This is a genomic window from Candidatus Thiodiazotropha endoloripes (genome assembly GCF_001708965.1).
In the GTDB taxonomy this organism is placed as follows: Bacteria; Pseudomonadota; Gammaproteobacteria; order Chromatiales; family Chromatiaceae; genus Thiodiazotropha; species Thiodiazotropha endoloripes.
This window is the reverse complement of record NZ_LVJW01000003.1, coordinates 57672-115342: the sequence shown is the minus strand read 5'-3', so window position 1 is coordinate 115342 and position 57671 is coordinate 57672. Positions and strand designations below refer to the sequence as shown.

Here is a 57671-nt window from a genome sequence, read left to right as displayed (position 1 = left end):
GGCGATGCCGGGTTTTTTGTGACATATTGAAATATGGTAGCAAGGGGCAGATTCGAACTGCCGACCCCAGCATTATGAGTGCTGTGCTCTAACCAGCTGAGCTACCTTGCCATATACACTTGAAGGGCGTGAAATATACTGATGCTGCGGCCAAGTGTCAAATCAGACATTGAAACGGAAATGGATCACATCCCCGTCACTGACCACATACTCCTTCCCTTCTGAGCGTAACTTACCCGCTTCCCGGGCACCCTGCTCCCCTTTACAGGCGACGAAATCGTCATAGGCAATCACCTCAGCACGGATGAATCCCCGCTCGAAGTCGGTATGGATCACCCCGGCAGCCTGGGGTGCGGTGGCTGCAGCTGGAATCGTCCAGGCCCGCACCTCTTTCTCACCGGCGGTAAAGTAGGTCTCCAGACCCAGCAGCTGGTATCCGGCACGGACAACCCGGTTCAGACCCGGCTCTTCCAGGCCCATGTCAGCCAGAAACTCGCCTCTTTCTTCCTCATCCAGTTCCACGATTTCAGCCTCAATGGCGGCGCAAACCGGTACCACTTCGGCACCCTCTTCAGCGGCCAGATCGTGTAGCGTCTGCAGGTGGGGATTGTCGGCAAATCCCTCCTCATCCACATTGGCGATGTAGAGCACTGGCTTGATGGTCAGCAAAAACAGATCCCGCAATTCGATCAGCTGCTCTTCACTCAATCCCATGCTGCGTACCGGTTTACCCTCATTCAGGTGGTCACGAACCGACTCCAGCAGCTCTTTACGGGCAAGTACCTTCTTATCTCCGGTTTTCGCCTGGCGTGCGGTTTTATCGAGTCCCTTCTCCACCGACTCCAGGTCGGCCAGGGCCAATTCCGTGTTGATAACTTCCACATCACCGGCCGGATCGACCCGGCCCGCCACATGCACAACATCGTCATTTTCAAAACAGCGGACCACCTGGGCAATGGCATCGGTTTCACGAATATTGGCGAGAAACTTGTTACCGAGCCCCTCGCCCTTGGAGGCACCAGCCACCAGGCCGGCGATATCGACAAACTGCATACTGGTGGGGATAACCGCCTGTGGATTGACAATCGATGCGATCACATCCAGCCGTTGATCGGGCAGGGGAACCACCCCGACATTGGGGTCAATGGTACAGAAGGGGTAGTTTTCCGCTGCAATCGTCGCCTTGGTCAAGGCGTTGAAAAGAGTGGATTTGCCCACATTCGGCAATCCGACGATACCGCATTTGAAACCCATGAATGCTGCCCCTGAGAAAAAAAGGAGCCAGCATACCGGAAAGCGGCGCTGATTGGCACCACTACTGAATCGTGAACAGCTTACCGAAGTTGGCGATCTGCAGGATTTCCAACACAGCGTCGTTGCCATTGATCAGCATGACATTGTTCTCCTGAACCGCACTATGCTCTCTCAACTGCAGCAACATACCCATTGCCGAACTGTCCAGATAATCCGTCTCTGCCAGATCCACGACAAACAGCTTCTCACCCTTGGGATAGCTCTTGTAGGCCTGCATGAAATCCTGATGGGTTGAAAAGTCAAAACGACCGGCGATTTTCAGTGTTACGGTCTTTTCGTCATCAGATAGTTCAGAGGATATGGACATAACTGGCCTCGTTGATTGTATGAATTATTAGGGCCTGTTAACACGAATCCAATAGGCCCTAACACTATTTATCGTCACAGCCATCCATTGCTTAAGTCAAAATTATCGTCTCACCATTGCACTATACCGCACCATCAAGACAGAGCAGGCGCTGAATTCATCAACAGATCTGCCAGCGCTTTAAACTCTTTTGCCGACTGACTGTTGGGTTTGTACTCAAAAATCGTACGCCCCACCCCAGGGCACTCCGCAATGGCTGCCGCCTCGCGTATTGGAATCTCCAATAGTTGCTCCGGAAAGTGGTTGTGTAATTTCTCAGCGATATCCTTCGAGAGTTTTCTGCGGGGAAAAAATCGGTTCAATGCAATCCACTGAGTCAGGGGCTTGGACAGATAGGGTTCGAACTTCTTCAAGGTTTTCAGCATCATAATCAGCCCATTCAGGGACATATGATCGGCACAGAGCGGAATCAGAGCCTCGTCTGCGGCAAAAATCGCATTCGCTACCAGTAAACCGGCTGAGGGAGGGCAATCGAACAACACAAAATCCTGGTCCGCTGACATTCCCTGCAAGCCCTGTTGCAATAACCGGGCACGGGTTGCACCGCCATCCTGTAGATACTCGATCTCCTGCAGTTTTTCACCGGCCGGAATCAGGGTCAACAGATCCCGGATACCCTGCCTGACATCAGTGATTCCCTGCTGCTGCAACAGAACCTGGTCAATCCCTTTTCTGGGTGCACGGAACAGACCATAGCTTGAAGCCAATTGCCCCTGGGGATCCAGATCGATGACCGTGACCCGCTGTCCAGCCAGCGCCAGGGCATGACCCAGGTTGGTGGTTAGGGTGGTTTTACCCACGCCACCTTTCTGATTAATCAGTGCAATTCGCCTCATGCGGTTTCCTGTTCAATGATCTTTGCAACTTCTCCACCCCTCAAGGGTTGATTGGCAGTACCCACTCCATCTGTCCTATTGATGCTGAGGTCTTTGATATAAAAGAAAAATAGTGCCACTATTTTGTATTGATTCCCAATTTCACAGATACTTTCGAGGAGCGGATCCCAGCCGACTCATGGATCTACACCAAGGCTTGGAATCATTCCCAGGACCTATCACGGTGAATTCACAGATGATTACAATAGAGCCTCAAATGGCGTTAATGGATAATCAGCTGTTTTACCCGGGCATTGTTTGATAGGTGAAAAATATCAATCAACACAAGACCCTACAGTGACTATCGACCCTGAAACCCGATTCTTTAAGAACACACGAGAGTAATCCATGCGAATAGTGAATTTACATAAGTGTCTGATATTTCTCAGCAGTCCCCGCATAATCTGAGTTAAACTCAACTCTATAGGTTTGTTGTTTATTTTGACTGGCATGTATCACAAGCAATTTTACGCACTACTCTGGTTGTCATTGATGAGCTGTTCGCTCATGGCAGTCACTTTTGATCTGCCCGAAGCGGGTGAAGACCTGGTTGGCCGCTCGTTTCGATATACCACACACTATGAGGAGACATTCTCCGACATCGCCCGGATCTACGACATAGGCTACCGGCAGATGGTTGCCGCCAATCCCGAGGTGGATCCCTGGCTGCCTGGAGAAGGCAGTGAGATTGTCATCCCGCAACAGTACATCCTCCCTCCTGGTCCCCGCGAAGGTATCGTAATCAATCTCGCAGAACTGCGTCTCTACTACTACCCCAAGGACAAACCTGTGGTGATCACCTATCCGATCGGCATTGGCAGAGAGGGCTGGAGTACCCCGACCGGCAAGACCTCGGTGATCGGCAAAAAGAAGGATCCCAGTTGGACAGTACCCGAGTCGATACTCAAGGAGCACGAAGAGCAGGGCGATCCGCTACCGGATGTGGTTCCTCCCGGTCCGGATAATCCGCTTGGCAGCCATGCCATCTATCTGGGTATGAGCGGCTATCTTCTGCACGGTACCAACAAACCCTATGGGGTGGGCATGCGGGTCAGTCACGGCTGCATCCGACTCTATCCTGAGAACATCTCAAACTTTTTCAAGGAAGTGGATACCGGTATACCGGTACGCATTATCGACAAACCCTATAAGGCCGGCTGGCTCGATGGGGAGTTGTACGTCCAGGTCCATCCACCGCTGGCTGAGTATGTCGAAGAGCGAGGTCACAATCAGACTGATTTGGTCAATGCGGTGATCAGCAAATTGATAGAGGACAAACGAAGACCCGACTGGAAACAGCTGCAGAACTATGCAGATCAGAAAACCGGTCTACCGATGCCGCTCTACCTTCTGCAGGGAGACGAGGTAGCTGACAACCACTGATGGGATCCAGTCAGATCCGCTTGTCTGCGCAGAAAACAGAACCCCCCGCAGATCAGATCTGACGGGGGGTTCGCAACACTCAAATCTCCGGCTGACGCCGCAGACAGAAGGTTGAGGCTCTTATTTAGCCATGGCTTTCTCAGACATACGTCCACAGCGCTCATTACAAGCTTCAGCAGAATCTTTGGCAGCATTCGCAGCTCTTAAAGCACTGTCAGCTGTGCCCTGAGCAGTAGCAGCTTCAAGTTGAGCCTCTTTCGCAGCTTTCATAGCAGCATCGGCAGCGGCCTGAGCGTTTGCGACATCAGCTTCCAGGCTGCTGTTGGTAGCACAACCTGCGAACAGACCAAGACTGAGAATCATTGCGGCAGTTTTGATGGTAGTTTTCATGTTTACTCTCGATCTCTCTTATGAGTTTTTACAATATGTGGCAGACGCTCCGTACCTACGCACCTGTGGTTTAGCGATACAGAGTTTCCCAAATAGACCCTCTCCAGGTATCTCTCGCGATTAATCCCAATCCCGGGATTAAGGACCCTTTGATCTCTTTTGGAAAAGGCGTGGTGGCTGAAATCGCTTTCAATTCCTCCAACCGATCCTGATTCGATCAGTGGCTCCAAAACTTTCAACGGCCTATTTGGGACACTCCCAAAGTGATAGGTTATACCCTGTTATGCTCGACTCACCCACCCTCATGGTTAACAGAGCGCTGAATCGGGTAGAACATTGTATGCCCTGCTCTCCACCGTTAAACACGTATCTTCAAACTTCAGGCTGTAAAGAGCGGTAACATCTGGCACGGAAGCTTGATCCAAAAGTTAAACAAATTCAATGGCAAGATTCCAACTTTTAGAACTTTTTTGCAAATAATCACCCATGGTAGCTCAATAAACAGGGTTATTATTCAATTTTTGCCATCCCCACTCCCCTCGGATCGCTGGCCGCCTCAACCTGACCTGTGGATTTATGCCAGACAACGGCCTGCATATTGCCATATCGGTTCTTCAAGGGTTTGAAATTATGCCCCATTTCGGTCAACTGACTGATCAGCTGATCATTGAGAGCGTCAGATTCGATCTGAATAACGTCAGGCAGGTACTGATGGTGGAATCGGGGAAGTTTTACCCATGCCTCCGGCCCACGGCCATTGGCCATCTCCAGGATTCCGAGCAACACCATGGTGATGATCCGGCTGCCCCCAGGGGTGCCGAGAATCGCAATCCGATGAGCGTCCTCGACAAAAGTGGGCGTCATGCTGGAGAGCATACGCTTCCCCCCTTCGATGGCGTTTGCCTCCCCGCCTACCAGACCATACACATTTGGCACCCCCGGACTTGCAGAGAAGTCATCCATCTCATCATTCAGCAGAACCCCGGTACCGGGCACCACGACGCCGGCGCCAAATGGGTAGTTGATACTCAGCGTGGCCGCTACCCGGTTACCCTCCCGGTCAAGGATCGAGAAATGGGTGGTGTCCTGCCCCTCGGCAGTGGATCTCTCGGCCTGTTTCGGACTGGGGGTCGCCCGTTGCATATCGATACTCCGCGCCAGACCCGCTCCGTAGAGGGGATGCGTCAGCTTCTCCACCGGCACCTGAACATAGTCCGGGTCGCCTAAATATTCCGCCCGGTCCCGATAGGCCCGGCGCATCGCCTCAACCAGTAGATGGGTCTTCTGCGGCTCGGACAATTCAGCATAGTTATTCTCTTGCAGAATATTGAGAATGGTGAGGATTGCGATCCCCCCGGATGAGGGAGGCGCAGCACTGGTAATACGCATCCCCTGATAGTGACCGGTAATTGGCCGCCGCTCCACAACCCGATAATCGCGCAGATCCTGCAGCGTCCAGATACCGCCTGCCGATCTGACGCCATCGACCAGCCGTTGTGCCAATTCACCCCGATAAAAACCATCAACTCCCCGCTCCGCCAATCTCTTCAAAGTGGCAGCCAGATCGGGCTGTTTGATCAGATGTCCGACAGGAGGCACCTCTCCCTGCAGCAGAAACTGCACAGCGGAGGCGTCATGGGCCTGCAACACCGGCAGGCGCCATGAAGCCATGCGCCGATAGTAGTCATCAACGGCAAATCCCTTCTCGGCGATCTCTATGGCTGGCTTCAGCAGTTCTGCGAGGGGCAGTTTCCCATAGTTTTCTGTCAAGTGGGCCAGTGCTGCCGGGACACCGGGTATGCCGGCAGCAAGGGCACCATCGATCGATTTCTGCGCAACCACCTCACCCTGCTCATCCAGATAGAGATCCCGATGCGCGGCCAGAGGCGCCCGTTCGCGGCCATCCAGCATGGTCTGGAAACCATCGCTGGACCGATGCAGTAACCAGAAACCACCACCACCCAATCCGGAACTGTAGGGTTCGACGACCGCCAGAACCGCAGTCACCGCCACCGCGGCATCGAAGGCATTCCCCCCCTTTCTGAGGATTTCATGGCCTGCTTGAGTAGCCAGGGGATGGGCGGAAGCGATTGCCGCCTTGGCAGGCTTTTCCGCCGCCCAAAGCTGGCAGTAACAGCCAAACAAAATAATAAGGCTCCACAGGGGAGCCTTATACAATCTCATGACTCGCGTCATCATCTATTCGGATTCACCGGTAATCTTCAGATACTTGCTGTAGAGCTCTTCGTAGCTCTCCTCATGATCCGGATCTTTCGGAATACAATCAACCGGGCAGACTTCCACACACTGGGAGGTTTCGTAGTGCCCAACACATTCCGTACAGAGGTCTGCTTCAATCTCATAGATTTCATCACCCTGTGTGATTGCCCCATTGGGACATTCGGGTTCACATACATCACAATTGATGCATTCATCGGTGATCAATAAAGCCATGCGGTTCTCTCCTACGTGTTCGGACGATTGTCTGTTACTGGGGCTGACGAACGGATCAACCCAGCTTGGTTAATAAGCGCCACCTCTGTAATGGCGCGGGAATTTTAGGCTAGCCATAGCGTTGACTCAATGCATTTTGTACAGCCGGATGGGTAAATTCAGAGACATCACCGCCCAATGCAGCGATTTCTCTGACCAAACCGGAGGATATAAAGGCAAATTGTTCAGCGGGCGTGAGAAACAGGGTTTCAATGTCCGGGGACAGCCGCCGATTCATACCTGCCAACTGAAATTCATACTCAAAGTCGGAAACCGCGCGCAAGCCGCGCAGAATCACATTCGCCCCACACTCCTTTACGAAGTCCACCAACAGCGTATCAAAAGCGAGAATCTCGACATTCTCGATGCCCCCCAGCACGGTATGGGCCAGGGAGAGGCGCTGGTCTAGATCAAACGCAGGATTTTTACCCGGGTTTTTCGCAATCGCCAAAATTACGTGATCGAAGAGTTCGGAGGCCCTTCTGACCAGATCGCTATGGCCATTGGTGATTGGATCAAATGTTCCGGGGTATACGGCTCTAATCATATGTTGCTATCAATTGAACAAGATAATCATAATATCAGACTTGAAAGTTATGAATGATAATTCTCACCCCAGTCTTTAACGGGTTAAAACCACCCTCAGCCGGCGGTAACAGCAGAGTTTAGCAAGCTTTAGCGCATCGCTCATCCCGGAAGGGGAGCACAGGCCAAACCGTAGCGCACCTCTCCGGCGCGCTTCTCTTTCAGCAACTGCCACCCCTCGGGTAGTACCGGCAGCGGCCTCGATACCTCATCCTCCATGTAGATACGAGCATTGTCCGCCAACCAGCCCTGGTTCAGTTTGTGACAGAGGGGCCCAAGCAGATCAGCGGAGAACGGCGGATCGAGAAATACCACATCAAAGGGTACAGGCGACTGCTCAAGCCACTGCAGGGCGTCTGCCCTGATCACGGAAACCTGATTCAGGTTCAGCTGCTTGCGGTTCTCTTCCAGTTGCCGGACCACCGGATTGGCGGTATCGAGCATCACCACCTGACCGGCACCTCGGGAGGCCGCCTCGATTCCCAACGAGCCGCTTCCGGCAAACAGATCCAGGCAGCGTGCGCCGCTTATCCAGGGCTGCAGCCAGTTGAAGAGGGTTTCCCGGATACGGTCGCCGGTGGGCCTGAGTCCGGGAAGCTCGGCAAATGGCAGCTTCCTGCCCCTGTGCTCACCGCCGATAATGCGGACTTGGCTTGCTGAGTGATTGGCCATTCGTTGGTCTCTGATTCGTTATTCAGTTGTGCTCTGCTCCTATTCAGCGGCTTCTGCCCGGTTAACCTGAGCCACAGGCGCGGTAAATCTTCCCACCTGAACTCTGACCAGGCGTTCTGAATCGACCCGACGCCGGAATGAATCACGGATCTGCTCCTTGCTGACCGCCTTGATCCTGTCGACAAACCGATCCAGATAATCGAGGGGCAGATCGTAGAAGCCAATTACAGCAAGATATTCGACAATCTTGCCGTTGGATGCGATCCGCAGCGGAAACCCACCGGTGATGTTCTGTTTCGCCGCCTTCAGTTCCTCATCAGACGGTCCCTCAGTGATGTAGCGTTGAAGGGTATCCTTGACCACTTTCAGTGCCTCATTCGCCTGTTCGTTTTTGGTCTGCAAACCAACCTGAAAGAGGCCCAGTTGGCGCATCGGAATAAAGAAACTGTAGACGCTGTAACTCAAACCACGCTTCTCTCGCACCTCCTCACTCAACAGTGAAACCAGTCCACTGCCACCAAGAATATGGTTCCCCACATAGAGCGGAAAATAGTCCTCATCACCCCGTTTAAGGCCGGGTTGCCCAAGATAGAGGTGGGATTGGGTCGATGGAAAGGGGATCTGCTTGCTCACCCCTTTATCAAGTGGCGGTACCGGCGGCAGAGGTGGCATTGCTTGCCCCGACGGCAGGCCGCCAACAGCCTCTTCGGCGATAATCGCAGCAAGATCCTCATCGACCGCACCGACAATCGCAACCACTGCATTTTTTGCCACGTAGAGTCGCTGATGGGTCTTTACAATCTCTTCACGGGTGATCGACTCGACAGACTCACGATTTCCCGAAGGGTCCGAAGCGTAGGGATGAGTGCCGTAGACCAGCTCATAGAGTTGTTTTTTACCGACACTTCCGGGGGATTGCTCATCCTGTAAAAGACCGGCCAGTATGGATTGGCGCTCCCGTTCGATATCCTCCTGGTTGAAGCTGGGACTCGCCAGGATTGCCGAGAGGGTTTCCAGAGAGGTGTCCAACACCTCAGGCTCGGTCAGGGAACGGACGGCAACCCAGGCCATATCCCTTAAAGATCCCGATTCCAGTTGTGATCCCACCCCTTCGAGGCGTTGCGCGATCTGATAGGCATCCCATTTCCCGGCACCTTCGCTCAACAGACTGTTGGTGAAGGAGGTTATGCCGGCTTTATCCCCATCTCTGGCGCTGCCGGCATCGAACACGACCCGCACATCGACCATTGGGATTTCCGGTGCATGGACATACAACACCTTGGCCCCATTGCCGGTTTCCCAGGTCTCGATTTTGGGTGAGGCCTGCAGTAGGCCCACAAAGCCGATTGTCACTCCTAAGAGCAGCAGACGCAGACTGTTATTGGCCATGACGACCTCCTGCTGCAGAGTGACGTGTGACGTTCTGTTCCATGGGTAGGGGCTCCAATACAGCAATCGTTAGGTTGTCATCGACCAGATACTTCTCAGCCACCTGCTTGACCTGCTCGGCGGTGACAGCCTTCAGATTGTCCACATACTCGTCGCCGAGACGCCAATCGAGGCCGACGGTCTCCAGCTGCCCGATCAGCATTGCCTGATAAAACACAGAGTCCTTTTCGAATACCTTTGAAGCGATAATCTGTTTGCGTACCCGCTCCATCTCTTCATCGGTAACCAGTTCCGTTTTGAAGCGGTCCAGCTGTTTCAGGATCGCTTTTTCCACGCGCTCAATCGGGGTGCCCGGCCTGGGCACTGCATCGAGCACCAGCATACCCGGCAGACGGGAGAAAGCGTTGTAGCTGGTATCCACCGAGACTGCCAATTCGCTACCGCGAATCAGGTTACTGGCCAGACGGGCACTGGCGCCACCATCGAGAATGTAAGCCAGCATCTCCAGCGCATAGGGCTCCCAATCCTGATCTGTGTTACCGATCACCGGGGTTTTGAATCCCATTACCATATAGGGTTGGCGCGCCGGCACCTTCAACGCCATCCGCTTGACGCCTCTCTGCTGAGGCTCCTCTCTCGGCTTGTTGATCGCCACCGGTTCCGGTTTGAGTACACCGAAGTAGCGCTCCGCCAGGCTAATCACCTGATCTGGTTCGACATCCCCGACAACCACCAGGGTGGCATTGTTTGGGGCATACCACTTGCGGTACCAGACCTGAAGGTCCTCCACCTGCAGCGAGTCCAGGTCAGACATCCAGCCAATCACCGGTATCCGGTATGGTGAAGCCTGGTAGGCTCCGGTGAGAAACAGCTCATAGGTGAGGGATTGGGGCTTGTCTTCGGTGCGCATTCGCCGCTCCTCCTTGACCACCTCAACCTCTTTTTTGAACTCCGCTTCCGGCAGCTGAAGATTTCTCATTCTGTCCGCTTCCAGCTCGAAAGAGACCTCCAGGCGGTCACTCGCCATGGTCTGATAGTAGGCGGTATAGTCACGGCCGGTAAATGCGTTCTCATTGCCTCCGTTGGCGGCAATGATTCGGGAAAACTCGCCAGGGGCATGGTTGTCGGTACCTTTGAACATCATGTGCTCGAGCACATGGGAGACACCGGTAATCCCACCATGCTCATAGCTGGAGCCGACCTTGTACCAGACCTGGGATACCGCAATCGGCGCCCGCTTGTCCTGCTTCACGATCACCTTCATCCCATTCTTCAGCTGGTGTTCCACCACATTGGCCTGTGCATCAGCCATGGCTATCAGCATCAGCATGAAAACCGCCATCAATCTTCGCATTAAGGTGTTCCTTATCATCATTATCAGTCTTTTAATGCCTCAAGTAAGCCCGAGCTGCAGAGCATCCACATCCCCCGGCAGAAACCGGCACTTTATCATTGCCCTGGAGGAGCTGTAGAATAGCGCCGGCGACAGCCCGCAGGCATTGTTTCAGAGGCCTGAAGGATTGTCCAAAATGGCTCCAGGCGCAACAGGGCCTATTGGATTAGTGTTAACAGGTCCTAGTAAGAACCTGCGATCAGTTTAGAGTTCCAATCACCCCATTGGTGTTACCCAATATGTTCGGATTCGGCAAACGTAAAAAGTCAGAAACAGAGGAAGTCGACATACAGCCGGCGGTGGAAGAGAAAACAGGTCTCTTTACCCGCCTGCAACAGCGGCTGTCACGTACCCGGCACAATCTGTCCGATGGTCTGGCCAATCTGGTGATGGGACGTAAAACCATCGATGAGGATCTGCTTGAGGAGCTGGAGACTCTGCTGCTTACCGCAGATGTGGGCGTCGATGCCACCAACCGCATTATCGATGATCTGACTGAACGGGTGAAACGCAAATCCCTCAACGACCCGGAAGCCCTGACCCAGGCCCTGAAACAGCATCTGCTTGAGATCCTTCAAGCCTGTGACAAGCCGATCGATAACAGAGAGGATGGCAAACCGATGGTGATGGTGATGGTCGGCATCAACGGCGCCGGCAAAACCACAACCATCGGTAAACTGGCGAGAAAGTTCCAAATCGACGGTGAAACAGTCATGCTTGCCGCCGGGGATACCTTTCGCGCCGCTGCGGTGGAACAGCTGCAGACCTGGGGTGAGCGAAACCAGATTCCGGTGATTGCCCAGCATACCGGAGCGGACGCCGCCTCCGTGGTGTTTGATGCGCTGCAGGCGGCCACCTCCCGGCAGGTGGATGTACTGATTGCAGACACAGCCGGCCGGCTACATACTAAAGCCAATCTCATGGAAGAGCTGGCCAAGATCACCCGGGTGATGAAGAAAATCGACCCGCAAGCGCCCCATGAGGTGTTGCTGGTGGTGGATGCGGGAACCGGCCAGAATGCGGTCAATCAGGCACTGCAGTTCAACGAGTCTGTCGGCCTTACCGGCCTGGTGGTCACCAAGCTGGATGGCACTGCCAAAGGCGGTGTGGTGTTTGCCATAGCGGATAAGGTCAAGGTGCCGATCCGATTCATCGGCGTCGGTGAATCGATTGAAGACCTGCGTGAATTTGATCCCAAGGAGTTTGTCGAGGCATTGTTTGAAACTGAAACGACGGATTAAGGCACTTGATTCACTTTGACAATGTCAGCAAGCGCTATCCGGGTGGACACACCGGACTGAGTAATATCAACCTGCGCATCGACGCGGAAGAGATGGTCTTTCTCACCGGCCATTCAGGAGCCGGCAAAAGTACCTTATTGAAACTGATTGGACTGCTGGAACGCTCCAGTGGCGGTCAGGTGCATGTCAACGGCCGCAACCTGACCCGGCTGAAGAACCGTCAGATCCCCTACCACCGCCGAGAGGTGGGTATGATTTTCCAGGACCATCGCCTGCTGCACGACCGCACTGTCTTCGACAATGTGGCCCTGCCCCTGGTGGTCTCCGGACTGGGTCATAAAGAGATCGGCAGAAGGGTTAGGGCCGCTCTCGACAAGGTTGGCCTGCTGCATAAAGAGAAGAGTGCTCCGATCACCCTCTCGGGTGGTGAACAACAGCGTGTCGGTATTGCCCGGGCGGTGGTCAGTAAACCGCCCCTGGTGTTGGCTGACGAGCCCACCGGCAACCTGGATCCGGAACTGTCGAAAGAGATCATGGAGCTGTTCTCCCAGTTCAACCGGGTAGGTGTTACCCTGTTGATCGCCACCCATGATCTGGCCCTGATCAGCAGCATGGATCAACGCATCCTGACTCTGGCCAACGGTGCATTGAGTCACGACAGCAAGATGGAGTACAAGGATGTCACTTAAATCCCGACTCTTCTCGCTGCCGGGAATCTGGTTGCAAAGACATGCTCAGGTTGCCCTCTCCAGCCTCGGCAGACTGTTCAGCAACCGCTTCTCCTCGCTGATGACCTGTGCGGTTATCGGTATCGCCCTGGCTCTGCCGGTTGGATTGCATGTGATGCTGAGCAACCTCGACACGATCAGTGGCGGATGGGAGAGCGGCGCCAGTATCTCCCTGTTTCTCGATCAGAATATCACCAACGACAAAGCCCGCTCCCTGGCTGAGACACTACGTCAGCACACGCGTATCGAAACCGTCGAGCTGATCAATCGTGAAACAGCACTTGAAGAGTTCCAACGTCTCAGCGGCTATGCGGATGCACTCCAGGCCCTCGATAGCAACCCGCTGCCCAATCTGTTGGTAATTCAACCGAAAGTTGAATACACCACAGCGGAGACAGCCGAGAAACTCGCCCAGGAGTTACGATTGCTGCCGGAGGCGGATATTGTTCAACTCGACCTGCAATGGGTCAGGCGTCTGCAGGCCATCACTGTGATCGCACAGCGTGCCGTGGTGGTTCTGGCGGCTCTGCTCAGCATGGCGGTCTTATTGATCGTGGGAAACACCATCCGGCTGGAGATCCAGAACCGACGCACCGAGATCGAGATCACCAAACTGATCGGTGCCACCAATGCATTTATCCGCAGACCCTTCCTCTACACCGGATTCTGGTACGGCCTGTTCGGCGGGCTGATCGCCTGGTTTCTGGTTGCCCTGTCATTGATTCTGCTCAGCGGTCCCATCGCCAGGCTGGCCCAACTCTACCAGAGCTCATTCGATTTAAGTTCTCTCGACCCAATCACCGTCCTGGTACTGCTATCCGGCAGTGCCCTGTTGGGCCTTGCCGGCTCCTGGCTGGCGGTCGGCCGCCACTTGAGCGCGATTGAGCCAAGCTAGATCCAATTAATACTAACTGATTGAATAATCAAATATAAAACCACACACACCCCATTGAACTTTCTGTCTAATAACCGGTCAGAATGGTCAGTTATTGGCACTCCCATGCAGAGAGTGCTAATATTCCACTTCAAGCAAACTGGGGTAACCTGCATGAGTAAAGAGATCGCACTGGCCACCTTGCCCACGGGTAACATGGATAGCTACATCAGCGCAGCTTTTCAGCTGCCTATGCTGAGCGCCGAAGAGGAGCACTCACTGGCGGTTCGTCTGCGTGATCAGAAAGACCTTCAGGCGGCCCAGGCCTTGATCACATCCCACATCCGTTTCGTTGTCCGTATCGCCAGAAACTACAGCGGTTACGGACTGGCCCTGCCCGACCTGATCCAGGAGGGTACCGTCGGCCTGATGAAAGCGGTAAAGCGTTTTGATCCGGATATGGGGGTCCGTCTGGTCTCCTTTGCAGTGCATTGGATCAAGGCTGAAATTCATGAGTTCATTCTGAAGAACTGGCGTATCGTCAAGGTGGCAACCACCAAGGCGCAACGCAAACTTTTCTTCAACCTTCGCAGCTCCAAGAAGCGCCTTGGCTGGTTTTCCAAGGAAGAGGTCGATAGTGTTGCCCAGGACCTGGGCGTGAAACCTGAAACCGTACTGGAAATGGAGTCCAGACTTTCCGGTCAGGATATTGCGTTTGACGGCCCGAGCCAGGAGAGCGATGAGCAGGTAACACCGACACCGGCCGGTTATCTCAGCGACATGCGCATGGAGCCCGCCTCAATGCTCGAAGCGGTGGATAGCGAGAACCAGATGAAACAGAAGCTGATGAGTGCCATTCAGGGTCTGGATGAGAGAAGCCGGCAGATTCTCGAAGCACGCTGGCTGAGTGATAAGAAATCCACCCTGCATGAATTGGCTGACAGATTCCAGGTGTCGGCTGAGCGTATCCGCCAGATTGAGCAGGGCGCCATGAAAAAACTGAAATCCCAACTTGCCCTATAACCCAGCGTCGGTAAGCCGTACCATCCGCCGATACCTTCTAGGTCCGGCGGATGCTTCTGCCGCGCGGGGAACCGCTACATGATCTAAAGCTATCCATGCCCCGGCCGATCATCACTAGAAGGGAATCAACATTATTGGAATCACAAAAGATCATCCTTTAATTCCCATCAGATCCGAATGAATGGGTCAGAAAAACATTTACCGGTCAGCATGGAAAAGTACCGGGAAGTGAGTTCCTGGGCCTTGGCCTAGTGAGGGTATTATGGCAGCTAGAGATTTTACATTTGAAAGAAGCTTTATAGATCAGCCTAAGGTAATCTTCTGTTTCAAGCACTAAGCTGCTTACAGTATGTGATGTATACGATTTAAAAGCATGGATTAGCTTAAACCATATGCCCGAACACTCCCATCTCCCCGCTAAGATCATCATCGCAGTTTTGATGTTGTGTCTGATGTTGCTGACGATAGCGGAGATGTCCGGTTTTTTTCCAGCTGCGGAAAACCAACCAGGCAAAAAGCTGCAAGCCTATGCCGAAAACCTGGCTGAACAACTCCACCCGTTGATCACAACCTATAACCAATCGGCACAACTGGCGGTGCTGACCAATGGTGTCTCCGACCATCCCGCCATACGTTCACTGGTGATCGAAACCATTGAAGGTGAGATGCAGAGAGCGATTGCACCTCAATCCGACAGCGCTCTCCAGACAGACCTGATTCAGCTGCCAATCGGCACCGGCAGCGAAACCATCGGCACCTTGTCGGTGCGTTATATCGAAGTCAACGCGGAGTCCGACTGGTCATCCATCGAGATCATGATCCTATGCCTCTGGGCACTGCTTGCCAGCGTGATCCTCTATCTGCTTTTCAGTGAGAACCATAACCTTGGCCTGAACTCATCCACTGTGATTCCGGAACGGGTCAGGGCTGCATTCAATGCCCTGTCTGAGGGGTTACTGATTCTCGATCACCGGCATCGAATCATTCTGGCGAACGACTCCTTCTGCCAGAAGATTGGTGAAAGCTTCAAAACCCTGCTGGACAGTAATGCAGATGCCCTGCCGTGGAAACACAGGGAGAACACGGATAAGACCGAGAAGCTTCCTTGGCATATCAGCCTCAACAACTGCGAGCAGGTCACCGGGGTACCGATTCGACTGGCCCTGAAAGAGAGCAACGACAAGGCCTTTTCAGTCAACAGTGCGCCGATCTTCGATAACAACGGTCAGATCCGGGGCGTATTGGCAACTTTTGATGATATGACTGAACTTGAAAAGCAGTATCGGCAACTCAAGTCAGCACTACTGAAACTGCGCAACTCCGAAAAAGCGTTGCGCAACAAAACCGTTGAACTGGAGTTTCTGGCAACCCGGGACTCATTGACCGGCTGTCTGAACCGCCGTGCATTCTTTAAAAAGTTCGACCAACTGTTCAAAGAGGCAAAGACTCTCAACCGGTCGCTGGTATTCATCATGGTGGATATCGATCGTTTCAAATTCATCAATGATCACTATGGACATGCCAATGGCGACAAGGTCATCAAGTATGTCTCGGAAATACTCAGCAGCAATTCAAGGCCGGAAGATGTAGTCGGTCGATATGGCGGGGATGAGTTTGCCATCGTACTGCCGAATGCCACGATGGATGAAGCCAGGTCGATCGCCGAACGCCTGCGCATGGATATCCAACAGAAGTGCCACTCCCTGTTCACCAATCCGCAAACTGTCACAACCAGTATCGGCATGGCTGCCCTGGAAACCGAGGTCGAGGACTCCATGCTGCTGATCAACAATGCAGATTGCGCCCTCTACGAAGCCAAACAGCAGGGACGTAACTGCATCATCAACTGGACCCCACAATTGAGGCACAAGGCGGCCAAAGAGACAACCACCGGCAGCCGTCTGTTGACCGACTCCGACTGGAAAGAGATGAGCGAGGCAGAACGTCATCTGCACTCGGAAATTTTGCGACTGGAGGATATCGTCGGGCACCTAGAGTCGGAGCTTGAATTCAACCGCCAGGAGATGATCAGGCGGCAGGGAAAAGATGAACTGACCGGTCTGCCAAACCGCTATATCTTCAATGATCGTATCAGTCAGGAGCTGGCGCGCTGCGAACGAAACAACAAACTTACCGCAATCATCTCGATCGATATCGACAGCTTTTCCCGTATCAATGAGGCATTGGGAGTAGCAACCGGTGACCAGATACTCAAGCTGACTGCGGAACGTCTCATCGAATCCCTGCGCAAGACCGATACCATTGCTGTTGTGGATGAGCATATCGAATATGACTCACCCAATATTTCACGCATCAACAAAGATGAATTCGCCCTGATCCTCTCCGATCTCGAGGAGGTCAAATCGGTGACCTGGGTAGCCCACCGGATTCTCAGTCATCTCAAAAAACCCATGTACATCGATGATCAGGAGCTGTTCATCACCTTCAGCATGGGTGTCGCCATATATCCCCATGATGATGAAACGCCTAATGAGTTATTGCAAAAGGCCGCCACAGCCAGACGCTCGGCGAAAGACGAACCGGGCAGCAACCACATACGATTCTTTTCCAGGGAGATCAACCGCAAGGCATTTCACAGCATCTGGCTGGAGACTCAACTTACCAAAGCGATTTACCATCAGCAGTTCGAGCTTGTCTATCAACCCAAGTTCAGTCTGTATGACGGCAGAATCGTTGGCCTGGAGGCACTTGCCCGCTGGCCCCATCCAAAGGTTGGCTATATCCCTCCGGATGAGTTCATCCCGATTGCGGAACATACCGGCCTGATCAACAAGCTGGGATTTTGGGTATTCAAAAAAGCCTGTGCGGATATGCGGCGTCTACACAAAAAGGGATTCCCGGATCTGATGCTGGGGGTAAACCTGTCTGCTGTTCAATTGAGAGACAGCACTTTGGCGGATAAATTTCTCAGTGTCTGCTCAAAACGAAAAATTCCACCGTCACTGATCGAACTGGAGATCACCGAAAGCACGCTGATCAAAAACTTCGAACACAGTAAGGATGTGATGAAAACAATGCATAGGGCCGGTATCAACTTTGCTCTGGATGACTTTGGCAAGGGTTTCTCTTCCCTGAACTATCTTCAAAAACTGCCGATCAACAGCATCAAACTGGACCGGGAATTCCTCAACAACACGCTACCCAATAATCAGGCACAAACCATCGTATCAGCCATCATCTCACTGGCCAAAAGCCTGGATTTGAAGATCGTAGCCGAAGGGGTGGAAACCGAAGCTCAACGACAGTTTCTCGAACAGTATGATTGCAACGAGATACAAGGCACCCTGTTCAGCCCACCGGTGAATGCAGACGATGCTCTGGATTTGCTTAGAAAGTTCAATGGCAATTGATCACCAACCCAGCCGCTGATGACCACCCTCAGGAGATCAATCCTGCACACAGGGATCAACTGACAAACCGGTAAGATCGCACAACGCATCACTCAGATACCCGGCAACCACCTCAGGGTTCGTCTCTTCAAGATAGGGGATCTCACCAAGGCAGGGCGCGGGCAGCCAGGTTCTCAAGGTAGCCAGATTCTCCTCTCTGGCCGACATCTCCGGCTCCACCTGATTGGCTACCCAACCGGCAAACGAGACCCCGGCATTGAGCATGCATTCAGTGGTCATGAGGGCATGATTCAGACAACCCAGGCGCATACCGACAACCATCACCACAGGGAGCTCCAAAGCACGCGCCAGGTCTGCAAGCGTATCCTGCTCGCCAAGCGGCACATGCCATCCGCCAACACCCTCCACCAGAACATGCTCTGCCTCCTCGCTGAGGCTTTGATAGCCATCTACGATTTCAGCGATGTCGATCGATTTACCAGCCTGAAGGGCAGCCAGATGGGGTGCGATCGCTGGCTGAAAAACGAATGGATTGACCTGTTGATAGGGAAGCTCAAGACTGGCCTGGGCCTGGATGCGCAACGCATCCTCATTACACAGCCCCTGATCGCTATCTGCTGCTCCCGAAGCGATGGGTTTCATACCCACGACCTGCTTACCCTGTTGCTGAAGCCTGTGCATCAAACCGAGGGTCACCTCTGTCTTGCCACACCCTGTATCCGTACCTGTTATGAAGAGACCAGCCATCTTGAATTACTACCTGCCCCGGGGATCCAATTGATGCAGTGGAACGCGACATACCGTCCCGACTCCCGCTTCCGCCGGAGCCCAGGCATGCCCGTAGACCACTTCGTAACTGGCCGGTAGTTTATCATCAAGCCTAAACTGCTCGTAGGCCTGAATCATGGCACGCATCCGCCCTTTCCCTGTCAACCCTTTGGCTCTTTGCGCGGTGACGTTGTGCGCACCCAGGCTCTTCAGATCGCGCATCAGGGAGGGCACGTCATCGTAACTGAGGGAGATTCGATCCACGTCCACAACCGGCTCGGCAAGCCCGGCATGCAGCATCGCATCCCCGACATCGTGCATATCGGCGAACGGCGAAACATGGCTGTAGCCATCCACCGCCGACCAGCTGGTGCGCAGCTCTTTCAGGGTATCGGGCCCAAAGGTTGAGAACAGCAGCATGCCATTGGGGCGCAACACCCTCAGGAACTCCCGCATGGTTCCCGCCAGGTCGTTACACCACTGCAGCGCTACATTGGAAAAGATCATATCCACAGATTGATCTGCCAGGGGAAGCTGTTCCGCATCGCCGCAGATACAGGGAGCCCGTTTGAACCATCCCCCCTGTTTGCGCACCTGCTGCAACATCGGCAGAGCGAAGTCGAGCGCGATGACCCGGGATTTAGCATAGTGTTTACCCAGCGCGCGCGTGGCATCCCCGGTTCCGGCACCAACATCCAGCACCACCTCGGGTTGATGGCGGATGTAGGCGAGACGTTCGATCATCCGCTTGGCGATCTCTCGCTGTAGCTCGGCTACCTCATCATAGTGGGGAGCCGCACGGGAGAAGGCGGCGCGTGCCTGACGTTTGTCGATTGTGGTGGCGGTTTCGGCACTCATACCATCGCCTCCAGACTCTCCAATACCAGTTTTTCAGTCTCCAGCGGATGGGAGAGGAAGGGGGTATGGGCGGCCCGCGCTATAGTATGCGTGGTGGCTTCAGGCAGCCATTGGCGGAGTATCTCCGATGCACCACTCGGCGCCAGCGTGTCCCGACTGCCATAGATCCAGCTGGTAGGACAGGAGATCCCCTTCAAGCGCTCGCGCAGATCACAATGCTTGAGTAACTCGAGCCCCGCCTGCAACGCCTCAGGATCGGGATCGGGACGCTCCTGCAGCCTGGTTTTGAGACCCCGTATCACGTCCACCGCCAGATCGCTACCCAGCATCTGCAAGGCCAGAAACCGTTCCAGCGCCCGGCTCATATCATCACCCAACAGTTCGATAAACTGCTCCAGGGTTTTCAGTTTCATGGCATGCGGCCAATCTTCAGCGCTAACGAATCTTGGCATCCCGGCAATCACCAATACTCCACTGACCCGCTTCGGCGCCTGCAGCACCGCTTCGAGAGTCACCATCGAACCCAGTGACCAACCGAGCCAGATCGCCTGTTGCGGTGCCGCTTCCAGGCAGGATTCCGCCCAGCTCCAGAGCTGCTCCTGTCCGGCGTAGGGAGTGTGCCCATGACCGGGCAGATCGATCAGCGTCACCCGGTAGTGTCTGGCCAGCCGTTGGGCGAAGTCGTACCAGACCGATGAGTTCATCCCCCAGCCATGCAACATCACCAGCTCTCTGCCCTGGCCAAGCGTCTCCACACCCAGTTTCATACATGCTCCAGGGATAGACTCTGCAGCGCATCCAGCAATCTGTCGAGCTGCCGTTCTGTATGATTTGCGCTGAAAGTAATACGCAGTCGTGCCTGACCTTCAGGGACTGTCGGAGGTCGTATGGCAGTCACCAGGATACCTTTCTCCTCCAGATGCCTGCTCCACTGCAGAGCCTGCTCGGCGCTGCCGGTGAGCAGGGGCTGTATCGGTGTATTCGATGGCATCAAGGGTAAGCCCATCACTTCAACAGCCTGGCGGAAACGGCCGATCAGCTGAGCCAGCCGTTGCCGACGCCAGCTCTCCTGCTGAGCGATGCGCAGACTGACCCGGGTCGCCTCAGCAACCGCTGAAGGCATGGCGGTGGTATAGACATAGCTGCGGGATTTCTGAATCAGGGTTTCAATCAACTCCTCGCTACCGGCAACAAAGGCGCCAAAGGTGCCAAAGCCTTTACCCAGGGTTCCCATGAGAATCGGAACCTGGTCGATACCCAGGCCGAAATGGGCCAGACTTCCCCCACCTGTGTCACCCAACACGCCAAGACCATGTGCATCATCCACCATCAGCCAGGCATCCTGTTTACGGGCGATCGCCTGATACTCCTCAAGCGGCGCAAGATCCCCATCCATACTGAACACACCATCGGTCGCAATCAGTTTCCGCCCGCTCGTGCAGCTTTCAATCTGCCGTCGCAGGCTCTCTGGATCGTTATGTTGGAAACGTTTAACCGTTGCTGGACTGAGTGCCCCGGCATCCACCAGGGATGCGTGATTCAGGCGATCCTCAAACAGCCAGTCGTGGCGTCCCAACAGCGCGCTGGCGACACCGATATTGGCCATGTATCCGGTCGAGTAGAGCAGCGCTCTCGGACGCTTGGTAAACTCGGCCAGCTCCTCTTCGAGGGCGTGATGAACCGCGCTGTGGCCATTGATCAAATGGGCAGCACCACTGCCAACCCCATACACATCCGCCGCCTGTTGCAGTGCCGCGATCACCTCCGGATGGCTTGCCAGCCCCAGATAGTCATTGCTGCAAAAGGTCAACATTGGCCGTCCATCGACAACCATCTCTGTCTGCTGTGGCGATGAGACAACCCGGCGCCTGCGATAGAGCCCGGCCTCACGCTGACGCCTCAATTGTTCCGCCAATCCGTTCATATCACGTGCGTCGAATCCCGCCACCGGCGAGAGTGGACACTCAAACGGCCTGGGCTTTCTGACAGGGAGTTTTGGCCGCCTTGACCTCAGTCTCGACCAGCGCCTCGGTTTTCATACCCAGACGTTCCAGTAGTGCTCTGTCCCGGTCCGCTTCAGGGTTGTCCGTGGTGAGTAAGCGCTCACCATAGAAAATCGAGTTCGCGCCGGCGAGAAAACAGAGCGCCTGCATCTCGTCACTCATCTCTCCCCGCCCGGCCGAAAGCCTGACGTAGGAGTTGGGCATCAGAATTCGCGCCACGGCGATGGTGCGTACGAACTCCAGGGGGTCAAGATCCTCAACCTGGGAGAGCGGTGTGCCTTCGATCTTGACCAGCATGTTGATCGGTACCGATTCGGGATGCTTCGGCAGATTGACCAGCTCCCGCAACATGCTGGCCCGGTCCCGTCTCGACTCCCCCATCCCGAGGATGCCTCCAGAACAGACATTGATCCCGGCATCACGCACATGGGAGAGGGTCTGTAATCGATCATCAAAGGTTCGGGTGGTGATCACCTCACCATAGAACTCCGGAGAGGTATCCAGATTGTGGTTGTAGTAATCCAGGCCGGCATCACGCAGGCGTTCCGCCTGTTGTTCACTGAGCATTCCCAAGGTCAGGCAGGTCTCCATGCCCATGCCGTTGACCGCCTCAACCATCTCAATCACCCGTTGCAGATTCTTATCGGTCGGATTGCGCCAGGCTGCTCCCATGCAGAAGCGGCTTGCACCTTTCTGTTTTGCCGCATCTGCGGCTTTGACCACATCTTCCAACGGCATCAACTTCTCGGCTTCCAGCCCCGAGTCATACTTGGCACTCTGGGAACAGTAGCCACAATCCTCGGCGCAGGCACCGGTCTTGATGCTCAGCAGGCTGCTCATCTGAATCTGATTGGGATCAAAACGCTCCCGATGCAGGCTCTGGGCACGAAACATCAGGTCGTTGAAAGGCAGATCGAGTAGTGCCTCGATCTCATCCAGAGTCCAGTCATGGCGTAGCAGGCTGTCGGTCATGATATCCACCAGGTTGTACAAAAATCAGTCAGTATTAGGTAGCGGGGAGTCTATGGTAATCATTGACCGATAACAGTCAACCTGGATTACGTTATCCAGTTTACTTCTGTATAATTTTTGTACTATTCAGCCAATTTGGAAATCACTGGTCCAGCAGACCATCAACATCTGTTGATTACCTCCAGATTACCTATACTGGGCAGACTGCAACGGTTAAACTGAAAATCGACTCAAAAGGATCACTGAGCGCACCGATCAACCACTGATATCCATGGATGGAGCGATGAAGTCCGACTGGCTGGAGCTACTGCTTAAACATATCTACCCACAGAACTGTCTGCTCTGCGGTGCGGAAGCCGACCATAGAACCCGTTTTTGCGACCCCTGCTATCAATCGCTACCGTTCAATCGCCATGCCTGCCCTCGCTGCGCTCTGCCACTTCCCCCCGACGCACCCGCTGAGACCCGCTGTGGCGCCTGTCTCAAAAGCGAGCTCCCCTATGTATCATGCCACACTGCCCTGCGCTATGAAGCACCATCCAACCATCTGATCGCACAGCTTAAGTTCCGTCACCAGCTGCATCTGACCATACCGCTCGCCCGATTGATCATCGATCGCCTGGGTGAGGTGCAAGATCCACCGGATCTACTGCTTCCAGTGCCTCTCCATCGACAGCGCATGAGGGAACGGGGATTCAACCAGGCTCAGGAGTTGGCTCGGGTCGTGGCGAAGCACTATCGGATTCCCCTGGAAGACCGTCTGGTGAAACGCAGCCGCAATACCAATGCCCAATCCGACCTCAACGAACGCTTGAGGCGAAACAATCTTCGCCATGCGTTTCGCGTCTATGGCAGCCTGCAGGGTAGCCGGGTAGCGATCCTGGACGATGTGATCACCACCGGATCGACGATCAACGAAATGAGCAAAACGCTGAAGCGACACGGTGCGGCTGAAATCACGGTCTGGGCTGTCGCCAGATCGACTATCGAGCGGTGATTCCCGAGTAGCGTAATGGAAGAAACTTTTTCTATTTCCGGCAGACCAATCTGAACCATTGTTGCTATAATGCGGTCGTCGCCAAAGGATAATGAATAACCGGCGTCAAATATTCATGACTGAACAGATCCTTCAGATTCTACCCACAGGAACCGAGGTTGAGCACTATCTGTTCACGAGGTGCCTATGTCGACACTGTGGGAAAAGATCACCCGGGACTGTAAGCTCATCACCTTGCCTGATGTCTATATCCGGCTAAAGGCTATTATCGACACACCGGAATACCGCCTGGATGATGTTGCCGATACCATCCGCAGCGACCCGGCCCTAACCACCCGCGTTCTGAAACTGATCAACAGCCCCTACTTTGGCCTGGCCAGTAAGATCGAGACCGTTTTTCGCGCAGTCTCCCTGCTCGGGACGCAACAGATTCATGATCTTACCCTGGCCACCTCTATCTCCGAGTCGTTGCATGAGCCGTCTGACAGCGCGTTTGATATGCAGGATTACTGGCGACGCAGTATCTTCTGCGGCTTGGTTGCCCAAGGCATTGCCAGACGCATGGGCCTGATAGACAGTGAACGGCTGTTTGTCTGCGGTCTGCTGTATGACCTGGGTCACCTGATCATGCATCAGAGCATACCGGAGCAGACCCAGCAGGCATTGCAGCGATCTCAACAACACTCCCAACCACTGGTGGAAGTGGAACGGGAGCTGATCGGTCTGGATTATGCGCGGGTCGGCGCCACCCTGATGCGCCAGTGGAGCTTCCCCCTCTGTCTCATCGAAACCACGGAATTTCATACCGAGCCACTCCGCGCCAAACACCACCCGGCGGAGACTGCAATGGTTCATATTGCGGCTATGGTGAGCGATACCATGATGGGAAATGGCGAGCTTGGTGAAGGTCTTAACACCCCCCACCCTGCCGCGCTGCAGAAAACTGGTCTCGATCTGGCAACCTGCCGTTCAATCGCTGAGGAGGTTGAACCCGGTATTGAGTATATCCTGCATACCATCTACCCGCTGAAAAAAGCTTCCTAGACCTTCACCCTGTCAACGCTTGAGCGGGCAGGTGCTGCGGGTATTCGGTCGTTTGCTGATTGTTTTAACCACACTCTTTTTTTGCGGTTTGGACTTCGGCTTACGCTTTTTCTTCGGGGTGAGAGAGACTTTAGGCGCTTTGCGCATCTCCATGGTGGAAAAGGTGCTGGTGTCGATGGGTGCCCGCTGACTGCCCTTGGGCGGCGGTGATTGACTGTAGTGCACCTTGCCCTTTTCGTCATACCATTTGTAGATCACAGCCTGGGCATTGAGTGGCAGCAGCAATAACAGATAAGCTCCCACCAACAATATGTTTCGTTCCTTCATCCTGCGCTCCTTGACCCAACCACACAACCATTCAGTGAATATCAATATACCCTGAACAGTGACCAACAGGCCACACCACAGCCTCTGGCTCATCGGCTCGACTCTACCGTCTGTCCAGATAATCGCTGATTTTCAGCAGGGCAGATCCCGCTCAGAGATTTCCCAGGGGAAAAATAAAACGTTCCCCCATATGCTCCATAATCACCCCTTCGGGCAGTATCTCGATCAGCAAGGGACCTTCAGCCAGATAGTCCCCCTCCCGGTACTTCTCCATGTTGACCAGTACATAGCGTTTCAGCGGACGAGGATCATAACTGTGAATATCAATATTCATCGCCGGCAGATTGGATACGAATCCACCCGGCATATCGTGCAGAGGTATGGCCCTTGGCGGCGGTGGTTTCGGTGCTGGCGGCGGTGGCACCTGGAGCGGTTTTACCGTCACCACAGGTTGCGGGGTCGGTTGTCCGGGCTTGTCAACAGGTTGAGTCGCTTGGGTCATCGGCTTTACGGGCGGAGCCTGTGTCACCACTGGTGCCGCCTCGGGCTGCGGCTTTACCCCGGTCGCACCCTGACCGGCTCTTACCGGCCTGACTGTAAGCTCCCCAGGAGGGCGTGCCGGCTCAGCCACCGGAGCGGTTTTGGTGGCCGGCTCAGGTTTGAGATTGACCTGAGGTTGGGAATCCGGCTGGGATCGGTTCTGAATGCCACCCAGGTAGAGACCGACCGCCAAAATGGCCAGCCCCATCAGCGACAACAGCCCCCACCTGAGACGACTGCCAGCCTGACTCTCCTGCTCGGAGGCCTGCCCTGAAATACCCGGAACCTTGCCCAGTTTATGCTGCCGTTCCGCCTTCTTCAGGGCTTCTAGAATCAGCGACATATCAGCGCCCCCCGCTCCCTGGATTGGCGGCAAGAGTTGGGGTGCCTGCGGGTAGCTGCAGATTATTCAGATAGACCTGGGTCTGCTGACCAGCCACACCATCTGCATCGAGACCATTTTGGCGTTGAAACGCCTCAAGACGGGACTTGAGGGCTGTGTCAAAACGATCCAGCCCCTCCACCAGGACCAGCTCTACACCATCCACAAGAGTGAGACGATTGCGCAACCAGGTAACCGCCTCTCCCGTGGAGCCCTGACCGATCAATGCCAGCCCGGCATGGGGTTTCCATAGCATGACAAACCCTCCCCGCCAGAAACGCTTGAGTTGATCCAGCTTGACTACACCCTTGGACTCACCGGTATCGACCAACAGCCACTCATCATCCACATGGGTAAGGAACAGCAGGCGCTCCTGGACATCCTGTTTCAGGCGAATCAGCAGGGGGCGATTTAAACGCAACAGAGTTGCCCAGTCGGCAAACTCACTCAAGCAGCGTAATCCATACTCCGGCGCCTGTTGGCAGGGATGGGATGCGGTGTTCAGATTAATCGAGGCATCCCACACCTGAAACAGCTTCTGGTAACTGCTGAAGCGGTCCTGTGGCTGACTGAAGAGTCTCTCCAGCTCGATCTCTCTGGGTGGATCCTTATGCTCCACACCCGGGCTGGCGGCAGTCTCAACATTTCCCTCATCAGTCTCAAGGATCCCGATCTCCTGCAGCGCTGTCAAAGGGGGCTGGGGCAACACTTCTGGCTGCTCGACTGAGGGAGTTTGTGACAGTTCAGCAGGCTGTCCCAACAGGCTGGTTTGGGAGTCGTCAGCCGATGTTTCGGATTGTTGAGGTGGTTCAACCTCAGCCTGAGGACTCAACTCCCCGCTCTGGGGCATCTTGCTTATCTCTTCAGCGGATTGCTCCTCACCTGTATTCTGTGTTTGAGGCGCTGATTCGACACTCATATCCACACTGCGGCTCAGGTAGTTATCAAACCAGAACCAACCGCCCCCAACGGCCAACAGCAACAGCAGAGCGGCCGCTACGCCGAGCTTCAGGCCATGCTTGCGTTTCGCCTTGCGCCCCTTGACCTCTTTGGCGGACCGCCACACCATGCGGGCATCGATTCGCTGTTTGCCGCTGGTATAGATCGCCAGCAGCGCCCGTTCGCAGATGGTGTTGATCAGCCGGGGTATGCCTCGGGAGTAGCGATGCATCAGCCACAGCGCGGCTGGGGTGAACAGATCCTCCCGTTCACCGGCGACCGCCAGGCGGTGACTGATATAGGCCCGGGTCTCCGCACGGTTCAAGGGTGACAGATGGTATCGGGCAGTGATCCGCTGATCGACCTGCCTCAACTCTTTGCGATCGAGAATCTGCAGCAGTTCCGGCTGACCAACCAGAATGATGCGCAACAGCTTATGCTGGGATGTCTCCAGGTTGGTCAGCAAGCGAACCTGCTCGAGTACTCTCGGACTCAGGTTTTGTGCTTCATCCACCACCAGCACCGTATGTTTTCCGGCACTGTGGATCTCCAGCAGATGCTTGGCCAACCGATCGCTGAGATGTTTCAGGGAGTATGGGGGGCCTTTGTATGAGATACCGAGTTCATCACAGATGGTTGCCAGAAACTCCCGTCTGGAAAGCCGGGGATTGAGAATCAGGGCAACTTCCACATCCTCAAGCTGTTGGGCCAGCAGACTTCGCAGCAACAGGGTTTTGCCGGTCCCGACCTCTCCCGTGAGCAGCACGAATCCGCCATTCGGTCCGGCGCCATAGATCAAATGGGCCAGACTCTCCTCATGCCCCCGACTCAGATAGAGATAGCGGGGATCCGGGGTGATGGCAAACGGATTTTCCTTGAACCCAAAATCACTGAATTTCATGGTCTTGCAAGCGGATCAATCACAGCCGTCTTCCGCCTCATCCTCATTTTCCTCGGCTATCTGGGTTGCCAGCTCAAGCCACTTGATGGCCTCGCTCTCACTGCGCTCCACCCACTGTCCAGCCAGGTAGATCTGACCCAGTTCATTGGCCGCCAGATAGTAGTAGCCATCCTCTGCTGCCTGTTTCAGCCAGTTGACGCCCTGCTGGGTATTCTGCTTTGTCCCACGACCATGGAGATAGAGCATGCCGAGCTGGAATTGGGCCTCCACATGGTCCCGCTTTGCCAGTCGTTTGAACGTCCGATAGGCGGTGGTGTAATCGCCACCTGTCAGCGCGGCCATCCCATCTGCGTAATCATCTGCAGTCACTCCGGCTGAGAGCAACAACATCAAACAAGCCAAGAGTAGCTTAATAATCGTATTTTTCATGATCACACTATTCTGACACAGGGCCCCGTGATTACCAGAGGGGCAGAATGTTTTTTCTCAATCGGTTTGGCGTCAGAATGAGGCCTGGAGTTCAAACCCTGTATGAAACGACCCTCCAATCGACTCAATCAAGCGAGTGGATTGATCGCAAGAGTTATTCACAATAACAGGCCGACTGGTAGTGATACAGAGAGTAAATAGCTGCTGACGCAACTTTATCCGAGGAATCCGATCACATAATTATCAACCCCGCGACTCGGTATGTCGTATAAAACAATCTCAATGCATTTAAACGGAGATCAGGCAAACCTTATGGTGTAATCTCCTGCCGACAACCAACACCATAGTAAAAAACTCGATATCAAGGTGCCATATGTACAGATTCGCTTTCATCCTGATACTTCTCGCAACCGCACTTCCCCTCTCGGCCCAACCACTGGTATCCGTCGAGTGGCTGCAACAGAACAAAAACAGCCCCGACCTGGTGTTGCTCGATCTGCAGAGCAACCAGAACTACCTGCGGTTTCATATCCCGGGATCCATAAACACCGAATATGGTCATTGGCGGACGGAAAAAAAGGGCCAACCCAAACTACTGCCCCCGGTTCCCATCATGGAGAAGCTGATCGGCTCCCTGGGCATCGGCAACAGCTCACATGTGGTGCTGATTCCGCTCGGTGCCAGCGCCGGTGATATGGCAGTGGCATCCCGGGTCTACTGGAGTTTCAAAGTCCTGGGACACGATAAGGTTTCAATCCTGGATGGTGGTCTGATCGCCTATGCGGAGACCCGAAAATACCCCCTGGAGAAAGGCAATCATCAGCTCAAGCCCACCACTTTCAAGGCAGACTACCGAGCGCAGATGAATCCGGATGCCAAGGCGGTTGAACAGGCCGTCAACTCAGGTGCTCTGGCGGTGGATAACCGCACCCGTGCGGAGTACCTGGGCATCTATAAAGGTGGCGCCAAGGAGCGTCCCGGCAGTCTGCCCGGCGCGGTCAATCTCAACTACGACTGGCTGACCGTCAACGGCAGCGGCAAACTGCACAGCGTGGAGAACCTGAAGCAGATCTACACGGCCGGCAATGTCCCTCTGCAAGGTGCACAGATCAACTATTGCCACACCGGCAATCGTGCTGCACTGGCCTGGTTTGTCTCCCACGAGCTGCTCGGTAACCATCAGGCCAAACTCTACGACGGATCCACCCAGGAGTGGGCGGCCGATCCGACTCTGCCGATGGATCAACAGGTCAGACTGAGCTTTTGACTCTGTACGGAATAGACAGCCTGCAACGGCAAGGGTGAGCGTTAGCTATGCCAAGAGTTCTGTTGATTGTTATCAGCCTGCTGGTTCTGCAACCGGCAGGCCATGCAGATGAGACCCTACATCTGGAGAGATCCGAGTCTATGGCAAAAAAACTCTATCAGGCCTATCTGGATAAAGGCATTGGCTACCGACCGCGAACCGAACATTTCAATGCGGATGGCACCCCCAGTTATATCAACCAACTAATCCTGGAGGATTCTCCCTATCTGCTACAGCATGCACATAACCCGGTCGACTGGCACCCCTGGTCCGAGGCAGCCTTCCAGAAGGCAAAACAGGAGAATAAACCGATCTTTCTCTCCATCGGTTATTCAACCTGTCACTGGTGTCATGTGATGGAGCGGGAGAGTTTTGAAAACCTGTCGATCGCCGCCCAGCTGAACCGTGACTTCATTGCCATCAAGGTGGACCGGGAGAGCCATCCCGATGTGGATGAGGTCTACATGACCGCTGTGATGCTGATGACCGGTCACGGGGGCTGGCCCATGTCCAGCTTTCTGACCCCCGAGGGTAAACCTTTCTACGGCGGCACCTATTTCACCCCTGAACAGTTCACCTCGCTGCTAGACCAGGTGAAGAAACTCTGGGTAGAGAGATCAGACGAACTGATTGCTCAGGCCGAAAAAGTGGCGGATGCGGTGGCGCAGAGCAATCGTCTGAGAGGCGAGGCAAAGGCACTCGATCCAGGGGTCATCGGCCAGGCAGTGAAGAGCATGCAGAACGCATTCGATGAGATCCAGGGGGGCTTTGGTCAGGCACCGAAGTTCCCCAGGGAACCCTGGCTCTATCTGCTGCTCGACCAGGCGCAACGACATGGGGATGAAGAGGCCCTGCAGATGCTGACGATAACACTGGACCAGATGGGACGGGGTGGCATCTATGATCAGGTGGCAGGCGGATTCCATCGCTACTCCACCGACTATGAGTGGCTGGTACCCCACTTCGAAAAGATGCTCTACAACCAGGCCCATCTCAGTCGTATCTACCTGGGAGCCTGGCGTATCACCGGCAGAGAGGAGTTTCGTCGGATCGCCACCCAGACCCTCGACTATGTACTGCGTGAGATGACCGCACCGGAGGGAGGGTTCTATTCCGCAACCGATGCTGACAGCGAAGGCGAAGAGGGACTGTTTTTCACCTGGACCCAGGATGAGCTGAACACCGCTCTAGATCAGCAGCAGGCGAGTCTGGCGAGCGCTCTCTACGGGGTAACACCATCCGGAAACTTTGAAGGTCGCAACATTCTCCACCTGCCGCAATCGTTCACCGAGTTTGCCGAAGAGAACCAACTCGGATTGACCGATCTGCTGACACAGATGGAGGAGATCAACCGGATACTGCTGGAGAGACGCAACAAACGCATCCCACCCCTCAGAGATGACAAGATCGTCACCGCATGGAACGGTATGATGATCACCGCATTTGCCCAGGCCGCCGATCTGCTGGATAACAACAGCTATCGTGATGCGGCAATCAAGGCGGCCGATTTTCTCTGGCAGCAGAACCGTTATAAAACCGGCCATCTGTGGCGGGTCCACCTGAATGGTCAGTCTTCCATCCGGGCCACCCAGGAGGATTACGCCTACCTGTCGGAGAGCTTTCTCTACCTCTACGACCTGACCGCCGAACAGCGCTGGTTGAACCGCGCCAAAGAGCTTGCCGGAGCGATGACCGAACGCTTTCTCGACGATCAGCAGGGCGGCTTTTTCATGAATGAGGCCGAGAGCAGCATCACCGGTATGGGACGCCCCAAGGATGAGGGCTCTGACAATGCCATTCCCTCGGGCAGTTCCGTCGCAATACACAGCCTGCAGCGACTCTGGCAGCGCAGTGGCGAACTGGACTTTCGCAAGCAGACCGATGCCCTGATAGCCCGCTTTGCCCCGGCCCTCGAAGCAACACCGATCAGTTACGGTTATCTGCTGAGTGCCGTGGCCGACCACCAGCATGGGGAACTCGGCTCGAGGGCCTATGCCGGACAGGGCGGCATCCGCATTCAAGCCAACACCAGCAAGGCCGCTCAACAGATCCTGCTGAACCTGAAGATCGAGATCCCGGAAGGCTGGCACATCAACTCCAACCAACCCAACGGCAAGGATCTGATTGCAACCCGCCTGACACTTGCACAACAGCTCGAAGGCTGGCAGATGGGGCCGGTAACCTACCCAAAGGGAAAACAGGAGAGACTCGCATTTCAGCAACAGCCACTCTCTGTCTATGGGGGAGAAATCAGCTTACAAACTCTGTTGAAACAACTCGATGAAGAGAAAACTGAAACAACGACACTGCCGGTTGAGTTACAGCTTCAGGCCTGTAACGATCAGGTCTGTCTGCCACCGGAAACCGTGACACTTTGGGTGGACATCAACCAGTAAACCGAACGATTGTATTCGGCTTAACAGGCGCTAGGGTAATCCCCAGTGCCCAAGCCTGAATGGAGCCCATAGAATAGAACTCCTGCAAATCAAGGAACTGAGATACTGGAGTTATCCATGAACGGATCAGCAACCACATTTGGCACCAATCAATTACGCTCACCAAACTATCTGTTCGGGGCAACCCATACTCCCCTCAGCACGCCATTTCGAAGCAACCAGACTGTCGCACAGGAGGTTGCCAACCTGTTCAGACAGGGCATACAGGGAGAAGCGGTCGCACTTCTGAACAACCACAAACAGGGACAAGCTCCCGCTGTTCAACAGGCACTCGACCGGATGGTCAGCGCTGAGCTCCAGTACTCCATTTCACCTGACACCTCTCACAACAATCAGAACCTGTTCACCAGTCCGGCAGAGATCGGTACAGCCATCAGGCAGATCAATCAAGCCGGCAGCCAAACACCCGAGATGCCGGTGACATCCACACTCTCCGATCAACAGAAATTTGATGTCTACGCCAGTATTGTACAGACCCGAGGCGATCAGGCCGCACGGGATGACCTGGCCAACGGGAACAGTGTCATCGTCGGCCTGCGTTCTGAAACCGGCAGCTTGGAAAACCATGGCCGGGGGGTTTACGATGACCGCATCGCCGTCATCTCCAGAGAGGCCAATGGCACCGTTCACGTAGAGGAGTTCAATCGGGTTTCAACCGAGCCCAGCGCACAATATGATGCCAACCTGGCCAACCATCCGGATAACCGATTCCGGCGCTCGGTCGGTGAGGATGTCACGGGTGATGGTATCCGTGACCAGGGCAGACTGGCCGCGCCACAGACCATTCAAATGTATGAAGATACCCATCGCAATCCAGCCTCGGCAGGCGGCAGTGATTTTGCACTGAGACCAACACCACAGTCGGTAAACCAGGGGCAAGGCGGGGTTGAGCGTTTCACTGCCGGAACCGGCTATGTGGATAACAGCAACCCGGGCACCAGTGATGACCTTAACCGCACATTCAAAATACACTCAGGCAGCCGAACCAATACCGATTCGGCTGGCTGTACAACCGTGCACCCCAACGACTACGTGCGCTTTGAAGAGAGCATCAGAACCCATCCGGGTCAGACCACCTGGAATTATGTGCTTACCGAGGTCACACCATAGTTATCGACAAACCATTCAGTAGAACGGCTACCCTGTTCTTCTGCCTCTCGCTCACTTCATTGAGTTTTGCAGAAGAGGCCTGGGTGCCCACCACTGAAACCGAATGCCGGATTGAAGGTTGGTCAAAGGAGACCCATCAGCATGGCCTGCAAGTACGCTCTTCAGCTGAGATGAATGCCCAGGTGGTTGGCATACTGCCAGCCTATGTGATCAATTTTGACAGCCACAACTTTGGCATCGAGTTCCAGATCATCGGCTCAGATCGGGGCTGGCTGAAGATCCGTGGCGCGAAAGATGACCCGAACCGCAGCAAGCTGCCAATCAGAGCCACTCATCCAGGTATCGGCTGGATACCAGGTGAGCAGGTGGCGTTCATGGTGCAATCCGGTAGCGGGCATCAGCGTCCCGATGCCGAGAGCGCAAAACTGCTCGACCTGAAGGGGGATTGGCTGACCTCGATGGGCAAGATAGTGCAGGTGGTCGCCTGCTCGGGTGAATGGGTACTGCTGGACTACTCCCTTGGCAGAGCGCGTAACCCGCAAACCCTGGCACTGAAGAGACTCACCGAAGCTGAGCGGCGAGCCTCTCAGGGGCGTGCCTGGTTTCGAGGTGTTTGCGCAAACCAGGAGACCAGTTGTGAAACCAGCTGGCCATAATCGCGGGCTGTGCAGTCAGCTTATCAAGCCGATCGTTACATGGAAGCTTCCACACGCCAGCCGAGCTGTTCCGCCTTGGCCCTGGCCTGTGCCGGAACATCCGTTGCCACAAAGTGACGATGCAGTACCTGCACACCAAGCAGGTGGTTGATGATCGCATCGAGTTTGTTCTGGGTGGCTGCCGTTAACTGCTTGTCGTCATGCAGATCGAACAACGCCTTGACCCCGTCGGCCGACAGAAGGCCCGCATCGGCGATGGCGGTCGGATTCAGATACTCATCCGCCAACCCCCGCATCGCGGCCCACTTTTTCGGATCGGTGTGGGCAGGCGGTGCCATGAAGGCAAACTTCTCCCGCTTGTAGAGCACCTCAGGCAACAGCCCTTTCATCGCCTCACGCAGCACATACTTCTCCGTCTTGCCCTTGATGCGCAGGGATGGGGGTAGCTGCGCCGCCAATTCCGCCAGGTGATGATCGAGAAAGGCGGGGCGGGCCTCCATGGAGTTGGCCATATCGACCCGGTCACCACCCCAGGTGAGAATCTGCCCCTCGAGCATGGTCTTGATCCAGACATACTGGGCCTTATCCAGGGGATGGCGTCCAGCGAGACTCTCGCCATCGAGCTGCTGCGCAATGGCCTGCCCCGGATCGTAGCCGGTCAATTGAGCGTTCAGCTCTGTAGAGAGCAGTCCCGGCACCCGGGTAGCGGAAGCCAGCCAGGGCTGCAGACAGCTCGGGGTGAATCCGACCTTCTCCTCCAGCGCCTGATGACGAACTTCATCTTCTGCCAGCATTGCCCCCTTAAAAAGCTTGTTCTGCTCCGCCAGCAGCTTCTCCCACTCGGCACGCTCCTCGGCGGAGAGATGATCCAGACCGTGCAGAAACATATCCCGGCGGAAGGCGGGATAGCCACCGAACAACTCATCGGAACCCTCGCCGGTCAGCACCACCTTGTAGTCGACGCTCTGCACATGCCGGCTCATCAACAGTTTTGCCACCCCCAGGGTGTTGTAGATGGTCCGCTCGGTGTGCCACAGAGTCTCGACAAAATTATCATAAAGATGAGAGGCATCCAGCATCATCACATCCTGATCCGCACCGGTGCTTTCGGCCATCTCCCGGGCGATCGGGGATTCGTCATAGTCCTTGTTGTCAAAACCGATGGTGAAGGCCTTCACCGGGCTCTGCCTGGCTGCTGCAGCCAATCCGAGAATCGAACAGGAGTCGATACCACCGGAGAGATAACAGCCCACCGGCACGTCCGCCTCCAGACGCAGCTGCACCGCTTCCAGCAGTTTGGCGCGCACCGCTTCGATCCACTCATCTTCATCGTATTCGGAAGGTCTGTCAGCCTCATCAGGAAAGGGCATGTCCCAATATTTCTGTTGGGAAACATGCAAGCGCCCACCCTTTCGCTCCACCACCAGCTGATGCCCAGGGGGTACCTGATGGATGTTTTCGAATGCGGTGGAACCAGGCACGATGGTCTGCATCAGCTGATGATAGACACCCGCCGGATCGAATTTCCGCTGCACTTCGGGATGGGCGAACAGCACCTTCAGTTCCGAGCCGAACACCAGCACCCCGTCCGCTTCAGCCCAGTAGAGCGGCTTGATGCCGAAGCGATCCCGCACCAGCATCAGACGTTCGGCCGATCTGTCGTAGAGAGCAAAGGCGAACTCACCCCGTAGATGGGGCAGCATCCCCTCCAGCCCCAGGCGCGGATAGAGATGCATGATCATCTCCGAATCGCTTTTGGTCTGAAACCGGTCTCCCCGGGCAGTGAGATCTGCACGGATGCGCTGGTAGTCGTAGAGCTCACCGTTCTTGGTCAGCATCAGTCGACCATCGGCACTCTCGAATGGCTGTCGCCCACGACTCTCATCCAGGTCCACGATGGAGAGCCTGGCGTGACTGAATCCCACCCCCGGCATGCGCCGCACGCCAAAGCCGTCCGGGCCGCGATGGTGTTGAATGGCCGCCATGGCCACCAGGGTTTCAGGGTCGACAGGGCGATCCCGGTCCGCATAGATAAATCCTGCAATGCCACACATATCTTTTCTACTTCAGCTATAACTTTTCAACAACACGGAGAGCAGCGCCATGCGCACGAAAACCGCACCACGGGCCTGGGCGAAATACCAGTTGTAGGGGGTCTCATCCAGACTGCGATCGAGCTCCTCGCCTCGGGCAAGCGGGTGCATCACCACAGCACCGGGCTTGAACGGCGAGTCGGCATCGAGACGATAGGTCCTGCCATGCTCCTCATAGCCATCCGATACCCAGGCGATGGCATTCAGATAGACCACATCCAGTTGCGGCAGCACCTTGTCCAAATCGGGCGTGATGCGAATATTCAATCCCGCCTCGCTCAACTCCTTGTACTGCCCCTCGGAGAAGGGATCCTGATCCTCACTGATAATCACCAGCTCATCGATACCGACTGAAAACAGCGACAGGAACAGCAGCAGGCTACGGATAGTACGCATCCGACCCGGCACACCGATAATGCCGATGCGTATCTTTTCAGAGGCCTTCATGCTGTTCGGATCAGTCAGCTGGGGCACCGCCTTGAGGATCGTGTAGACGTCCGCCATCGCCTGGGTCGGATGCTCATCGGTACCGTTACCCCCATTGACGATCGGAATACGCAACGCCTCGAGCATCTCATAGACAGCCCGGTTGTTACTGTCGCGCAACACCACCATATCCCCATAGTGGTTGAGCATCTCACCCACATCATAGAAAGATTCACCTTTGGCAATACCGGTAGTCGCCGGATCGGTGATCGACATGATATCCCCGCCCAGACGATGCCAGGCACTCTCGAATGAGAGGCGGGTGCGGGTACTCGGTTCATAGAAGGCGGAGATTAGAATCTTACCGGTAAGCGGGCGGGTGATACGGTGAGGCTCGGTTTCATACTTTGCCGCCAGACGACAGAGTTGCACCAGCTGCTCACGGTTGAATTGACGGGCTGAGATAACGGGTCGATGGGCCAGCTCGAGCAGCGGCACCAGATCCTCCGCCAGCCGCTCCATCAGGGATCTCGGACTTTCAAAACCCTGTACATCCAAAGACGGTTCTTGCAGCGGTTTGCTTAATTGAGCATTAATATCATTCACCACAGGGTTCCTCCTTTTCTATCCCGGAACCAGAGCAACAGCAGGATGACCGGTGCGGCAGCCACCATCACTGTTGCTGCAATAATCAGTAGGTTGAGTATTTCGGGGGGGATAATCATCACTTGACCTCCCTAACTGGGACGGGTGTTGGATTGAGCCGCTGCCAATCAAAGCTGCGCGGTGCCAACCAGGTTGTCAGCAACACCAGGGTCATGGAGACAGCGGCCGCCACCAGGGCCGCCACATAGAAACCGATCATGAAATAGCTCAGCAGTCCGATCAGGGTACCCAGGGTCATTGCCAGGGTGGCGCCCATCGGATTGATACTGCGCCAGTAGAGACCGGCGGCCACCGGCCAGATAGTGCTGGCGACAAAGGCGCCGGTGAAATAGAGCAGCTCCGCCAGGGTGGTGATGCGGGGCCAGCAGAGCAACCAGGTCATAACGCCCAGACCGAGGGTTATCCAGCGAGCCGCCTTGACCAGCTCTTCTTCCCTGGCCTGTGGCCGCAGGTGCCCTTTATAGAGATCGGTCAGCACCAGATCGGATGTGGCGGCCAGCAGGGAGTCCAGACTGGAGGCCAGAGCGGAGAAGACCACGATGAAGACCAGCACCGCACCACCGGCGCCCAGTAACTCACCAGCCACCAGGGGACCGACCATATCCGCAGTCGGCACATTGATCTGCAAGGCGGGAACGGTCAATGCGAGAAAGCCGGCCACAATCGGCACCGGCGTCCAGAACAGACCGGCGATCAAATAGGCCTTGAACCCAACACCTTCACGAAAAGCGAAGGCCCTGCTCCACCAGACGTTGGAGTGAAAGATCTCGCCGACACCAAACAACAGGTTGTTGAACAGGAACATGATGGCGGCGGGAAACAGCAGATTGAGCAGCTCCGGCCGCTCCATCAACACCTGCTCATGCATGGTATCGACCCCGACCTTGGTAATCGCCAGCACCGCCAGTATGACAATCCCGGTCAGGATGATCAGCGACTGCAGAAAATCGGTGCCGATAACCGCGCGCAAACCACCCAACAGGGTATAGCTGACACACACCGCGACAATCACTGACATACCGATGTGGTAGTCGATACCGGTGAGGGCGTTTATCAATACCCCACCAGCCATTCCCAGGCTGATCAACCAACCGAAGGCGTAGAAGAGGGAGATTACCAGGAACACCCGCCAGGCCAGATTGCCGTAGCGCAGCCGGATGAAATCACCGCTGGTGAAGCCCTGGGGCATCAGCTGCCGAATCCGTTTCGCCAGGGGCGCGAACAGAATCAGACCGATCGAACCCAGCGAGTATCCGACCATACCCCAGATCCCCATCTGAAAGGCGAGCTGAGGTGCCGCCATGGTGGTGTTACTGGTCACCCAGGTGGCCATGGCGGTAGCAGTTCCCAGGGCCAGACCAACCTTACGGCCGGCGAGCATGAAACCATCCAGCCCCTGGGCGCGCCGACCCAGCCACCAGCCCAGCCAGATCCAGACGGCACTGAACAGAGCCAGTATCAGCCAGCCAAGATCCGCACTGAGTACCGGATCAGAGTTCAAAGAAAGACCCCTTCGATCTCCGAGAGGGCCTCGTCGGTGTTCATCAAACGGGCATAGCGGTCCTTCATGGTGGTGTCTGTGGCCTGTTGCAGCTCAGGGGTTACGGTGGCGATGCCATCGGAGATCAGGGTGACATAGAAACCGAGATCGCAGGCATCCCTCACCGCCGTACTGACACACTCATTGGAGTAGACCCCGACCACAAACAGCCCGGTTATACCCAGGTTGCGCAGCACATACTCCAGGTTGGTGGAGGTGAAGACCCCGGATGCGGTCTTGTTGATGATGATCTCATCCCCATGGGGCGCAACCAGAGGCAGAATTTCCGCCTCCTTGGAACCTGGCGGCGCATGCAGATTGAGACGCTTGTGTCCTGGACCACGATCCCGGCCATCCTGGGTCAGGGATTGGATTCTGGTATGCACCACCTCCAGTCGATTGGCCCGAAAGGCTTCCTGCAGACGCCTCACATTGGGTAGCACCATGCTCTCCAGACGATCGAAATAGTAGGCCTGGGATTCCGGCGGCAGACCGGATGAGTCCGCATCCGCGAAGACGCCGAAACCGGGCGCTGCATCGAGATATTGCATATCGATGCACAACAACGCGGTGTTGTGTCTTTGCAGCGAGTGGGTGCGACCCGCCGCTTCGGCGATCTTCTGCCGATAGGTATCCCGAAGCGGATCGATGTTCATATAGGGATCAGGTTGTTTTTCTTCTTGGTCACTCATGGTGACTCCTCATTGGCAAGTTCGTAGAGTGTGTTGAGCAGTACATTGGCGCCGGCCTGGATGTCATTCCACGAGGTCCACTCCGCCGCTGAATGGCTGCGCCCATCTTTACTCGGTACAAAAATCATGCCGGTTCTGGTGATCCGCGCCAATTGCTGGGTGTCATGGGCGGCGCCACTGGGGAGCTGGTGGTGGTTGTAGGCAAACGCCTGAGCCGTGGATTCAATCAACTGACGGATGCGTTGATCACAGCTGACCGGCGCCAGTTCACTCACCACCTTGAAGTCGAACATCAGGCCGCGACGCCGGGCGATGGCTGACAGGGTACGGCGGAAAGCATCGCTCAGGTCATACAGGACCGACTCTTCCAGATCGCGAAATTCCAGAGCGAACCGGGCCTCGCCAGGCACCACATTGGCCGCCCCGGGCTGCAGTTCAACACGGCCTATGGTGGCGACACTCTGGGGACCACCATGCTCCTCCAGGATCCGGCCGATCTCCACGGAGAACTCCGCGAGGCCCTGAAAGGCGTCACTGCGCATCAGCATCGGCGTGGTGCCCGCATGATTGGCAACCCCGGTGAGACGTACGTCCCAGCGCTTGAGGCCGCAGATACCCTCCACCACACCGATCGAACTGCCCAGTTCATCGAGCACCGGCCCCTGTTCGATATGCAACTCGACAAAGGCGTGCAGACTCTCCGGTGATCTGGCGGCAGAGAGCGCCTCATTGGCATCCAACCCCTGCGCAGCCATCGCTTCGGTCAAGCCCACCCCAGACAGATCCCTGGCGGCATGAATCCACTGGGGGGAGATATCACCGCACAGGGCCTGGGAGCCGAACATACCACTGAAACGACCCTCCTCATCGGAAAAAGCCACCAGCTCCAATGGCCGCTTCAGGCTGATCCCCTGCTCTTTCATCGATCTCAGTGCTTCCAACCCGCACAGCACCCCGAGGGCACCATCCAGATGCCCGGCGCCGGGCACCGTATCGATGTGCGAACCGACCATCACACTGGGTTTGTCAGGATCCCAGGCCAAGCGACCGAACAGGTTCGCCGCCCCATCCTGATGCAGCTCGAGCCCAGCCTGGACGATACGCTCCCGCAACCAGTTACGGGCCTGCATATCCCCCTCGGAAAAGGCCATCCGATAGATGCCCTGATCATCCGCCCGGCCGATTGCGGCGAGCGCCTCCACATCGGACTTGAGACGAGGGAAATCGACTTGTAGCGGCTTTGCACTCATGAGTCTATTGTTCCCGCCTGGCACCGAGAATGATCAACAGGAGGGTCGCCACAAAAACCACCGCACCGATGACAAAAAAGCTCACTGCCTTAACAAGGCTGTGATGCTCAACAAGGAGACTTACCGGTTCGCCCCAGGGTGAAATTGCACCATTTTGATGCATGATGCGGGCACGGAAGTGATAAGATCCATCACTCAATCCGGTCAATACGGTCGACCGGTCACTGCCCTGATAGAGAGGGACCACATTGACAAAGCGATCGTCCAGACTTGATTCAACTTCAACACTGGCGCCTTCAGGAAGTTCCCAGCTCAGCGTGGCTTTGCCATCAGTACTCTGTGCCGGCGCCAGGGAGAGGAGAGGTGCACTAACTGCCGATGCTGCAAATAGGCCGAGAAACAGACAGACAAGGATCTGCCCAGAGAGATGTCTTCCTGCATTTTGCATAGAACTGGACGCCTGTATAGACACATCTGTGCCAGGCGGAAGATCCTTATATTCAGCTAACTATGATTAGTATTCTAAACATTTTAGCCATAAAAATCCCATCAATATCCGTAAACCCTGCAAATTTACTGGTAATAAAAACTTAACATTATTTAGGGAACATACTTTCATGACCCAAACCGACATCACTGAAGATATCCTGATTGCCATCAGACGGGTCATCCGTGCCATTGACCAGCACTCCAGAAACCTGGTGCAGAGTCATGGACTGACCGGCCCACAGGCACTGCTGTTGACGGAGATCGTTCGCAGCGGAAAGATCACCGGCAGTGAACTGGCGAAGCGGGTCAGCCTGAGTCAGGCAACCGTCACCGATGTCGTGAAACGGCTTGAGAGCAGGGAGCTACTGGAGCGGAGTCGCGATGCTGGCGACAAACGCAAAGTGATACTGAAGGCGAGCAAACAGGGAGAGGTTCTGGTCAAGCAATCCGTACCCCTTCTACAGGAGCGTTTTCAACAACGGCTGGGTGAACTCAAGGATTGGGAACAGAACCAGCTGCTCTCATCCCTGCAGCGGATCGCGGAGATGATGAATGCGGAAGACCTGGACGCTTCACCGATGTTGACCAGCGGTGCGATTACCGCATCACCGGAAGCAATACAGGATGTGGTCACGCCGACAGATACTCCACCGGAAGCAGAAGAAGTATAAGGCAGATAGAGATCCCCCCCAGGGCCTGTTAACACTAATCCAATAGGCCCTAAATCCCAACAAAGAAAACAGAGGACAGGGTACTGAACCCATTCAGTCAAGTCTGAATCGATTCAATCTGACTCACAGCACGTCCCGTTCTCGTTGTTTTAAAAAGAACAAACTACGATCACCACTATAATTTCTTAATTTAACAACTGAATCCCGGTTGTATCACATCGTTCATCTGATGGCTGGACCAGCTCCATTCCAGGCCTTCAGAACCGATCAGGCAGCGATCTATCCTTTTGGGTAGTGACTCTGTAATAAACTGCTCACAGGCAACTTCCAAGAGAGCGCAGCATCAGGCACATCGATCTTTCTCGCCACTACACCAATACTCTGATGAACCGGTATCAAATGCACCTTGGATGTGGTTCGGTCACGGGACAAGGAGAGGATTCTAGCCGGGGTTCCCTCTACGGATTCCAATATTTCGAAGCCGGTTCTTTGATTCAGCAGCACTTTGAATGTCTCTCTGGAATAACGCCAGAAGTCCCATGGCAGTTCATGAGGCGGAATCACTGGATGAGTGGCGATAAACAGCAAACCACCAGGCTTCATTACCCGGTTGATTTCGATCACGGCCTGCCAGGGCATCGCCAAATGCTCGAATACAGAGATTGTAAAAACCGCATCATAGTGGTTCTGCGGAAGGTGGGATGAGAGCTCATGAACATCAGCCACCAGATCCACGTTCTCCCCTTCATGGATATCCACTCCGGTATAGTCCACTGTGGAGTGAAACAGGTCACGCATCACCACACCGGTTACATTTCTTGAACCGATCTCAAGCAGGGTCGCCTGGGGCATTTCATTAACGGTTGCAGTAAAACGATTAAAAACTTGGTAGAAGGGATCTTTGTCTGTCTTCTTCTTGATCGGTGTCAACAGCAGGTTGAAAAAAGATAATAGTGGTATCGTCAAGATGTAGACGAAAACGTTGTCTATGCCGTGGTTTCGAATAAACCGAGGGAGCTTCCTGACCTGTCTTACAAACTTAATATCCATATCAATCCAATCCATGAATTCAACGATGTTACCCCTGATGTTACACCCTGTTAAGCGCTCATCTGATAAGTCTCGTAGAGTATAGAGTGCCTGACGCCGAAGCGACCCCATCACCTCAACCAGACCACGTCACTCCCTCATCCAGGAGCAGCAAGACCTGCTTATATCCATCGCCTGACCCGCTCCTGGTAGGTTTGATAGTCAGAGCCAAAACGACGTAGAAGATAGGCCTCCTCCCGAATTACAACATAATAGTGCACAATCACCACTACAGGCAGTAGCATTACCACCATCCAGCCGTTAAGAAAAACAAGAGCAAGCCCCAGTTGCAACAGGATCAGAGAAAGGTAGAGGGGATTTCTGGTGAATCGATATGGCCCGGAAACCATCAATCGATTGATCGGCCGGATTGGAGCAACGGGATTACGGGAGGCACGGAACTCACGCATACCCCACAGTGTCATGGCGATCGCCGCAACACTCAGCACTGCACCAGCCCATTGCAGGATTAACCAATGCGGCAGGGGCATGGGAAAATAGTTGCTGATCACACCCCCCAAACCGATACTGACTATGTGAATCACCGGCGGCGGCAGGATCACATCAGCATGATCCTCTGACCGATCACTTGCCACTCTCTCTCCCTCTATCCATCCCGCTTCAGTTTATTGAAGACACTGAAATCCCATGGCCTGAATGCCAGCATCAAGCTGGTGCCCTGTCGCTGGGAAAGAGGCAATGAACCATCCTCTTCATGCAGCCGATTGAACTCCACCGATACCCGCTTCAACTGCCGTAACATGGTCAATCTCGAATTCTCAGACAGGTATCCGTTGGTAAAGATCAGCGCCTCATCCTCTCGTAGAAATTTCGCATCGAGAAACTCGGGCTGAGCATACTTTTGAAAAAACCTCTGAATCGGCCCATTGGTACGCCAGGTAAAGTTTTTGTCCACCACCAGCTTAAACCGATTAAGCGGTAGAAGCTCGATGATCCTCAGTCGGTCGAGCTTGGCCAGCAACTGGGTCAGCTCAGTCTCAGTAAAGCGGTAGTCCGCCAGTATCTGTTCGAACTGCCAGTGGTTAAAGATACAGATCGCCACCAACAAGAGTTTGGTGTTCCCCACCATCTCCCGCTCCTGATCCTCCGTCAGCATTGTGATGCGCTCCCGCCCTTCAACCATGATCTGCACCAGATCGGAGAGCTCCAGATCGATTAGATCGCAAACCTTCTCCAGCCTGGCGATGGAAAAGCTTCGTTCGGCGAACAGGCGCTTGACACTGTTTTCAGACAGATCCAGCAACTCAGCGACTTCACGGTAGGTAATCCCCTTGGCACGCAGTTCGCGCTTCAAGGCCTGCAACAGCTCTGCAACTTGACTCATACCCCTCTCCCACTGAAAAAGTTTCAATATACAGTACTTTTCGTTTTATAAAAAAGTACTTTTCAGTATTTGGTTTATTTATTTGCAACCTGACTCTACTGTGCCCTTAACTCCGATGCGGAGTCACCCTTTTTTAAAAAATGGAGTTTTCGGTATGACCACTCTAACAAAACAGTTTAAATATCTGCTCTTTGGGCTCACCTTTTTCGCCGCCCAGAGCGCCACATCCGCCGGCCTGATGACGCCGAAATCGGCCAACCTGCCAGAACTGGAGATCAAACAACACCATGTCGACGTCACCATCGAGGACGGTTATGCGATCACCTCGGTCGAGCAGGTCTTTTTCAATCCCAACGATCGGGAACTTGAGGCCATCTACTCATTCCCGGTTCCGGAAAAAGCCTCCGTCGGAGAGTTTACCTACTGGATCGATGGCCAACCGGTAACCGGTGAGGTATTGGAGAAACAGCGGGCCAGGGAGGTCTACCAGCAGGAGCGCAATGCCGGCCGGGAAACCGCACTGACTGAACAGGACAGTTACCGTACATTTGACAGCCACGTCTATCCGGTAAAACCTCAGCAGGATGTCAAAATCCGCCTTGTCTATATCCAGCCCGCGCATGTGGATAGTGGCATAGGACGCTATGTCTACCCCCTGGAAGAGGGTGGCGTGGACGAGGAGAAGCTGGCTTTCTGGCGTTACAACAGCGTGGTGACAGAGGCGTTCAGCTTCAACCTGAAACTACGCTCTTCCTACCCGATCGACACCATGCGACTGCCACAACATCCTCAGGCATCTGCTGTCGCCAACTCGCCACAAGAGTGGTCGGTCTCGCTGCATAACGGCCAGGCCACGACAGAACAAGGAGTAACAAACCCCCAAACCACTCCCGCCATCATTCAGAAACTGGATAAAGACATTCTGGTCTATTGGCGGCACCAGACGGGACTGCCTGGCAGTGTCGACATGGTTACCCATAAGGAACCCGGTAAGGATCGGGGAACCTTTATGTTGACGGTCACACCCGGCGACGACCTGGCCACCATCAATGAAGGCCGTGACTGGGTATTCGTACTCGACATCTCAGGCTCTATGAAGGGTAAGTACCAGAGTCTGCTTGAAGGTGTAAAAAAGGGCTTGGCACGACTCTCTGAGAAGGATCGATTCAAGATCGTGCTCTTCAATGATCGCGCCAAGACACTCACTTCAGACTATATCAACGCAGACAGAGACAATGTAAAACGCTATATCGATAAACTTGAAAACACCTCACCGAACGGCAGCACCAATCTCTATGCCGGTCTGGAGCGTGGCATCAAAGGACTCGATGCCGACCGCTCCAGTGCGATCCTGTTGGTGACCGATGGTGTTGCCAACGTCGGCACCACGGAAAAGAGAGATTTTCTCAAGTTGCTGGAAAAATATGACGTGCGGCTATTCAGCTTTGTCATGGGTAACAGCGCCAATCGCCCGCTGCTGGAAGGTATGACAAAAATCTCCAACGGCTTCTCGATCAATATCTCCAACAGTGATGATATTGTCGGTCAGCTGATGCTGGTAACGGATAAGCTGACCCATGAGGCCCTGCACGATATCGATGTGACGATTCGCGGGGTCAAAGTCAAGGACCTGACTCCGGATCGAATCGGTTCCCTCTACCAGGGCCGTCAATTGATCCTGTTTGGACACTACTGGGGCGAGGGTATGGCTGATGTCAGCATCCAAGGCAAGATATCGGGACAAAAGACAACTTATTCGAGCCGCTTCGAATTCCCAAGTCAGAGCACAGGTAATCCGGAGATTGAACGACTCTGGGCCTACGCAACGATTGAATCGCTGCAGAATCAGATCGACTATCTGGGCGAGGACGCCGACTCCCGACAGGCGATTGTCGATCTGGCCACAGAGTATGGCCTGGTCACCGACTACACCTCCATGGTGGTGGTTCGAGAAGAGCAGTTCCAACAGTACGGTATCGATCGCCACAATCAGGCGCGTGTCGCGAAAGAGCAGACAGCTCGACAACAGCGAGCTGCAACACCTGTTGCCAACAATAGGGTCGACAATCAGCAGCCCATGTTCAACAGACCCCGGGCTTACCCATCGTCTGGCGGTGGTGGTGGTGCACTGGATCCCTGGTTGTTGCTGTTGATCCCGTTATTGATAGCTGGGCGCCAAAGACGCAATCGATAATGCCACCTACTCTGGCCAGGTATCACCTGGCCAGAGTTTGCTTAACAAGCCCCAGGATGACTAACAACCAATCAAACATTCCGGCTGGGGCCTGTTAACACTAATCCAATAGGCCCTAGAAAGCGTAATCAAGCACCAGCCCGACAAATACCACCAGACCAAACCGGTTGTTATTCAGAAACGCCTGAAAGCAGGCCTTGGGGTCACGATCCCGGGTCAGCCACTGCTGATAGAGAAACAGCAGCGCTGCGGCGGCAATCCCGAGAAAATAGAGCAGGCCGCGATCACTCATCAGACCGATCAAGACCAACAGCCCGAGCATGACTCCCTGCAGCAATCCGACGATCAGGTTGTCATGGCGGCCAAACAGAATCGCTGTCGATTTTACGCCGATCTTCAGATCATCCTCTCGATCCACCATGGCGTACTGGGTATCGTAGATCAGCGCCCAGATCAGGGTGGAGAGAAAAATCACCCAGGTGATCAGTGGCAGACTCTCGGTCAGCGCCATAAAGACCATCGGCACCGCCCAACCGAAGGCAGCGCCCAATACCACCTGAGGCAGATAGGTATAGCGCTTCATGAAGGGATAGAGTGCCGTCAGCCCCAACGCCACCAGGGAGAGATAGCGGGTCGGCCAGTTCAAAAAGATCAGCAAGGTGGCGGCCATAAGGGAGAGCACCAGAAACACCCCAAGCGCCTCCCTGGGCTCGATCAATCCACTGGCGATGGGACGATCCTCGGTACGCGTTACATGGCCGTCAAAATCCCGGTCCGCATAGTCATTGATGGCGCACCCGGCTGAGCGCATGATCGCCACCCCCAAGGTAAAGACCAGCACCATGCCCCAGGGAGGCGTCCCCTCAGCGGCAATCCATAACGACCAGAGGGTCGGCCAGAGCAGCAGCAGTATGCCGATCGGACGATGCAGCCTGACCAGCAGCGCATAGCGCCTCAGCCTCTCCCCCCAGCTCACAGGCTGGACCGGCGGCAGTCCCATGTTTGCCTCACCACTCATTGATCACCACTCATCCGCATTGGCAGCTGTGGCAGAAACAGCTCATTCACCAGAATCGGTCTCCGCGCCATATAGAACAGGGTACGCCTGCCCCACAGCAACTCCGGTCTTTTCTGAAGATGTTCACAGGCCGCATCAAACAGAGCATGCCCCGGGCTGAGCCTGGCAAACATGGTGGCGCCCCGAATCACCTTCGGATCGGAAAACAGTACAGCCCCAAGAGGCTTCTCTCCAAGCAGCATCAGTCGTCGTGCCGGACCTTTTAGGGTGGAGGCGGGAATCAGGGTTCGGGCGAAGACCCAGGGGCTGTCATCGCAGAGCAGCACCACATCCCGCACCAGCGCCAGCAGCCCCTGACGCATCTGCAGCGATTGCCGTTCACTGGTCAGCGGCCGGCCCCATTGCTGCTGCTGCAGCGAGACCCGGAACTGGCCAGAGCCACAACACTGGATCACCCGCCGGGTGAGGGAACCGGTATCGCGCAGCCACTCCTGAGCCTCCGGCGGAACCCCGCTGTAGCGGCGTTGCGACCAATCGCTCCAATGGGGTTCCAGTAGTGACCTCTTACTGCTTCGCTGACTCAAGCTTTGTTCCTTGAAAAAGATCGATTATGGCACAGCAGACAAGCAGTTGACGAACATCTGTGAAGCCGCACAATCGTTCCGCATCGGTCGCTCAGGGAGTCTCAATGGGCTCAGTGCTCAAACCCGCCCATAGTCGACCCGGTCACCCAGCCAGCGCTTGACCAGTGCGGTCGCGGCAGTCGGATCCTGTTTGATCACCATGGCCGCCCCATCACGAACATCATCCAGCATCTCCTGATCGCGGATCAGATCGGCGATCCGTAGCTGCATCTCCCCGGTCTGACGGGTGCCGAGCACCTCTCCGGGACCACGCATCTCAAGATCCTTCTGGGCGATCACAAAACCATCTCCGGTCTCACGAAGAATCGCCAGGCGCTGCTTCGCCTGTTGCGAGAGGGGGGATTGGTACATCAACAGACAGTGACTCTCAGCGCTGCCACGGCCCACCCGGCCTCGCAGTTGATGCAATTGCGCCAAACCCAGACGTTCAGGATTTTCAATAATCATCAGGCTGGCGTTGGGCACATCCACTCCCACCTCGATCACCGTGGTGGCCACCAGCAGATCCAGGGCGCCGGATTTGAATTGCCCCATCACCTGCTCTTTTTCATCCTGCTTGATGCGTCCATGCACCAGACCGATGTTGAGCTCGGGCAGCGCCTCGGCCAACAGCCGTTCGGTCTCTTCCGCAGCCTGACACTGCAATACCTCCGACTCCTCAATCAAGGTACAGACCCAATAGGCTTGACGCCCTTCCGCACAGGCTGCTCTGACCCTTGCAACCACCTCATCACGACGACTGCTGGAGAGTACGGCCGTGGTGACCGGTTTACGCCCCGGTGGCAGGCCATCGATCACCGACAGATCGAGATCGGCATAAGCGGTCATTGCCAGAGTGCGTGGAATCGGTGTCGCGGTCATGATCAACTGGTGAGGCGTGCGATTCTGCTGCTGCCCTTTTTCCCGCAAGGCAAGGCGCTGATGCACACCGAAACGGTGCTGTTCATCGATCACCACCAGCCCCAAATCGTTAAACGACACATCATCCTGAAACAGCGCCTGGGTACCCACCACCATCTGTACCTCAGCCGACTCGATCCGTTGCAGCACCTGCTCCCGCGCACGCCCCTTGAGCCGCCCGGTCAACCAGGCGATCTCAACCCCCAGGGGGGTCAGCCACTGACTGAAGTTGTTCAGATGCTGCTCCGCCAGCAACTCGGTCGGCGCCATCAGGGCGACCTGACTGCCGGCACCGATCGCCTGCAGTGCCGCCAAGGCACTGACCACGGTTTTACCCGAACCCACATCCCCCTGAACCAGCCGTTGCATCGGTTTCGACTGCGCCAGATCATCCTCGATTTCACTGACCACCCGAAGCTGGGCCTCGGTCAGGCTGAAGGGCAAAGCCTCGAGCAGTGCCTGTTTGAGTCGGTTCTGTTCGGCAAAGGCGGTGCTTTTGATACGTTGATGCTCTGCCCGTACCGTCAGCAGACTGATCTGGTGAGCCAGCAACTCCTCGAAGGCAAGCCGTTGCTGGGCCGGATGCTCACCGGCAAGCAACAGCTGTTGATCCACATCCGGCGGCGGACGATGCAGAAAACAGACCGCCTGCAAAAGACTGGAGAGTTGAAAGCGCTGTAACAGATTCTCAGGCAGCAGCTCCTGCAACGCAGCAGGCGATCGATCCAGCAACTCGAGGGTCTGGCCGATCAACCCTCTCAAAGTCAACTGATGCACTCCCTCAGTGGTCGGATAGACCGGGGTCAAGGTATCTTCAACCATCAACGGTTCATCGTCTGAGAGCCGCTGATATTCGGGATGCACCATCTCCAGACTGGAGGGACCGCTACGAACTTCGCCGAAGCAGCGCAGTCGCACCCCTCTGCTGAGATTCTGACGCTGAGCATTACTGAAATAGAAAAAACGCAGAAACAGACTGCCGGTACCGTCGGAGAGATGGACCATCAGCGAGCGACGCCGGCCGAACTTGACCTCAGCCAGGTCGACCTCCCCTTCAATAACCACCTGATCACCCCGCCGTAAAGCGCCAATCGGATGGACCCGGGTTCTGTCCTGATACCGCAGCGGCAGATGGAACAGCACATCCTGCAGGGTGATGATCCCCAGTTTCGCAAGCTTTTCGGCACTCCTTGCCCCAACCCCTTTCAGCAGGGTGACAGATTGGTCTGCCAGACTTTTCAGTTCAATATCCTTTTTCAATGTCACTCGCTTTCATACGGTTTGAAGGTAAACTGTTAGCGTGTTCCCATGGCTTCATGGTTGCACTTGGTCATCCATGTTGAGACAACATTTTCAAGATTATGAACCCGGAGTAAAGTGGGAATGGTGGCACAGGAAACATTCAGTATTCAAACTCGCGGCAGGGAGACGGTCAACATCACCCACCAGATAACCTCTCTGGTGGATCAGTCCGGCATCCACAGCGGCATCTGCCAACTCTTTCTGCGACACACCAGCGCCTCATTGATCCTCTGCGAAAATGCCGATCCCGATGTCCGTTCGGATCTGGAGCGTTACCTCTCCAGACTGGTAAAGGATGGCGATTCGATCTTCCAACACACCATGGAGGGCCCTGATGACATGTCGGCACATATCCGCACAATCCTCACCCACAGCGATCTCAGCCTGCCGATCAGCAACGGACGACTGGCATTGGGTACCTGGCAGGGAATCTACCTGTGGGAGCACAGAACCCATCCCCACAATCGTCAAGTGATGGTAACTTTAATCGGGGAATAAGGGGACGAGAGAGGTGACAGGGATGACGCCAGGGACTGGTTTGTTGTAAACAGCCGACTCAACAACACTCACTTATCGAGTTTCACCTTTCCGCCAAACAATCGGCCAACCAGGCTGTGTTTTGTTTTTGCCATCCACTCTTCCCGCTCACTGAGCAACATCTTGGAGAGATTGACCAGGGATTGGAGGGTTTTGGTACTGGCGATCTGCATCCTGATTTCTGTCTGTTCGGTGGCGCTGCTCCAGGGTCCGCCATTGTGCTTGCGGATGAAACCGACGACCTGTTGGTGCAGCGCATTACGCAAATTGGCCACCAGATCCTCTTCCGCCTTCTTTGGGTCCCGGCCGACCAGTTCATGGACATGTTTCTTCGCCTGTTTGGGAGTCACCAGTTTCAGGGTGACACAGTCATTCAGCAGCAGATGCTCCATCTCAGAACGTCTGTCCTTGAGACGTTCACCCATCGATTTCGCTTCCGGAACATAGCCGGTGGCTTTTTTGTTCTGCTGATGAGCCGTTACCGGCTTGGCCGGTTCCTGTTGCTCGGCCACCACCTCTTCCGCCGATCCCTCCTGAGCTCCATCTGACTCACCCGATACCGCCGGATCGGTCAACTGACCGACCTCCCGTTCCAGCCATTTCGCTTTTTCGTTCAGTGCCTCATGAAAATCGGCAACCGAACTTTCAGGATTCAGCATACCCATGGTCGCCTCTTCCAGGATCTGCACATAGTAGCCCATGATGCTGGGGTCGGTGATACCGTGGGATTGGCAGATGACAAAGGCACGTCCTTTGATATTCACCTGCATCATCTGCTTGAGTTGGTCGCTCATATCAAAAATAAAAACCAGTTATAAGGGCCTGATAACACGAGCGTCTACTGCTTATCCGCTATGAGTCAATCTCCATAATAGCATCCATTTCCACCCCTGCATCTTTCGGCAGAGCCGCCACCCCGATTGCCGCTCTTGCTGGATAGGGTTCAGCAAAGTAGTCGGCCATCACCTGATTGACCACAGGAAAGTGAACCAGATCGGTGAGAAACACATTCAGCTTGACCACATCGGCGAGGCTTCCGCCGGCCGCTCTTGCCACCGCCTGCAAGTTATCGAACACGCGTCTTATCTGTTGTTCGATATCACCTTCAACCATCTCCATGGTCTCCGGAACCAGTGGGATCTGTCCCGATAGATAGACAGTCTGCCCCACCTTCACCGCCTGGGAATAGGTACCTATTGCCTGTGGTGCCTGGTCAGTGCGGATAATTTCACGACTCATGTTGTAACTCCTCTGGGTGTTATCGGGCCTGTCCGGGCCACTTTGATGATGAATAGCTTGTCTATTTTATGCTGCAGCATCTGCAGCGTTCGAACAAATCCTATCGATCGTTGCTGCTGATGCTATTTGAGACGACTGATGCGCATCACAGAGGGAAGTGAACGGACCTGGCGCATGATTCTCGCCAGGTGCAGACGATTCTTTACGGTAATGACAAACACCAGCGTAGATGAAAGCCCATCCCGTTCCTCCGATCCCACATGTTCGATATTGGACTCCTGCTGTGAAATCACTGAGGCCACGGAGGCGAGAACCCCTCGTTGATTCCCTGACTCGACCTTGATCTTGGTTGCGAATTCGCCCTGTACATCGGGCTCCCATTCGGCCTCGATCCATTTGTGTCCGTGCTTCTTGTAATCCCCAAGATTGGGACAGCCCTGACGATGAATGACGATCCCCTTGCCCGGATTGAAGACACCGACAATGGCGTCATCGGGTATCGGCCAGCAACACTTGGCAAAATTGACCACCATCCCTTCGGTACCGCGAATCGCCAGTACCCCGGAAGGCTCAGCCTCCTGAGCGCCAGTCTCGCTACCAGCCGGCACCATCTCCTCGCCAGCCAGGCGACGGGCAACCAACAGCGGCATATGATTGCCCAGGGCGATACCCGCCAGCAGGGAGTCCAGATTTTCCAGGCGGAACTCTTCCAGTACCTGATCGATCTGCGACTTATCGATCTCCTCCAGTTTGAGTGTCAGCAGATTCAATTCCCGCTCCAGCAGGCGCCGTCCCAGGTTGACCGCCTCCTGGTCCTGAAGATTCTTCAGATAGGATCTGATGTTGGCCCTCGCCTTACCGGTGACCACGAAATTGAGCCAGGCGGGACTAGGCCCTGCAGTCTCCGAGTTGATGATCTCCACCGTCTGACCGTTATGCAGCCTGGTGCGCAACGGTACAAGCCGGCGATCGACCCGAGCCGCCACACAGGTATTTCCCACATCGGTATGCACGCTGTAGGCAAAATCGACCACCGTGGCCCCCTTGGGTAACACCATGATGCGTCCCCTTGGCGTGAAGACATAGACCTCATCGGGAAACAGGTCCACCTTCACATGTTCGAGAAACTCCATCGAATCGCCAACACCCTGCTGCATCTCCAACAGGTTTTGCAGCCAGTCGGAAGCACGGGATTTTACCCACTGACCACTGGCTTCCCCTGTCTTGTACATCCAGTGAGCCGCAATGCCCGATTCCGCCAGCTTATCCATCTCTTCGGTGCGGATCTGGATCTCGATCGGAATACCCTGGGGACCAAACAGCACCGTATGCAGAGACTGATAGCCATTCGCCTTTGGTATTGCAATATAGTCCTTGAATCGGCCGGGCATCGGTTTATAGAGATTGTGCACCACCCCAAGTACCCGATAGCAGGTATCCACCCGATCGACGACGATGCGGAAGGCAAAGACATCGACCACCTCGGAGAAGCTGAGTTTCTTCTCCACCATCTTTTTGTAGATGCTGTAGAGATGCTTTTGTCGGCCGTTGACTTCACCCTGAAAGTCCTCCTGTTGAAGACGGGTACTGAGCGCCTTCTCGACATTTTCAATCAGCTCCCGATGGTGGCCACGGGCATCCGCAACCGCTCCCTTAAGCGCCCGGTAGCGCATCGGCCAATAGGCGGCAAAGCCCAACTCTTCCAGTTCGAGCCGCATGCTGTTGATGCCCAGCCGGTTGGCGATGGGAGCGAAGATATCCAGAGTCTCCTTGGCGATCCGGCGCGATTTGTCCGGTCGCATCACCCCAAGGGTTCGCATGTTATGTAAGCGGTCTGCCAGCTTGATGAGAATGACCCGGATATCCTTGGTCATCGCCAGCAGCATCTTGCGCAGACTCGCAGCCTGGGCCTCCGCCTGGGAGTTGAAATCGATCTTGGAGAGTTTACTGACCCCATCCACCAATTCGGCGATCTCCGCATCGAAGGTATCGGCCAGCTGCTCTTTGGCGGTGGGAGTATCCTCAATCACATCATGCAGAATCGCAGCCATCAGACATTTGTAATCCATACGCATGGTGGCGAGGATGCGTGCCACAGCAACCGGATGATAGATATAGGGTTCACCGGTTTTTCGATGTTGGCCGACATGAGCCTCGGCACCAAACAGATAGGCACGATAGACTTCGCGGATATGATCCGGGGAGAGATACTCCTCCAGATAGGCACACAGATCACTGATCAGAAAACGGGGTGTATCCTGATCTTTCTCTATGATGCCTAAAGGGTTGCTCATTCGGGCACTCCAAAAACACAACTAATGGAGAATTCTGTGCCGATTCAACCCTGAGTTGCAAGTCAATAGACAGGAAAAAATGGCTGGTGCGGCGATAAATGCCGCACGCGGGGGAAAATCTTATTGGTTTGGTTCCATCGGCGTGATATCGACATCCATGATCGCCTCATCGAGCACGGCCTCTTCCTCAGCGAGCTGTGCATCCAGTTGCTTATGGGAGATCAGGCCCTCAGCGATCTCACGCAGCGCCATAACGGTGGGCTTGTCGTTTTCCCAGGGCAGCAGAGGCTCGACGCCATTGACCAGTTGACGGGCCCGTTTGGTGGCAAGCAAGACCAGATCAAAACGGTTATCCACAAATTCCATGCAATCTTCAACTGTCACACGTGCCATCGTTTTTCCCCACCGGAATGAATTTCAAAGGGCCTCAGGGCCACAAAAAAGAGAGGAATCATAAACCAAGTTACCGCCAAAGCCAATTTCCCAGTCAAAATAAGCGGAAAAACCCCTCATCGCTGATCTGAAAAAAACCGTGCCGGGGGCACCCCCAGGTTTTCACGAAACATCGCAATGAATGCGCTGGGGCTGCCATACCCCAGCTCATAGGCGACCTCCGTCACGGAGGCACCATTACCTAACCGGTCGATCGACTCCAGCAACCTCAAGCGACGACGCCAGGCACCAAAACTCATCCCGAGATGACGAATAAAGAGTCTACCCAAGGTCCGTTCACTGGCACCGATCTCTACAGCCCACCCGGCCAGTGCGCGGTTGTCCGCAGGATTGGCGATCATGCTATCGGTAACCCGGCGGATCCTCGGTTCAGAGGAAAAAGGCAGATAGAGGGGAAAGCGCTCGATTTTTTTCAATTGATCCAGGATCACCAGCATCAATCGTGCCTCGGCCGTCTCAGGCTGATAGTCATTACCAATCGCTGCCGCCTCCAGAATCAGCGCCTTAAGTAGCGCCGACACCCTTACCACACAACACTCGTCAGGCAACGCCTCGACATAACTCGGATCGATATAGACCGATCTCAAGGAGACAGCCTCGGCCATCTCCACCTCATGCATCACCCCAGGGGGTATCCACAGCGCCTGAGAGGGGGGAACCAACCAGGCTCCATCATCGGTGGTCGCCTTCATGGCGCCACGGATGGCAAACAGCAGCTGCCCTCTCAAGTGAGAGTGTTTCGAGACCAGTTCCGAGGCCTTCCGCTCACTTGTCAGAGTCAAAACAGGCCGATCCGCGTCCACCACATATCCCACGTGAACCTGGGGGTCTATTGTCCGGTTTTCAATATTCATTGTCAGATTATAGCTATTACGACAAACCAAATCCCCATCATAATAGTCACATGATGAAGATTCCGACACAGATCAGAGAGCGACCTGAAGTTCTGCTGATGTTGATGGCAATTGCCGTACCGCTCAGTTTTGCCGCTTGGCAGACTCTGTTGAACAACTTTGCCATCGAAAGAGTAGCCTTTACCGGCCAGGAGATGGGCATTCTGCAGAGCCTGAGAGAGATCCCCGGATTTCTTGCCTTCGGCGTGGTTTTTCTGCTGCTGCTGGTGAGGGAGCAGAAGCTCGCCTACATCTCGCTGGCTCTGCTCGGACTGGGTACCGCACTGACCGGTTTCTTTCCCTCTGTAATCGGCCTCTACATCACCACAGTCATCATGTCGGTTGGATTTCACTACTACGAAACCCTGCAGACCTCCCTGGCACTGCAGTGGACCGACACATCCAACTCCGCCGAAGTGCTCGGCAAACTGATCGCAGCCGGCTCATTTGCCTCGATCCTGACCTTTGGTCTGATCTGGCTTGGGGATAACCTGCTGCAACTCGACTACCAGTGGATCTACCTGGTGATGGGAGGACTCACCCTGATGATCGCCCTGATCTCCTGGTTGAGCTTTCCCCTCTTTCCACAGAAGACTGAACAGCACAAACACATGGTGCTGCGTAAGCGATACTGGCTCTTCTATCTGCTGACATTCATGTCCGGCGCGCGCCGTCAGATCTTCGTGGTGTTCGCCGGCTTTCTGATGGTGGAGAAGTTTGGTTACAGCGTTTCACAGATTGCCATGCTGTTTTTGATCAATGCGACCATCAATGTCTTTCTTGCCCCACGCATCGGCCGCCTGATCGGCCAGATCGGGGAGCGTCGAGCCCTGCTGATCGAATACAGCGGACTGATTCTGGTATTCGTCGGCTATGCCCTGGTGGAAAACGCCACCATAGCCGCCGGACTCTATATCATCGACCACCTCTTTTTCGCCCTGGCAATTGCTCTCAAAACCTATTTTCAGAAAATTGCCGATCAAGAGGATATCGCCTCCACCGCCGGGGTCAGCTTCTCCATCAACCATATAGCAGCGGTGGCGATTCCCGCTGTGTTCGGGATCATCTGGATGAGTTCACCCGCACTGGTGTTCTATGCCGGCGCCGCGATGGCCGCCATCTCCTTGATGCTTTCGCTGCTGGTGCCTGAAACCCCCACACCCGGCAGGGTCAGCCGTCTGGCCTATTCCAGCGCCGGCGGGAATTAAGGCATCTCTGAACAGTTCATTGCCCGGACTGCCGGGTGGTCTGGATCAACAGGCTGAAGAGGTTGCTGATGACTACCTGTAGACCATAGCGACCTACATGAAGCAGTTTCTGAAAGACAAACAGTACCAATCCCGCTTCAGGCTTGAACAGGCAAGCCGATCAGCCATCTTTGCCAATCCCCTTGGTCTTGAATGAATCTCAGGAGTTAATAAAGATACTCAATCTCGTCATTCACGAAGGTATAGCGGGGCTGTTTATACCAGCCATACAAAAAAGACCAACGGGGCTCTTTATGCACCTTCGACTGATAGATCTTTAACTGACCGGTTTTGTCATTCATCCAGAAGTCGAGGTCATAGAGCTTATCCGGCTCACCCACCACATGAAAATCCGTACAGGCAAAGTAGATATCACTGCCGATCTGTCTGACCGGGTCATGGATACGCACAAACTTCAGTGTCAGCACTTCTCCGGTTTTATCGTCACGCAGACGAAAAACACCATGCTCATCCACCACATCCTCGATGTGCTGCATCATGGTTGACTTGATGTCTTCAACATAATACTTGCGACTGTCGGTGGGTGTGTGGTCTGACTCATCAGCCATACATAGACTTGTCGCCAATCCCGCCAAACCAATCAGCAGCAGATATCTGACCATCTCTTGAATCCTATTTGGCTACCGGTTTACCTGCATGTTCTGCAGGTTTACCGCCATGCTCCATCTTCTTCATCGCTTTACCGCCATGTTCACTGACTTTTTTCGCCTCATCCTCCATCGCTTCCATTGCCTTTCCACCATGCTCTGCAGCCTTGCCGGCATGTTCTGATGCCTGCTGCTTTGCCTTCATTGCCTTGCCGCCATGTTCAGCAGCCTTGCCTGCGTGTTCCGCTGAAAATACCGCCAACGGAAACAGTAACACTAGGCCAAGTATCTTTTT

At 54.9% G+C, this 57671-nt stretch carries 55 protein-coding genes and 1 tRNA gene (1 of these 56 only partly in view); 16 read left to right on the top strand and 40 right to left on the bottom strand.

The window, feature by feature from the left end; genetic code table 11:
- Positions 1-34: 34 nt before the first annotated feature.
- The 4 genes from A3193_RS00520 to A3193_RS00505 all read right to left on the bottom strand — a co-directional run bounded on the left by A3193_RS00520 (position 35) and on the right by A3193_RS00505 (position 2517).
- Positions 35-111: transfer RNA gene (locus A3193_RS00520), tRNA-Met, on the bottom strand.
- Positions 112-162: 51 nt separating this feature from the next.
- Positions 163-1254: a redox-regulated ATPase YchF gene (ychF, locus tag A3193_RS00515; RefSeq protein ID WP_069004255.1), complete on the bottom strand. Its 1092-nt coding sequence runs from the start codon at positions 1252-1254 to the stop codon at positions 163-165.
- Between the two features lie 61 nt (positions 1255-1315).
- On the bottom strand, positions 1316-1621 hold the full coding sequence (locus tag A3193_RS00510) for an STAS domain-containing protein (protein ID WP_069004254.1): 306 nt from the start codon (positions 1619-1621) through the stop codon (positions 1316-1318).
- Positions 1622-1755: 134 nt separating this feature from the next.
- Positions 1756-2517 (bottom strand): ParA family protein, encoded by a 762-nt coding sequence (locus A3193_RS00505; RefSeq protein WP_069004253.1) that lies wholly within the window; start codon positions 2515-2517, stop codon positions 1756-1758.
- Positions 2518-3063: 546 nt separating this feature from the next.
- On the opposite strand from A3193_RS00505, the gene A3193_RS00500 reads away from it, so the two are divergent.
- Complete coding sequence (locus A3193_RS00500; protein WP_235614877.1) at positions 3064-3939, top strand: L,D-transpeptidase family protein; 876 nt, start codon at positions 3064-3066, stop codon at positions 3937-3939.
- Positions 3940-4059: 120 nt separating this feature from the next.
- On the opposite strand, the gene A3193_RS00495 is transcribed toward A3193_RS00500, so the two are convergent.
- The 7 genes from A3193_RS00495 to A3193_RS00465 form a co-directional block, all read right to left on the bottom strand.
- Positions 4060-4329 carry an Lpp/OprI family alanine-zipper lipoprotein gene (locus tag A3193_RS00495; protein ID WP_069004251.1) on the bottom strand — a complete coding sequence of 90 codons (270 nt, stop codon included), beginning with the start codon at positions 4327-4329 and terminating at the stop codon, positions 4060-4062.
- A gap of 510 nt (positions 4330-4839) precedes the next feature.
- Positions 4840-6513 (bottom strand): gamma-glutamyltransferase, encoded by a 1674-nt coding sequence (gene ggt / locus A3193_RS00490; protein WP_069014687.1) that lies wholly within the window; start codon positions 6511-6513, stop codon positions 4840-4842.
- A 15-nt stretch (positions 6514-6528) separates the two neighbouring features.
- Positions 6529-6783: a YfhL family 4Fe-4S dicluster ferredoxin gene (locus tag A3193_RS00485; RefSeq protein ID WP_069004250.1), complete on the bottom strand. Its 255-nt coding sequence runs from the start codon at positions 6781-6783 to the stop codon at positions 6529-6531.
- A 109-nt stretch (positions 6784-6892) separates the two neighbouring features.
- Positions 6893-7369, bottom strand: coding sequence for a pantetheine-phosphate adenylyltransferase (gene coaD, locus A3193_RS00480; RefSeq protein ID WP_069004249.1), 477 nt, complete (start codon positions 7367-7369; stop codon positions 6893-6895).
- A gap of 140 nt (positions 7370-7509) precedes the next feature.
- Positions 7510-8079 (bottom strand): 16S rRNA (guanine(966)-N(2))-methyltransferase RsmD, encoded by a 570-nt coding sequence (gene rsmD, locus A3193_RS00475; RefSeq protein ID WP_069004248.1) that lies wholly within the window; start codon positions 8077-8079, stop codon positions 7510-7512.
- Between the two features lie 39 nt (positions 8080-8118).
- Complete coding sequence (locus A3193_RS00470; protein ID WP_069004247.1) at positions 8119-9468, bottom strand: M16 family metallopeptidase; 1350 nt, start codon at positions 9466-9468, stop codon at positions 8119-8121.
- Positions 9458-10822 carry a M16 family metallopeptidase gene (locus A3193_RS00465; protein ID WP_305781987.1) on the bottom strand — a complete coding sequence of 455 codons (1365 nt, stop codon included), beginning with the start codon at positions 10820-10822 and terminating at the stop codon, positions 9458-9460. The genes A3193_RS00470 and A3193_RS00465 overlap by 11 nt, the downstream gene beginning before the upstream one ends.
- A gap of 278 nt (positions 10823-11100) precedes the next feature.
- On the opposite strand from A3193_RS00465, the gene ftsY reads away from it, so the two are divergent.
- From ftsY to A3193_RS00440, 5 genes are all read left to right on the top strand, one after another.
- Positions 11101-12102 (top strand): signal recognition particle-docking protein FtsY, encoded by a 1002-nt coding sequence (ftsY, locus tag A3193_RS00460; protein WP_069004246.1) that lies wholly within the window; start codon positions 11101-11103, stop codon positions 12100-12102.
- A gap of 5 nt (positions 12103-12107) precedes the next feature.
- Positions 12108-12791, top strand: a complete 684-nt coding sequence (gene ftsE, locus A3193_RS00455) for a cell division ATP-binding protein FtsE (RefSeq protein WP_069004245.1) — start codon at positions 12108-12110, stop codon at positions 12789-12791.
- On the top strand, positions 12781-13725 hold the full coding sequence (gene ftsX, locus A3193_RS00450; RefSeq protein WP_069013778.1) for a permease-like cell division protein FtsX: 945 nt from the start codon (positions 12781-12783) through the stop codon (positions 13723-13725). The genes ftsE and ftsX overlap by 11 nt, the downstream gene beginning before the upstream one ends.
- Before the next feature lie 153 nt (positions 13726-13878).
- Complete coding sequence (rpoH, locus tag A3193_RS00445; RefSeq protein WP_069004243.1) at positions 13879-14727, top strand: RNA polymerase sigma factor RpoH; 849 nt, start codon at positions 13879-13881, stop codon at positions 14725-14727.
- A 452-nt stretch (positions 14728-15179) separates the two neighbouring features.
- The gene (locus A3193_RS00440) at positions 15180-18098 is read left to right on the top strand and encodes a diguanylate cyclase domain-containing protein (protein WP_162272413.1); all 2919 of its coding nucleotides are present in this window, start codon (positions 15180-15182) and stop codon (positions 18096-18098) included.
- A gap of 36 nt (positions 18099-18134) precedes the next feature.
- On the opposite strand, the gene bioD is transcribed toward A3193_RS00440, so the two are convergent.
- Genes bioD through bioB form a run of 5 tightly spaced genes read right to left on the bottom strand, consistent with a single transcriptional unit; the run spans position 18135 to position 22699 of the window.
- Positions 18135-18845 carry a dethiobiotin synthase gene (gene bioD / locus A3193_RS00435; protein ID WP_069004241.1) on the bottom strand — a complete coding sequence of 237 codons (711 nt, stop codon included), beginning with the start codon at positions 18843-18845 and terminating at the stop codon, positions 18135-18137.
- Between the two features lie 9 nt (positions 18846-18854).
- Complete coding sequence (gene bioC / locus A3193_RS00430; protein WP_069004240.1) at positions 18855-19724, bottom strand: malonyl-ACP O-methyltransferase BioC; 870 nt, start codon at positions 19722-19724, stop codon at positions 18855-18857.
- A complete protein-coding gene (gene bioH / locus A3193_RS00425) occupies positions 19721-20491 on the bottom strand; it encodes a pimeloyl-ACP methyl ester esterase BioH (protein WP_069004239.1) in 771 nt (256 codons plus the stop codon). The genes bioC and bioH overlap by 4 nt, the downstream gene beginning before the upstream one ends.
- Entirely contained in the window at positions 20488-21648 is a 1161-nt protein-coding gene (bioF, locus tag A3193_RS00420) for an 8-amino-7-oxononanoate synthase (protein WP_069004822.1), read from the bottom strand. The genes bioH and bioF overlap by 4 nt, the downstream gene beginning before the upstream one ends.
- 40 nt (positions 21649-21688) lie before the next feature.
- Positions 21689-22699, bottom strand: a complete 1011-nt coding sequence (gene bioB / locus A3193_RS00415; protein WP_069004238.1) for a biotin synthase BioB — start codon at positions 22697-22699, stop codon at positions 21689-21691.
- A 283-nt stretch (positions 22700-22982) separates the two neighbouring features.
- On the opposite strand from bioB, the gene A3193_RS00410 reads away from it, so the two are divergent.
- Entirely contained in the window at positions 22983-23696 is a 714-nt protein-coding gene (locus A3193_RS00410; RefSeq protein ID WP_162272414.1) for a ComF family protein, read from the top strand.
- A gap of 186 nt (positions 23697-23882) precedes the next feature.
- Positions 23883-24740: an HDOD domain-containing protein gene (locus A3193_RS00405; protein WP_069004236.1), complete on the top strand. Its 858-nt coding sequence runs from the start codon at positions 23883-23885 to the stop codon at positions 24738-24740.
- Positions 24741-24752: 12 nt separating this feature from the next.
- On the opposite strand, the gene A3193_RS00400 is transcribed toward A3193_RS00405, so the two are convergent.
- The 4 genes from A3193_RS00400 to A3193_RS00385 form a co-directional block, all read right to left on the bottom strand.
- Positions 24753-25067, bottom strand: coding sequence for a DUF4124 domain-containing protein (locus A3193_RS00400; protein WP_069004235.1), 315 nt, complete (start codon positions 25065-25067; stop codon positions 24753-24755).
- 151 nt (positions 25068-25218) lie between these two features.
- Positions 25219-25950 (bottom strand): general secretion pathway protein GspB, encoded by a 732-nt coding sequence (locus A3193_RS00395; RefSeq protein WP_069004234.1) that lies wholly within the window; start codon positions 25948-25950, stop codon positions 25219-25221.
- Between the two features lies 1 nt (position 25951).
- Positions 25952-27829: an ExeA family protein gene (locus A3193_RS00390; protein WP_069004233.1), complete on the bottom strand. Its 1878-nt coding sequence runs from the start codon at positions 27827-27829 to the stop codon at positions 25952-25954.
- Between the two features lie 15 nt (positions 27830-27844).
- Positions 27845-28219 carry a tetratricopeptide repeat protein gene (locus A3193_RS00385; RefSeq protein WP_162272415.1) on the bottom strand — a complete coding sequence of 125 codons (375 nt, stop codon included), beginning with the start codon at positions 28217-28219 and terminating at the stop codon, positions 27845-27847.
- Positions 28220-28631: 412 nt separating this feature from the next.
- Here A3193_RS00385 and A3193_RS00380 point away from each other — a divergent pair, with 412 nt between their 5' ends.
- From A3193_RS00380 to A3193_RS00365, 4 genes are all read left to right on the top strand, one after another.
- Complete coding sequence (locus tag A3193_RS00380; RefSeq protein WP_069004232.1) at positions 28632-29525, top strand: sulfurtransferase; 894 nt, start codon at positions 28632-28634, stop codon at positions 29523-29525.
- A gap of 47 nt (positions 29526-29572) precedes the next feature.
- Positions 29573-31960, top strand: coding sequence for a DUF255 domain-containing protein (locus A3193_RS00375; protein ID WP_083218232.1), 2388 nt, complete (start codon positions 29573-29575; stop codon positions 31958-31960).
- Between the two features lie 117 nt (positions 31961-32077).
- Positions 32078-33130 (top strand): hypothetical protein, encoded by a 1053-nt coding sequence (locus A3193_RS00370; RefSeq protein WP_069013776.1) that lies wholly within the window; start codon positions 32078-32080, stop codon positions 33128-33130.
- Between the two features lie 83 nt (positions 33131-33213).
- Positions 33214-33786, top strand: coding sequence for an SH3 domain-containing protein (locus A3193_RS00365; RefSeq protein ID WP_141694745.1), 573 nt, complete (start codon positions 33214-33216; stop codon positions 33784-33786).
- A gap of 35 nt (positions 33787-33821) precedes the next feature.
- Here A3193_RS00365 and asnB read toward each other — a convergent pair whose 3' ends face one another.
- The 7 genes from asnB to A3193_RS00335 are packed head-to-tail and all read right to left on the bottom strand — an operon-like array spanning position 33822 to position 40901.
- On the bottom strand, positions 33822-35840 hold the full coding sequence (gene asnB, locus A3193_RS00360; RefSeq protein ID WP_069013774.1) for an asparagine synthase (glutamine-hydrolyzing): 2019 nt from the start codon (positions 35838-35840) through the stop codon (positions 33822-33824).
- 12 nt (positions 35841-35852) lie between these two features.
- Positions 35853-36914: an aspartate/ornithine carbamoyltransferase family protein gene (locus A3193_RS00355; RefSeq protein ID WP_069004228.1), complete on the bottom strand. Its 1062-nt coding sequence runs from the start codon at positions 36912-36914 to the stop codon at positions 35853-35855.
- Positions 36908-37030, bottom strand: a complete 123-nt coding sequence (locus tag A3193_RS20865) for a hypothetical protein (protein WP_268802936.1) — start codon at positions 37028-37030, stop codon at positions 36908-36910. Before A3193_RS20865 ends, A3193_RS00355 begins: the two co-directional genes overlap by 7 nt.
- Positions 37030-38472 (bottom strand): sodium:solute symporter family protein, encoded by a 1443-nt coding sequence (locus A3193_RS00350; RefSeq protein WP_069004227.1) that lies wholly within the window; start codon positions 38470-38472, stop codon positions 37030-37032. The genes A3193_RS20865 and A3193_RS00350 overlap by 1 nt, the downstream gene beginning before the upstream one ends.
- Positions 38469-39203, bottom strand: coding sequence for a cysteine hydrolase family protein (locus tag A3193_RS00345; protein WP_069004226.1), 735 nt, complete (start codon positions 39201-39203; stop codon positions 38469-38471). The genes A3193_RS00350 and A3193_RS00345 overlap by 4 nt, the downstream gene beginning before the upstream one ends.
- Positions 39200-40453: a Zn-dependent hydrolase gene (locus A3193_RS00340; protein ID WP_069004225.1), complete on the bottom strand. Its 1254-nt coding sequence runs from the start codon at positions 40451-40453 to the stop codon at positions 39200-39202. The genes A3193_RS00345 and A3193_RS00340 overlap by 4 nt, the downstream gene beginning before the upstream one ends.
- Positions 40454-40457: 4 nt before the next feature.
- The gene (locus A3193_RS00335) at positions 40458-40901 is read right to left on the bottom strand and encodes a fibronectin type III domain-containing protein (RefSeq protein WP_069004224.1); all 444 of its coding nucleotides are present in this window, start codon (positions 40899-40901) and stop codon (positions 40458-40460) included.
- A 169-nt stretch (positions 40902-41070) separates the two neighbouring features.
- On the opposite strand from A3193_RS00335, the gene A3193_RS00330 reads away from it, so the two are divergent.
- Positions 41071-41613 carry a MarR family winged helix-turn-helix transcriptional regulator gene (locus A3193_RS00330; protein ID WP_069004223.1) on the top strand — a complete coding sequence of 181 codons (543 nt, stop codon included), beginning with the start codon at positions 41071-41073 and terminating at the stop codon, positions 41611-41613.
- 279 nt (positions 41614-41892) lie between these two features.
- Here the strand turns inward: A3193_RS00330 and A3193_RS00325 are convergent, their stop codons facing one another.
- The 3 genes from A3193_RS00325 to A3193_RS00315 all read right to left on the bottom strand — a co-directional run bounded on the left by A3193_RS00325 (position 41893) and on the right by A3193_RS00315 (position 44047).
- On the bottom strand, positions 41893-42663 hold the full coding sequence (locus A3193_RS00325; protein ID WP_162272416.1) for a class I SAM-dependent methyltransferase: 771 nt from the start codon (positions 42661-42663) through the stop codon (positions 41893-41895).
- Between the two features lie 161 nt (positions 42664-42824).
- Positions 42825-43298: a methyltransferase family protein gene (locus tag A3193_RS00320; protein WP_069013772.1), complete on the bottom strand. Its 474-nt coding sequence runs from the start codon at positions 43296-43298 to the stop codon at positions 42825-42827.
- A gap of 11 nt (positions 43299-43309) precedes the next feature.
- Complete coding sequence (locus A3193_RS00315; protein ID WP_069013771.1) at positions 43310-44047, bottom strand: helix-turn-helix domain-containing protein; 738 nt, start codon at positions 44045-44047, stop codon at positions 43310-43312.
- Between the two features lie 154 nt (positions 44048-44201).
- On the opposite strand from A3193_RS00315, the gene A3193_RS00310 reads away from it, so the two are divergent.
- Positions 44202-46241 (top strand): VIT and vWA domain-containing protein, encoded by a 2040-nt coding sequence (locus tag A3193_RS00310; RefSeq protein WP_069013770.1) that lies wholly within the window; start codon positions 44202-44204, stop codon positions 46239-46241.
- A gap of 115 nt (positions 46242-46356) precedes the next feature.
- On the opposite strand, the gene ubiA is transcribed toward A3193_RS00310, so the two are convergent.
- The 3 genes from ubiA to recG form a co-directional block, all read right to left on the bottom strand.
- Positions 46357-47259 carry a 4-hydroxybenzoate octaprenyltransferase gene (ubiA, locus tag A3193_RS00305; protein ID WP_235614875.1) on the bottom strand — a complete coding sequence of 301 codons (903 nt, stop codon included), beginning with the start codon at positions 47257-47259 and terminating at the stop codon, positions 46357-46359.
- Entirely contained in the window at positions 47256-47843 is a 588-nt protein-coding gene (locus A3193_RS00300) for a chorismate--pyruvate lyase family protein (protein ID WP_069013769.1), read from the bottom strand. The genes ubiA and A3193_RS00300 overlap by 4 nt, the downstream gene beginning before the upstream one ends.
- A 117-nt stretch (positions 47844-47960) precedes the next feature.
- Positions 47961-50069: an ATP-dependent DNA helicase RecG gene (recG, locus tag A3193_RS00295; protein ID WP_235614874.1), complete on the bottom strand. Its 2109-nt coding sequence runs from the start codon at positions 50067-50069 to the stop codon at positions 47961-47963.
- Between the two features lie 117 nt (positions 50070-50186).
- Here recG and A3193_RS00290 point away from each other — a divergent pair, with 117 nt between their 5' ends.
- Positions 50187-50603: a secondary thiamine-phosphate synthase enzyme YjbQ gene (locus A3193_RS00290; protein ID WP_069004217.1), complete on the top strand. Its 417-nt coding sequence runs from the start codon at positions 50187-50189 to the stop codon at positions 50601-50603.
- Positions 50604-50671: 68 nt separating this feature from the next.
- Here the strand turns inward: A3193_RS00290 and A3193_RS00285 are convergent, their stop codons facing one another.
- The 5 genes from A3193_RS00285 to A3193_RS00265 form a co-directional block, all read right to left on the bottom strand.
- Positions 50672-51436, bottom strand: a complete 765-nt coding sequence (locus A3193_RS00285) for a hypothetical protein (RefSeq protein ID WP_069004216.1) — start codon at positions 51434-51436, stop codon at positions 50672-50674.
- A 58-nt stretch (positions 51437-51494) separates the two neighbouring features.
- The gene (locus tag A3193_RS00280; protein ID WP_069004215.1) at positions 51495-51881 is read right to left on the bottom strand and encodes a RidA family protein; all 387 of its coding nucleotides are present in this window, start codon (positions 51879-51881) and stop codon (positions 51495-51497) included.
- A 122-nt stretch (positions 51882-52003) separates the two neighbouring features.
- Complete coding sequence (gene spoT, locus A3193_RS00275; protein WP_069004214.1) at positions 52004-54175, bottom strand: bifunctional GTP diphosphokinase/guanosine-3',5'-bis pyrophosphate 3'-pyrophosphohydrolase; 2172 nt, start codon at positions 54173-54175, stop codon at positions 52004-52006.
- Between the two features lie 120 nt (positions 54176-54295).
- Entirely contained in the window at positions 54296-54568 is a 273-nt protein-coding gene (gene rpoZ, locus A3193_RS00270) for a DNA-directed RNA polymerase subunit omega (protein WP_069004213.1), read from the bottom strand.
- Positions 54569-54684: 116 nt separating this feature from the next.
- Positions 54685-55482 carry an AraC family transcriptional regulator gene (locus A3193_RS00265; RefSeq protein ID WP_069013768.1) on the bottom strand — a complete coding sequence of 266 codons (798 nt, stop codon included), beginning with the start codon at positions 55480-55482 and terminating at the stop codon, positions 54685-54687.
- Positions 55483-55535: 53 nt separating this feature from the next.
- Here A3193_RS00265 and A3193_RS00260 point away from each other — a divergent pair, with 53 nt between their 5' ends.
- Positions 55536-56729, top strand: coding sequence for an MFS transporter (locus A3193_RS00260; protein WP_069014684.1), 1194 nt, complete (start codon positions 55536-55538; stop codon positions 56727-56729).
- 206 nt (positions 56730-56935) lie between these two features.
- Here the strand turns inward: A3193_RS00260 and A3193_RS00255 are convergent, their stop codons facing one another.
- Together A3193_RS00255 and A3193_RS00250 are read right to left on the bottom strand one after the other, a co-directional pair.
- Positions 56936-57391 (bottom strand): hypothetical protein, encoded by a 456-nt coding sequence (locus tag A3193_RS00255; protein WP_069004211.1) that lies wholly within the window; start codon positions 57389-57391, stop codon positions 56936-56938.
- A gap of 10 nt (positions 57392-57401) precedes the next feature.
- Positions 57402-57671, bottom strand: the 3' portion of a protein-coding gene (locus tag A3193_RS00250; protein WP_069004210.1) for a hypothetical protein. The gene runs 3 nt beyond the window's last position; the window shows 270 of its 273 coding nt (coding positions 4-273); the start codon falls outside the window, past its right edge — the gene reads right to left on this strand; it ends in the stop codon at positions 57402-57404.

What these genes read in the sequence shown, in the direction of transcription:
- A3193_RS00440 (WP_162272413.1), top strand. Translation starts at nt 15,180, where the DNA reads ATGTTGCTGACGATAGCGGAGATGTCCGGTTTTTTTCCAGCTGCGGAA.
- A3193_RS00290 (WP_069004217.1), top strand. Translation starts at nt 50,187, where the DNA reads ATGGTGGCACAGGAAACATTCAGTATTCAAACTCGCGGCAGGGAGACG.
- A3193_RS00400 (WP_069004235.1), bottom strand. Translation starts at nt 25,067, where the DNA reads ATGAAGGAACGAAACATATTGTTGGTGGGAGCTTATCTGTTATTGCTG.
- ggt (WP_069014687.1), bottom strand. Translation starts at nt 6,513, where the DNA reads ATGAGATTGTATAAGGCTCCCCTGTGGAGCCTTATTATTTTGTTTGGC.
- A3193_RS00380 (WP_069004232.1), top strand. Translation starts at nt 28,632, where the DNA reads ATGTACAGATTCGCTTTCATCCTGATACTTCTCGCAACCGCACTTCCC.
- bioF (WP_069004822.1), bottom strand. Translation starts at nt 21,648, where the DNA reads ATGAACGGATTGGCGGAACAATTGAGGCGTCAGCGTGAGGCCGGGCTC.
- A3193_RS00335 (WP_069004224.1), bottom strand. Translation starts at nt 40,901, where the DNA reads ATGCAAAATGCAGGAAGACATCTCTCTGGGCAGATCCTTGTCTGTCTG.
- A3193_RS00495 (WP_069004251.1), bottom strand. Translation starts at nt 4,329, where the DNA reads ATGAAAACTACCATCAAAACTGCCGCAATGATTCTCAGTCTTGGTCTG.
- A3193_RS00505 (WP_069004253.1), bottom strand. Translation starts at nt 2,517, where the DNA reads ATGAGGCGAATTGCACTGATTAATCAGAAAGGTGGCGTGGGTAAAACC.
- A3193_RS00315 (WP_069013771.1), bottom strand. Translation starts at nt 44,047, where the DNA reads ATGAGTCAAGTTGCAGAGCTGTTGCAGGCCTTGAAGCGCGAACTGCGT.
- bioB (WP_069004238.1), bottom strand. Translation starts at nt 22,699, where the DNA reads ATGACCGACAGCCTGCTACGCCATGACTGGACTCTGGATGAGATCGAG.
- A3193_RS00345 (WP_069004226.1), bottom strand. Translation starts at nt 39,203, where the DNA reads ATGAGTGACCAAGAAGAAAAACAACCTGATCCCTATATGAACATCGAT.
- A3193_RS00255 (WP_069004211.1), bottom strand. Translation starts at nt 57,391, where the DNA reads ATGGTCAGATATCTGCTGCTGATTGGTTTGGCGGGATTGGCGACAAGT.
- bioC (WP_069004240.1), bottom strand. Translation starts at nt 19,724, where the DNA reads ATGAGTGCCGAAACCGCCACCACAATCGACAAACGTCAGGCACGCGCC.
- A3193_RS00260 (WP_069014684.1), top strand. Translation starts at nt 55,536, where the DNA reads ATGAAGATTCCGACACAGATCAGAGAGCGACCTGAAGTTCTGCTGATG.
- rpoZ (WP_069004213.1), bottom strand. Translation starts at nt 54,568, where the DNA reads ATGGCACGTGTGACAGTTGAAGATTGCATGGAATTTGTGGATAACCGT.
- coaD (WP_069004249.1), bottom strand. Translation starts at nt 7,369, where the DNA reads ATGATTAGAGCCGTATACCCCGGAACATTTGATCCAATCACCAATGGC.
- A3193_RS00410 (WP_162272414.1), top strand. Translation starts at nt 22,983, where the DNA reads ATGAAGTCCGACTGGCTGGAGCTACTGCTTAAACATATCTACCCACAG.
- A3193_RS00500 (WP_235614877.1), top strand. Translation starts at nt 3,064, where the DNA reads ATGGCAGTCACTTTTGATCTGCCCGAAGCGGGTGAAGACCTGGTTGGC.
- bioD (WP_069004241.1), bottom strand. Translation starts at nt 18,845, where the DNA reads ATGGCTGGTCTCTTCATAACAGGTACGGATACAGGGTGTGGCAAGACA.
- A3193_RS00385 (WP_162272415.1), bottom strand. Translation starts at nt 28,219, where the DNA reads ATGTTGTTGCTCTCAGCCGGAGTGACTGCAGATGATTACGCAGATGGG.
- A3193_RS00510 (WP_069004254.1), bottom strand. Translation starts at nt 1,621, where the DNA reads ATGTCCATATCCTCTGAACTATCTGATGACGAAAAGACCGTAACACTG.
- asnB (WP_069013774.1), bottom strand. Translation starts at nt 35,840, where the DNA reads ATGTGTGGCATTGCAGGATTTATCTATGCGGACCGGGATCGCCCTGTC.
- A3193_RS00340 (WP_069004225.1), bottom strand. Translation starts at nt 40,453, where the DNA reads ATGAGTGCAAAGCCGCTACAAGTCGATTTCCCTCGTCTCAAGTCCGAT.
- A3193_RS00465 (WP_305781987.1), bottom strand. Translation starts at nt 10,822, where the DNA reads ATGCGAAGATTGATGGCGGTTTTCATGCTGATGCTGATAGCCATGGCT.
- A3193_RS00265 (WP_069013768.1), bottom strand. Translation starts at nt 55,482, where the DNA reads ATGAATATTGAAAACCGGACAATAGACCCCCAGGTTCACGTGGGATAT.
- A3193_RS20865 (WP_268802936.1), bottom strand. Translation starts at nt 37,030, where the DNA reads ATGATTATCCCCCCCGAAATACTCAACCTACTGATTATTGCAGCAACA.
- A3193_RS00325 (WP_162272416.1), bottom strand. Translation starts at nt 42,663, where the DNA reads ATGGATATTAAGTTTGTAAGACAGGTCAGGAAGCTCCCTCGGTTTATT.
- spoT (WP_069004214.1), bottom strand. Translation starts at nt 54,175, where the DNA reads ATGAGCAACCCTTTAGGCATCATAGAGAAAGATCAGGATACACCCCGT.
- A3193_RS00395 (WP_069004234.1), bottom strand. Translation starts at nt 25,950, where the DNA reads ATGTCGCTGATTCTAGAAGCCCTGAAGAAGGCGGAACGGCAGCATAAA.
- A3193_RS00330 (WP_069004223.1), top strand. Translation starts at nt 41,071, where the DNA reads ATGACCCAAACCGACATCACTGAAGATATCCTGATTGCCATCAGACGG.
- A3193_RS00370 (WP_069013776.1), top strand. Translation starts at nt 32,078, where the DNA reads ATGAACGGATCAGCAACCACATTTGGCACCAATCAATTACGCTCACCA.
- rsmD (WP_069004248.1), bottom strand. Translation starts at nt 8,079, where the DNA reads ATGGCCAATCACTCAGCAAGCCAAGTCCGCATTATCGGCGGTGAGCAC.
- A3193_RS00485 (WP_069004250.1), bottom strand. Translation starts at nt 6,783, where the DNA reads ATGGCTTTATTGATCACCGATGAATGCATCAATTGTGATGTATGTGAA.
- ftsY (WP_069004246.1), top strand. Translation starts at nt 11,101, where the DNA reads ATGTTCGGATTCGGCAAACGTAAAAAGTCAGAAACAGAGGAAGTCGAC.
- A3193_RS00405 (WP_069004236.1), top strand. Translation starts at nt 23,883, where the DNA reads ATGTCGACACTGTGGGAAAAGATCACCCGGGACTGTAAGCTCATCACC.
- A3193_RS00470 (WP_069004247.1), bottom strand. Translation starts at nt 9,468, where the DNA reads ATGGCCAATAACAGTCTGCGTCTGCTGCTCTTAGGAGTGACAATCGGC.
- ychF (WP_069004255.1), bottom strand. Translation starts at nt 1,254, where the DNA reads ATGGGTTTCAAATGCGGTATCGTCGGATTGCCGAATGTGGGCAAATCC.
- ubiA (WP_235614875.1), bottom strand. Translation starts at nt 47,259, where the DNA reads ATGAGTGGTGAGGCAAACATGGGACTGCCGCCGGTCCAGCCTGTGAGC.
- A3193_RS00285 (WP_069004216.1), bottom strand. Translation starts at nt 51,436, where the DNA reads ATGAGCGACCAACTCAAGCAGATGATGCAGGTGAATATCAAAGGACGT.
- A3193_RS00310 (WP_069013770.1), top strand. Translation starts at nt 44,202, where the DNA reads ATGACCACTCTAACAAAACAGTTTAAATATCTGCTCTTTGGGCTCACC.
- ftsX (WP_069013778.1), top strand. Translation starts at nt 12,781, where the DNA reads ATGTCACTTAAATCCCGACTCTTCTCGCTGCCGGGAATCTGGTTGCAA.
- A3193_RS00390 (WP_069004233.1), bottom strand. Translation starts at nt 27,829, where the DNA reads ATGAAATTCAGTGATTTTGGGTTCAAGGAAAATCCGTTTGCCATCACC.
- rpoH (WP_069004243.1), top strand. Translation starts at nt 13,879, where the DNA reads ATGAGTAAAGAGATCGCACTGGCCACCTTGCCCACGGGTAACATGGAT.
- A3193_RS00280 (WP_069004215.1), bottom strand. Translation starts at nt 51,881, where the DNA reads ATGAGTCGTGAAATTATCCGCACTGACCAGGCACCACAGGCAATAGGT.
- bioH (WP_069004239.1), bottom strand. Translation starts at nt 20,491, where the DNA reads ATGAAACTGGGTGTGGAGACGCTTGGCCAGGGCAGAGAGCTGGTGATG.
- A3193_RS00375 (WP_083218232.1), top strand. Translation starts at nt 29,573, where the DNA reads ATGCCAAGAGTTCTGTTGATTGTTATCAGCCTGCTGGTTCTGCAACCG.